A 54350-nucleotide genomic window follows, 5' to 3' on the forward strand; every position below is an offset into this window, starting at 1 on the left:
GATGTAATCCTGCTCGGCACGGTCACCGACGCAATGCTCCGGGCCGAACAGGCCCAGCTCCTGATACGCTTTCCGATAGAGGTCTACGAAGCCATCCAGTACCCCGCCGCTTATCTTCTTCGGGGTGCGGAGTATAAAATAGGCCCGCCTCATCTGGGCGGGCCGGACGGATATGGAATCTGCTCATATTTTCCATCATTTTCACCTCTTTCTTATGGTATAGCTACACAACATAGCACACATCGGCAGTAATAGCTACTGAAACATTTGCTGTCCCTGTGTCTGTTCGGGAAAAGGTGACTCTAAACGCCGCAGCCGACCAAACTCCGTTTCTACCACATGGTCATTTTCCATGCAGTCAGTACCATACTTTTCAAAGTCCATGTAACCTTCCAGTTCGCGGACGGCCTCATCGTCCAGTCCCAGCGTTTCCTGCAAGCGCTGCTGACCATAGCCGTAGGTATCTACGATGCGCTGGTAGTTATCCAGATTCTGCAGGAGCTCTAAAGCTCCACGCAAAGTTTCCGGCTTCTCGGCATCCAACACAGCGGCATAGGTCAGAAGCATCCCGTCCTTCTGCCAGATGCCTTCCAATGCTTCCGCAAAGTCGTTGTAATCCTCTACGGCAGGGCAATCCGTGTCGCAGATCAGTTCTCCAATATAAGGTACCTTGAAGCGAATATCACGGAGCATCGCATCCGCGAAAACATCGATGTCGAGGTAAGCCTTCACGGCGCTGAGGTAATCCTCGTCAGCGGGGAGGACGAGGGTGTAGTCCGGCTTTCCATCGACGCGCAATGTCATGCGGAGCATTTCATCCCGGTTCTCATCTCTCCAAGGTTCTGCCGGTGAAAGGTAGCTGCGGTCGATTGCCATATCCGGCGTCAGCAGACTGCGGGCATTTGGGACAAAAGCGCTGTATCGGGCGTAGTTGTACCCCTGCGGGTCAACGAGGATGCCGTCTGTTCCCTCCGCATCGAGGATGAGCAGGCAGTGCCTGGCAGCATCATCGTGCCGGATGGCATTTTTGTTCTCTGCGATGAAATCATAGTCCGCCAGCAGCGCACGACTGAACTGCTGAAACCGCTGGGCGGGAAGTTCAATGACCTTGTCTACAACACAGGCTTCACCCTCGTACTCAGACTGCTTTCGCCTCAATTCTGCCTGAATGATCATGCCATGTCTCCCATCTCCATGCGGCTGCACTGACCGCCCTCCATGATCTCCGCCAGACTGGTATAGCCCTTGTAGGCAATATAGCCTCTGCCTGTAAACATTCCGTCCTCCTCATTCATGCGCTGCATGGCGTAGCCCTCGTAGTCATAAAACTCATCCAGATTCTCATCGTAGTCGAAGTGACCGGACTGCTGAATCATGTACCTGCCGTATTCCTCCGGTGTATGCGCACCGGGAGCGAAATCAAACAGGTCGAGATTCTCTACGAGGTTTTTGATCTGTTCCGCATTCTGCGGCTTTGCCAGCGTTATCACAGCGCCCAGCTTTTTCATGTCATCCGAGGATAACTCATCCGCTGCCTGTGCCAGTGCATTGAGGTCCGCAAGGTTTTCCTGTTCCATATCCAGCAGCACATCCACTTCATCCGGCAGTTGAGTATCCTCCAAGCGAAGCCGGACATCCGCAGGATCCGCGATGCCCGCACGCTGGAGAGCACGGTCGATCTCCTCCTGCACCATGGGGAGAAACAGCCATGTGATGTGTTCGGTGTCCTCCGGCTCGGCTTTGGAGGTCACCGCAACGGTGATGGCATTCGGTTCATAGTAATAGCAGGGGAAAAACCGTCCATCGTAGACCTGCTCCAGTTTCATGCCGTTGTCGTAAACCACGCCGTAGGGGGTGATCGTGCCACTGCCGCTCTCGATGAGCCGCCGTGCCGTTTCCTCACCGTCCAGAGCATCCAGTTGCTCCGTTTTGGCGCTGCCGCCGTGCAGATTCATGTAGTGATCCCGGCCAACAGCGGAGAGGTCAGAAAAATCTGTGATGACCGTGGCCTGTTGGCAGCAGAAGGTCAGGTTGATTAGATCCTTCAGTTCAAAAAGCTCCAGCTTGTGAGCCATCGCCTGAAACTGAGCGGCTTCGCCGGTATCAAAGCTATCCAGCCGTTTGGCAAGGTAGTTTAGCTCCTCCACATTGACCGTGAGCATCTCCGTGCGCTTGAGCACAGAGTAAAAGCTGTTGATCTCCTGTACCTGGCAGTCGGCTTTGACCGCATCGCCAATCTCCAGAGCCTCCAGCAGTTCCATGCAGTGTGCGTACTGGTCGTGGGGGATGGGGAACGGGATAGTTGCCACGCCATATTCCGGGTGATGCGGATTGCCGAGCACCGCTTGTATCATCATGTTTCATCCACTCCTTTTTCCAAATTCAAAACCACATCTCCGTACTTGGCCATCAGCAGTGCGCCGGTGATCAGGTGGAACGCCTCATCTGTGACCAATTCCGGAGACGCAAGGTCTGCAAGAGTGATATTGCAGCAGCCGACAGCAATGGCCTTCGCCGCCTGGTAAACACTATAGAGCTCCGGCTCAATCCCTCCGAGACAGACGCTTTGGAAGTCAAAGCCGTCGTTCCCGCATTTCCAGACCATCCTGCGCCAAAGGCTCTCATACGCCGTGAGCAGGAAGAGGGCGGCTTTGTTCCGGTCGGACAAGCGCCAGCAGCGTTCTCGCCAGTGTGTCCATCTTCGCCGGTGGGCATCGGACAGGAAAAATTGAGCCTTTTTTTCTCTGAATTGCTGACGCATCCGTTTTCGGAGCTGCGATCCCATAGAGGGTGCGAAGCAGTCCCTCACGAACGAATTCAACTCCAGTACGCCTGCTTCGATCCGTTCCTCCAGGCAGGTGCATTCGCACAGGCGGCACGGATGCTTGCGGACATAGTTCTGGCAGTATTCGCACGCCACATCTTTGGGCGTGTAATGGAATGGGCTGCGGTATATCCCGCCACCTCGGGGCTTTTGACCAGGCTGAGACATCATCAACTGCTCCAGCGCCTGCAGCGGCATGTCTCGCATGAAATAACACGGCATAAACGAACTCCTCTCTGAAACGAATAAAGGGCCGGAATCTTATTGCTAAGACTCCGGCCCTTACCGTTTGATATTACATTGTTTGCTCCTGCGTCGGTTCTGCGTCCTGCTGCTGGATACGCTCCATGATGTCAGGCAGACACTCCTCGATCTGCTTTCGTACCTCCTGAATCGTCTTTTCCTGATCGTATGACAGTTCAAAACCGCCCTGCAGGGTGTCCGTACAGCAGCGATAGATCTCAATAAGCTGCTCCTCCTGGAAGAGCTGCTGCTTGGGGATCAGTCCGGAGCGAACGGCAAAGTCCCGCTTCACCGCGTCATAGTTGCCGGACGAATATAGACCGGTGTAGTAATGACCATGACATACGCCCTTGCGGTCAAAGCTCCAGTCCCAAGTAACGAACTGGGCACCATATTTGCTCTGGATACCGGCCAGCACGATGCCGTTGAAATCTGCCAGCACCTTGTAGCCGTCCTCCAGACCGTCGGCTTTCAAAAAGGGCGCCGTCTCCATCTGCCGCATATACTCCACTGTGGTCCTGACGATCTCATACACCTTGTCCTTGGCATCGATCCGTTCCGGCTCGTCGATATCCTCATTGCGGTAGGTAATGCCGCCGTTCTCGGTCACCTCACACAGCGGTGCGCCGTCAAGCAGGACACGAAGCCCGCCAGTGTGAGTCCTATCCGTGTGAAATCCTTCTCGGGCAAGGACGATTGCTGTCTCTCTGAGGTAACGGTTCTTTTCTTCTGCGCTGATACTCATATAACTCCTCCCGTGTGCAAAAAAATAAGGCCGGAACAATCATGTTCCGACCTACAAATACAGGCACTGCGACCAGCGCCCTTTTTGAAATGAAAAAGGGCGCCGCTCCATTGGTCTGGCAAGACCAACAAAACGACGCCCAAATCTTTGTGATTCTTTTTTAAGAAAAATACCGCTGTCAGCCGGAAAAATCGCCGCTCAAAAAGGGCGCTGGCTGAATGCATCTGCCTGAAAAGAGAAAACGTCCGGTTCGAATCGGGGCAGACGCCCTGAAACGGCGATTTGCATCTATGGTTTGAAAGAAGAAATCCGGGCCTGAAAAAGCCCGGAAACGGTTGATGCGCCTGGCTTTTCGCCAGACGCATCTATACCGTTTAGTAAATATGGAGGTGACACCCGGATTTGAACCGGGGAATGAGGGTTTTGCAGACCCTTGCCTTACCACTTGGCTATGTCACCGAACCATCAGTCCGTTAGTCAGTATACTATACCGACGGGCGTTTGTCAAGCACGAAACTGCATTTCCTGCCCATTTCTTTTGCCGTCCTGCCGCAGAAAAAACGGCGTCCTGCGTTCCGCAGGACGCCGCGCATCGCGCTTACCGCAGCTCCGGCAGCACCGCCAGCAGCACCAGCGGTTCCGCGCCGTCGTTGTCGATGCCGTGGCTGTGCCCCTCCGGACAGTAGTGGGTCATACCGGCCCGCAGCGCCACGTCCTGCCCATCGTCATGGCACACGCCGCTGCCGGACAGCACGTGGATGATCTCACAGTTGCCCTCGTGGGTGTGCAGCCCGATGGACGAGCCCACCGGCAGCGTCAGCGTCAGGATGCGGCCCATGCCGTCCTGCACCGCCGTGCGCACCTGGGCCTCCCCCGCGCCGCCCTTGAAATGGGGCACCACCTGAGCCGCCGACTTGTCAAAATCCAGTATCATAGCGCCCTCCTCAGCCGCGGCTCTGCCGCATTTTCTCATTGATGGCCTTGCCGGTGGGCGTTACCGCCAGACCGCCCAGCGCCGTCTCACGGAACTCCACGGGCATCCTGCGGCCCACCTCGCCCATGGCGTCGATGACCTCGTCCACAGGGATACGGCTGGTGATGCCCGCCATGGCCATGTCCGCCACGCTGACGGCATTGACTGCGCCGATGACGTTCCGCTTCACGCAGGGCACCTCTACCAGACCTGCCACAGGGTCGCAGACCAGCCCCATCAGGTTCTTCAGCGCCATGGCCACAGCGTGGCCGATCTGCTGGCCGGTGCCGCCCCGCAGGGCCACCAGCGCACCGGCCGCCATGGCGGACGCGGTGCCGATCTCCGCCTGACAGCCGCCGGACGCACCGGCGATGCAGGCGCGGCGGGCAATGATCGCCCCGATGCCGCTGGCCACATACAATGCCTCCAGTAGCTGGTGCTGGCTGATCTCCTCGTACTTGCACAGGGGCAGCAGCACTGCCGGCAGCACGCCGCAGGCTCCCGCCGTGGGAGCCGCTACGATGCGGCACATGCAGGCGTTGGACTCCGCCATGGACAGCGCCTCGGCGATGACCTCGCTGACGTAGCCGCCGGACATGGCCTCGCCGCGGAAGCAGTACTGCCGCATCTTCATGCCGTCGCCGCCTACCAGACCGCTGACGCTGCGCCGCCGTCCGGTGTAGTTGTCGGCAGCGTCCGCCATGGCCTGCCACGTCAGCAGCATCTTGGCCATGGACTGGTTCCGCGACACCTGGCGGTCGTCCATGTCGGCCTCCAGCACGATCTCCCAGAAGGGCTTGCCCTCCTGCTCCATATGCTCAAAGATCTCCTTCATCGAATCCAGAGACATCTTCATCCTCCTCCTTGTCGTAGTAGGTTATGGAAAGGATACCCGGCAGCTCCGACAGGAACGCCACCTGGTGGGGCTTGAGGTGCTGGTCCGTCTCGATGACCATCAGCGCGTCGCCGCCCCGTTTGTGGCGGTACAGGCTCATGTTGGCCACGTTGACCCGCAGCTGGCTGAGGATGGAGGTGACGGCGGCCACGGTGCCGCTGGCGTCCTCGTTGCGGATGACCAGCGTGTTGTACATGCCGGTGAAGTTCACGTCGATGCCGTCCAGCTTATTGACCATGATGCGCCCGCCGCCCAGAGACGACGCCTGCATCACCAGATCCTTGCCGTCGGCGGACCAGGCCTCGATGACGGCGGTGTTGGGGTGAGCGTCCCGCAGCTCAATCTCATCAATGGTGTAGGTGAGGCCCGCCTTTTTGGCCTCGTCAAAGGCGAAGGGCAGCCGCTCGTCGTCCGGCTTCATCCCCAGCAGACCGCCCACCAGCGCGCGGTCAGTGCCGTGGCCCGCGCCGGTCTCGGCGAAGGAGCCGTACAGGTGGATGGCGGCCTTTACCGGCGGCGTACCCAGCAGGGCGCGGGCAATGAAGCCGATGCGGGCGGCGCCCGCTGTATGGGAACTGGACGGCCCGATCATCACGGGGCCCAAAATGTCGAAAATATCCAGCATGGGAAAAGCTCCTTTCGTGGGATAAAGTGCTGAGATTTCCCCCTATCATAGCACACATCCCACGGGAAAGCGAGAGGGAAAAACAAATATTTTCTGCATGATACGGCGTGTCCTCCCCGCCGCTCCGGCGGGAGGAGAGAGATCGGCGGCCCCTGCGCACCGGCGCTGGCGGTCCGCAGGGGAGGGGGAAAAGAAACTTCTTCATCATGAACTGCGTTTGCCGCATTTTCCGGCGGAAAACAGCAAAAAACCCGCTTGCCACGTCCGCGCCGCCGTGCTATCATACGGGTGACATAACAGTGGAAAGGAAATGGAAATATATGGAACTCACGCCGCTGAAGCTGCATCCTGCGTACAAGGAGTACCTCTGGGGCGGACACCGCCTGCGGGCGGCCTATCACAAGGAGGACGCGCCGGAGATCACGGCGGAGAGCTGGGAGCTGGCCCAGCGGCCGGAGGGTGTGTCCGTGGTGGAGGGCGGCACGCTGGCGGGCCGGACGCTGGACGATTTGGCGGCTCTGGACCGGGAGGCGTTCTGGGGCAAAAACTGCGCGGATATGCGGGAATTCCCGCTGCTGGCAAAGCTCATCGACGCCCGGAAGGACCTGTCCATCCAGGTCCATCCCTCCGACGAGACGGCCCTGCGGGACCGCGGCGAGGCGGGCAAGGCGGAGATGTGGTACATCGTGGACTGCGACGAGAACGCCGGCATCTACTTTGGCTTTGCCCGCGAGATCACGGCGGAGGAGTTCCGCCGCCGCGCAGAGGACGGCACCATTTGCGAGGTGCTGAACCGTGTGCCGGTGAAGAAGGGCGACGCCTTTTTTATCCTGCCCGGCACCATCCACGCCATCTGCGCCGGTATCCTCGTCGCCGAGATCCAGCAGAACTCCGACACCACCTTTCGTGTCTACGATTACCGGCGCCGCGGCGCCGACGGGCAGCTGCGGCCCCTGCATCTGGACCGCGCCGCGGCGGTGCTGCGCTATACGCCGATGGCGGCGCGGGCCTGCCAGCCGCTGGGCGTCACGGCCCATGCGGGCTGGACGGAGACGGCGCTGTGCGCCTGCGACTACTTCTCCGCGGCGCGGCTGGACGTGGAGACCCGGGCGGCGCTGACCTGCGGCGGCGACTCCTTCCGGCACCTGCTGTGCGTGGAGGGGGAGGGGGCCGTCGTCCACGGCGGCGTCCGGTATCCCCTGCGGCAGGGAGACTCCTACTTCCTGCCCGCCGCGTTGGGAGACTACGCCGTGGAGGGCCAATGCCGCGTGCTGCTGAGCCGGGTGTGACCGCAACAGACGGTTGCTTGTCTGCGGCGGCGATCTGTGCTACATTGATGGTACAGCAAGGAGGATTCTCTATGGATACGAAGGATATGATACGCAGGCTGAGAACGGAAAAGGGTCTGTCACAGGATGAGCTGGCGGAGAAGCTGTTTGTCACCAGACAGGCGGTGTCCCGCTGGGAAAACGGCGAGACCACGCCGAATACGGAGACACTGAAGCAGCTTTCCCGGCTGTTTGATGTCTCCATCAACACGCTGCTGGGCGCGCCGCGGCAGCTGGTCTGCCAGTGCTGCGGGATGCCGCTGGAGGATGCCGCCACCAGCAGGGAGCCGGATGGCGCCTTCAACGAGGAGTACTGCAAATGGTGCTATACCGACGGCACGTTCACGTATACCAGTAAGGAGCAGCTCATCGACTTCTGCGTGGCGCACATGGCCAGCGAGAGCTGGCCGGCGGAGCAGGTCCGCGCCCACATGGAGGCCGTGGTGCCGAACCTGAAGCATTGGAAAAAGTGAAGCGGTGACAGAAAAAGCCCCGGCCGTAATGGCCGGGGCTTTTCAGTCGTCGGGGCTCAGTTCAGGAAGTCCTTCAGCTTCTTGGAGCGGGAGGGGTGGCGCAGCTTCCGCAGGGCCTTGGCCTCGATCTGGCGGATGCGCTCACGGGTGACGTTGAACTCCTTGCCTACCTCCTCCAGCGTGCGGGTGCGGCCATCCTCGATGCCGAAGCGCAGCTTCAGCACCTTCTCCTCACGGGGAGTCAGGGTGCTGAGCACGTCCACCAGCTGCTCCTTCAGCAGAGTGAAGCTGGCGGCCTCACTGGGTTCGCTGGCGCCCTCATCGGGGATGAAGTCGCCCAGATGGGAGTCCTCCTCCTCGCCGATCGGCGTCTCCAGCGACACCGGCTCCTGAGCAATTTTCAAGATCTCGCGGACCTTGTCCACGGGCATGTTCATCTCCTCGCTGATCTCCTCGGGGCTGGGATCGTGGCCCAGCTCCTGCAGCAGCTGGCGGGAGACGCGGATGACCTTGTTGATGGTCTCCACCATATGGACGGGGATGCGGATGGTGCGGGCCTGATCGGCGATGGCGCGGGTGATAGCCTGCCGGATCCACCAGGTGGCGTAGGTGGAGAACTTGTAGCCCTTGGTATAGTCAAACTTTTCCACGGCCTTGATGAGGCCCAGATTGCCCTCCTGGATCAGGTCCAGGAACAGCATGCCGCGGCCCACGTAGCGCTTGGCGATGGAAACCACCAGACGGAGGTTGGCCTCGGCCAGCTGCTGCTTGGCGCGCTCACCGGCCTTCAGCTGCTTTTTCAGGGCTGCCATCTCATCCTCGGGCAGGGTCTCGCCGGACTCCTCCAGCTCCGCCAGACGCTCCTTTGCTTCGCGGCCGGCGCTCATGGCGGTGGCCAGCTCCACCTCCTGATCGGCGGTGAGCAGGGGGACCTTGCCGATCTCCTTCAGGTACATGCGGACGGGATCGTCGATGTTGAAGCTGTCTACCAGCGAGTTGGGGTCGACCAGCTCCTCCTCCTCGATCTCGGCGATCTCCTCCATGGCGGGCTCACCGTCCTCGTCGGGCAGGGCGGCCAGGAAGTCCTCGGTGCCTACCTCGATGCCCAGCGTCTCCAGCGAGTCGTAGATAGAGTCCATCTGGTCACCGTCCAGATCCATCTCGTCCAGTACGTCGGACAGCTCGCCGGCGTCCAGACGGCCCTTCTTCTTGCCCTTGACGAACAGGTCCTTCAGCTTTTCGTTGGCGTTGAGCAGCGCGGCGGCGGGCAGGGCGGCGATGGCCTTTTCGTCCAGCTTGCCCCTGCTGGCCACCGGATGCTTGCCATCGTCTGCCTTCTCGGGATTTTCCGCGGCCTTCTCCGCCTTAACGGCGGGCTTGGCGCTTTTGGCCTTATCGGCGGACTTGTCCTGAGTCAGCAGGGCGTTGGCCATCTCCTCCAGCTCCTTGGCGGTATATTTCTCGTCAGTCATGTTCGCTTTCCTCCGTAACCTTTTTTATCTTTATATGTATCGCGGGCGGCAGCCAGCGCGTCCATAGCGCTGCGGCCGCTGCGTTTGACACCTTCCTCGCGGATGATGCGGATATAGTCCGCCAGCGCCTGAGGCGCGTTGGCCGTGGACTCCGGCTTTTGCAGGAGGGTGGTGAGGTGGCTCATCTCCTCCGGCGTCAGGCTGGCGCTGAGCGCCGCCATGCTGCTGCCGCTGCCGCGGCAGCGCCACAGCTCCCCGTAGATGCGGCCCAGCAGGGGGGAGGAGAATTCATCCTCCCGCAGCGGCGGCTGGTCGGGGAACAGGCTGTCGTCCTGCATCAGCAGGCGGATGACGCCCTCCTCCGCCATGGCGCTGCGCAGGTCGTCGTAGCGGATGGCGCGGTCCGCCGGCTGGAGCGAACGGGTCAGGTTCAGCTCCTGCCGCTCCCGGGCCTTGCGGTCCCGGGCGGCGCGGCGCTTGAAGGCCCGCTGCACCTCCAGCTTCATGGCCTCCGGCGACAGGCCCGCCGTCTGGGCGGCGCGGTTGGTGTACACGTCCCGCTCCACGGCGTTTTCCAGACGGCACAGCTCCTCGGCCATCTCACCGGCGTAGCCGATGCGGCCCTCGTCGGAGGTGAGATCGTAGCGGGCGGCGATCTGGGTCATACGGAACTCCACGCCGTTCTCACTGCCGGACAGCAGGTTCTCGAAGGCGGCGGGGCCGTAGTTTTTGATGAAATCGTCGGCGTCCTGCTTGGTGGGCTGGCCGTCCACCATGCGGTTGGGCAGCTTCAGCACCTTGACGCTGAACTCGGAATTGTTCAGCAGCTCCAGCGCCCGCTGGGTGGCCAGCTGACCGGCGTTGTCGTTGTCGTAGCACAGCACCAGCTCCTTGGTGAAGCGGCTGAGCAGGCGGGTCTGCTCCACGGTGAGGGCCGTGCCCATGGAGGCCACGGCATTGTCGAAGCCAGCCTGATGCAGTGTCACCACGTCCAGATTGCCCTCGCAGAGGATGATGTTGGGCCGCTTGGTTTTTTTTGCCAGATTCAGCCCGTAGAGGATACGCCGTTTACTATATGTAATGGTCTCGGTGGTATTCATGTACTTGGGCTCGGAGTTGTCGATGACGCGGCTGCCGAAGCCCACCACGTCGCCGCGGGTGTCGATGACCGGTAGCATCAGGCGGTTGCGGAACTTGTCGTACAGGCGGCCGTTCCTGCCGTTGACCACCAGACCGGCGGCCAGCAGCTCCTCCTTGGTGTAGCCCCTGCGGGTCATGGCGGTGAGCAGGCCGTCCCACCGGTCGGGGGATGCGCCCATGCCGAAGCGGACGGCGATGCTTTTCCGGATCTGCCGCTTGTCCAGATACGCCTGCACCGCCGCGCCCTCCGGCGAGCACAGCAGGTCGTAGTACCAGCGGGCGGCATCGCGGTTCAGCTCCAGCACACGGCGGCGCAGCCGGTCCGCGCCGTCCTGCGGGCCGTCGTCCTCCGGCACCGGCAGGTTGGCCCTCTTGGCCAGAAACCGCACGGCCTCGGGGAACGTCAGGTTCTCGATCTCCATGATGAAGTTGATGACGCCGCCGCCCTTCTTGCAGCCGAAGCAGTGGTAGATCTGCTTGTCCGGCGACACGGAGAAGGAGGGGGTCTTTTCGTTGTGGAAGGGGCACAGGCCAAACAGGTTGCCGCCCTTGCGCTGCAGGGCGACATAGCCGGACACCACGTCCACGATGTCGCTGCGGGCGATGAGCTCGTCCAGAAAGCGCTGGTCAAACACGAAGCGTACCTCCTCTCCGGCAGAATGCAGGCTTGCACGGGGCCGTGCAACATTTCTCACAGTAGAGTATACCGCAAAAATCGGCGGCTTCCTCTTTTTTTGCGAAAAAATTTGAAAAAACCTGCTGCGGGCGGGACGGATACCTTATATAATATAATGGGGCGCGGGCGGCGCAGGGGGTGCGGTGCGCGTCTGCGGCGGGCAAATTGTTACGAACTGTCCGCGCGTGCGGCGGCGCGGCGCGGAAAAATGCCGCGTTTTGGCAGAAAATACGCGGCACGAGGTGCAATTATCATATTATTTGCGCCGTAACGCGCAGAATGCGCGAAAAAGTGGGCATCGATGGAGGTGCGTTTGCTCCAGAAAAGTTATGGATATTCCGTGAACTGTGGGAAAATCGGTACGTTTCGGAAAATTTAATCCTTTTTTAACATTTATTTATGAGTTTTTTCGCATTTTTCGGGGTCAAGTCCCTTGATTTATTTCGCGGATATGGTATACTGTCACCGTGAAAGGCGAACCGGACCTTCCGGAGCCGGCTCCGTGGTGTAAGCTGACGGAGACGGGGAAGGCGGGGATGGGAAACCGATCAAAAAATTTTTTATGGAGGAAACAAACATGAAGAAGATCATCGCAACTGTTCTTGCTATGGTCATGGCCATGGCTCTGTGCGTTACCGCTTTCGCCGCTGTGAAGTACACTGCTTATGACAAGACCGGCAAGGAAATCGCTAAGGACGTCACCTATGAGACCTGCAAGGCTACCTACGACAAGAAGGCCGGCGATGGCATGGTCGCTCACTATGACGTGACCATGAACGGCGTGACCAGCTACTATGTTGTCGCTGCTGATGCCAAGACCTATGACCTGAAGCTCACCACTTCCGGCAAGGCCCCCCTGTATCTGGTTCAGGTCGACAGCCCCTACTATGTTGCTAAGGCCACTGCTTTCAAGGCTGTTGGCGATGGCTGCGGTCAGCTGGATGTTGACACCGACGAGACCTACTACACCTCCACCAAGGACGATGTTGTGACCTACTATGTGGCTGACAAGAAGGGCGCTGTGAACGTTCTGGTCGACAACAAGCTGGTTGCCGTCACCGTCCTGGGCGACGATCTGGAGCTGGTCGCTCACGAGTGGGAAGCTACCAAGTACGACAAGAATGACAACGCCACCCAGTACACCTGCAAGAACTGCAAGACCGTTGCCACCGTGTATCCTTCCAAGGATGCCGCTACCGCTGATGGCAAGAAGAACGTCGCCGTTCTGGACAACGGTGACATCATCGGCTTCAACTTCACCGCTAAGGGTGCCAACGCTTCCACCACCACCGATGGTAAGGGCTCTCCCAAGACCTTCGACGCCGGTGTCGCTATGTACGCTGGCATGGCTCTGATGAGCGTTGCTGGTTCCGCCGTTGTGATCGGCAAGAAGAAGGAGTTCTAATTAGAACTTAGTTCTGAACCAAAAAAGAAAGACCGCTTCGGCGGTCTTTCTTTTTTGCGTACTGGGGGACGCAGCGCCCTCACGCACCGCCCGCAGCGACCCGCTGATTTATTTTCAAAAGGAATGTTCCGCGCTTCCGAGCGCGGCCCAGCGGGCCGCACCTACACTTGCCGCCGCTGGCGGCAAGTGCGCGATTCGATAATCGCCCAAACGGGAGGGTGACCATTGCTCTCTGCGTGCCATGTCAGCGGCAGCGAGGGTAGGCGCAGAGGCGATTCGCTGCGGAACCCTTTTGCACCGCAACTGCAATCGGACGAAAGGAATTCCAAAAACCATTGGTTTTTGGCGGCGTTTTTGCAGCCTTTTGCCGCCGTGGGCAAAAGGCTGTCGCGCCGGAGCGCGAAATATCCCTTTGGCAAAAGAACAAGAAGCGGGCCGTCGGGGACGCCGGCCCCTACGAGTGCGAGAAGGGGGGGTGCAGCGAAAGAAACGCGCCGGAGCGCGCGGAACATTCCCCAGTGGGGGCAAATACACGGGCGGCGGCAAAAAAATTGTAAGGTCCGGCAAAAAAATATTGATTTTTCCGGTGCTGTCCTGTAAAATATAGACGACAATCCAAGATTGGTAGCTGTAAGGAAGTGCTTCGCGCACGGGCTGCAACTATCACTCGGCAGAAGCTTGAGTGTTTCGGTCTCCTGAAACGGGGGACTGGGGCACTTTTTGTTATTCCGCTGGGGGAAAGCCATCCCGCAGGGGCGGCAGCACCGCCGCAGGGGTGCGGCGCGGGAAGCATGGCTGCACAAAATGGGGAACACAACAGAAGGAACGACTACGAAAGAGGAGGAGCTTGCAGATGAATCTGGTAACAAACGGACGGCTCATTACCCGCGATGCAGACGGGAAGGGCTATTATGAGCACGGTGCGGTGGCCTTTGAGGGCACGAAGATCGTAGAGGTGGGCGAGGAGGCCGCGCTGCGGGCCAAGTACGCTGACGCCCACATCATCGACGCCAAGGGCGGCGTCATCATGCCCGCGTTTATCAACGCCCACACCCACATCTACTCTGCACTGGCCCGGGGCCTGAGCATCGTGGGCAACAACCCCACCAACTTCTACGAGGTGCTGGACGGTACGTGGTGGGCCATCGACCGCCACCTGATGATGGATGGCACCCGCGCCAGCGCCACTGCCCTGTATATGGACAGCATCAAGCAGGGCGTCACCACCGTTTTCGACCACCACGCCAGCTACGGCGAGATCCCCGGCACCCTGTTCACCATCAGCGAGGAGAGCCGCCGTCTGGGTCTGCGCTCCTGTCTGTGCTACGAGGTCAGCGACCGCGACGGCGAGGAGAAGTGCCTTCAGGCCATCAAGGAGAACGCCGACTTCATCACCTACTGCCAGAAGCAGAACGATCCCATGCTGGCGGCCATGTTCGGCGGCCACGCGCTGTTCACCATCAGCGACAAGACCTTTGACCGCATGGTGGAGGCCAACAACGGCCGCACCGGCTACCACATCCACGTGTCCGAGGGCATGAACGACGTGTACGACTCCCTCCAGAACTACGGCCGCCGCCCGGTGCAGCGCCTGCAGGATCACGGCATTCTGGGCGAAAAGACCATTCTGGGCCACTGCATCCATGTGAACACCGCCGAGATGGACATCATCAGGGAGACGGGGACCATGGTGGTGAACAACCCCGAGTCCAACATGGGCAACGCCATCGGCATCTGCCCCGTATTGCAGCTGTACAAGCGGGGCATCCTGCTGGGTATGGGCACCGACGCCTACACCAACGACATGCTGGAGTCCCTGAAGGTGGCTCTGTGCTCCCAGCGGAGCCAGAACTGCCTGCCCAATGTGGGCTGGTGCGAGGTCACGGATATGCTGTTCAAGAACAATGCCAGGATCGGCGCGCGGTACTTCCCCGATGAGCTGGGCGTGCTGAAGGCCGGCGCGGCGGCGGACATCATCGTCATGGACTACAAGCCGTTCACCCCGTTCTCCGACGAGAACATCGACGGCCACATGATCTTCGGCATGACCGGCCGCCAGTGCCAGACCACCATCGCCGCCGGTAAGGTGCTGATGCAGGACCGCGTGCTGGTGGGCATCGACGAGGAGGCGGAGAACGCCCACATCCTGGAGGCCGCCAAGAAGCTGTGGGGCGACCTGAACCACCGTACCTATTGAGACACCAACGATCACCACAAAGGAGGATGACCTATGTCTGAGAAAATGTATCCCATCCCGTTCAAGTCCCTGATGAACTGGGTGGTGGAGGAATACGCCGCGTCCGGCGAGATCTTCGGCGTGCGCAAGGCCTATAAGGCCACGGGCAAGAGCCTGCCCATCTTCGGCGAGCGCATCGAGACCCCCTTCGGACCCGCCGCCGGTCCCAACAGCCAGCTGGCCCAGAACATCATCGCCGCCTATATGGCCGGCGCCCGGTTCTTCGAGGTCAAGACCGTCCAGAAGATGGACGGCGCCGATCTGGCCGCCTGCGTCCCCCGCCCCTGCATCCTCGCCAACGATGAGGGCTATAATCAGGAGTGGTCCACCGAGCTCACCGTGCCGCAGGCCATGGACGAGTACATCAAGGCGTGGTGCGCCCTGAAGGTGCTGAGCCGCGTCTACGGCTTCGGCGATCCCGACGGCTTCGTGTTCAACATGTCCGTGGGCTACGATCTGGAGGGCATCAAGGGCGAGAAGGTCAACACCTACATCGACGGTATGATGGACGCCAACCGGACCGCGATCTTCGGCGAGTGCAAGGCTGTCCTGAAGGAGCTGTTCCCCGCGGAGAGCGCCTATATCGACGGTATCTCCCCCCGCGTCAGCCGCAGCGTCACCGTGTCCACGCTCCACGGCTGTCCCCCCGATGAGATCGAGCGTATCGCCAGCTACCTCATCTCCGAGAAGCACCTGCACACCTTCGTGAAGTGCAACCCCACCATCCTGGGCTACGAGACGGCGCGGCGCACGCTGGACAGCATGGGCTACGACTACATCGTGTTCGACGAGCACCACTTCAACGAGGATCTGCAATGGGCCGACGCAGTGCCCATGTTTGAGCGGCTGCAGGCGCTGGCGGACAGCAAGGGCCTGGAGTTCGGCCTGAAGCTGAGCAACACCTTCCCCGTGGACACCACCCGGGGCGAGCTGCCCAACGACGAGATGTACATGTCCGGCCGCAGCCTGTTCCCGCTGACCATCGAGATGTGCCACCGCATCTCCCGCCAGTTCAAGGGCAAGATGCGGATCTCCTTCGCCGGCGGCGCGGAGTATTTCAACTGCGACAAGCTGTTTGCGGCGGGCATCTGGCCCATCACCGTGGCCACCACCATCCTCAAGCCCGGCGGCTACAACCGGCTGTACCAGATGGTGGAGAAGGTGGAGCCCATGGCGTATAAGCCTTTTGCCGGCACGGATACGCAGGCCATCTGCGACATGAGCAGCGCCAGCCACACCGATGTCCACCACGTCAAGCCCATCAAGCCCCTGCCCAGCCGCAAGAGCGAGAAGCAGGTGCCCTGGATCGACTGCTTCACCGCACCCTGCAAGGGCGGCTGCCCCATCGCGCAGGATATTCCCGAGTATATGGAGCTGTGCAATAAGGGACTGTACGGCCCGGCGCTGAAGCTCATCACTGAGAAGAACCCCCTGCCGTTCATCACCGGCACCATCTGCGCCCATCGCTGCCAGACCAAGTGCAGCCGTAATTTCTATGACGAGTCCGTCCGCATCCGCGACACCAAGCTGCTGGCGGCCCAGAAGGGCTACAACGCTCTGATGGCCTCCATCAAGCGGCCCGCCAAGGTGGAGGGTAAGCGCGTCGCCATCATCGGCGGCGGCCCCACCGGCATCGCTGCCGCCTACTTCTGCGGCAGAGCCGGTATCGAGACGACGATCTTCGAACGGGAGAGCTGTCTGGGCGGCGTGCCCCGCCACGTGATCCCCGCCTTCCGCATTGCCAACGAGGTCATCGAGAAGGATATCGCCCTCATGGAGCAGTACGGCGTGGAGGTGAAGTGCGGCGCGCCCGCCCCCTCCGTGGACGAGCTGAAGAAGATGGGCTACACCCACATCCTGCTGGCTGTGGGTGCGTGGAAGCCCGGCAAGCTGGACATCGCCGGCGATGTGGCCGGCGCCATCCAGTGGATGAAGGGCGTGAAGGCCGGCAACATCGGCGTGGCCGGGAATATCGCCGTCATCGGCGGCGGCAACACCGCCATGGACGCGGCGCGCCTTGCCAAGCGCAGCGGTGCGGAGCACGTGACGCTGGTGTACCGCCGGACCCGCAAGTATATGCCCGCCGACGAGCATGAGCTGGCGCTGGCGCTGGCCGACGGCGTGACGTTCGCCGAGCTGGCCGCTCCCGTCAGGCAGGCCGACGGCGTGCTGACCTGCGAGAAGATGGTGCTGGGCGAGGCCGATGCCTCCGGCCGCCGCAGCCCTGTGGGCAGCGGTGAGTTCTTCCACATCCCCTGCGATCTGGTGATCTCCGCCGTGGGCGAGCAGGTGGACGACGCGCTGATGGCCGCCAACGGCATCGAGCTGGACAAGAAGGGCCGTCCCGCCTTCCGGACCAACGTGGAGGGCGTGTACGCCGCCGGTGACGCCAAGCGCGGCCCCGCCACCGTGGTGGAGGGTATCGCTGACGCCGCCGCCTTTGCCGAGGCGGTCATCGGCGAGGCCCATACCTACGACATTCCGGAGCAGGCCTACGTCACCAAGGCGGATGCCGAGGCCAAGAAGGGCATTCTGGCCATGAGCGGCTGCGTCTGCTGCGAGGGCGAGCGCTGCCTGCAGTGCGCCACCGTGTGCGAGAACTGCGTGGATTCCTGCCCCAACCGCGCCAATGTGGCGATCCGCATGGCCGACGGCAGCCACCAGATCGTCCACGTGGACAAGATGTGCAACGAGTGCGGCAACTGCACCCAGTTCTGCCCCTACGCCTCCGAGCCGTGCCACGACAAGTTCACCCTGTTCCAGACCGCAGAGGACATGGTGGATTCCCACAACGCCGGTGTGCTGTTCCTGGGCGGCGGCAAGGTGCGCGTCCGTACCTTCGGCGAGCCCAGAGACTACGATCTCGACGGGAAGAACGACCTGCCCGCCGATCTGGAGAAGCTCATCGTCACCATCCGCGACAAATACGGCTATCTCTACAACTGAGCCGAAACGCCATAAAAAGAGACACCCGAGAGGGTGTCTCTTTTTTTGCGGTATCGTCACGCCAGCAGGGTGCGGTCGTTGTCGTATTCGCGGCCGCTGACCTTGCGGAACATGTCCATCAGATCGGCCACGGTGAGCCTGGACTTCTCCTCGCCGGAGATGTCCAGCACGATGCGGCCGTTGTGGAGCATCAGCAGGCGGTTGCCGTAGCGGATGGCATCCCGCATGTTGTGGGTGATCATCAGGGTGGTCAGGTGGTTCTCCTGCACCAGCCGGTCGGTGAGCTCCATGACGCGGGCGGCGGTCTGGGGATCCAGAGCGGCGGTGTGCTCGTCCAACAGCAGCAGCTTGGGCTGCTGGAGGGTAGCCATCAGCAGCGTCAGAGCCTGCCGCTGACCGCCGGAGAGGGTGCCCACCTTGGTGGTGAGGCGGTCCTCCAGACCCAGCCCCAGCTCCTTCAGACGGCGGCGGTAATCCTCCCGCTCGCTGCGGCGGATACCCAGACGCAGGGTGTGGCGCTTGCCGCGGCGCACCGCCAGCGCCAGATTCTCCTCGATCTCCATACCGGCGGAGGTGCCCATCATGGGGTCCTGATATACGCGGCCCAGATAGCGGGCGCGCTTATACTCCGGCATGCCGGAGACGTTGACGCCGTCCAGCTCAATGCTGCCCTCATCTGGCTGCCATGTGCCGCAGATGGCATTCTGCATGGTGCTCTTACCGGCGCCGTTGCCGCCGATGACGGTGACGAAATCGCCGTCCTGCAGGGTCAGGTCCATGTGATCCAGCGCCACACGCTCATCCACGGTGCCGCTGTTGAAGGTCTTGGTGATGTTACACATTCTCAGCATGACGGGAGCCTCCTTTTTTGATACGGGAATTGGTACGGATCTGATCGCGGACATGGGGCACACCCAGGAATACCGCCACCACGACGGCGGAGAACATTTTCAGAAGGTCGGTGTCGAAACCGGCGAAGATGATGACCTGATAGACGATGTAGTAGATGACAGCGCCCAGCACCACGCCGCCCAGCTGGGCGGCCATGTGGCCGCCATGGCGGCCCAGTACGGCCTGCCCGATGACCACGGCGGCCAGACCGATGACTACGGCGCCGCGTCCCATGTTCACATCGGTGTAGCCCTGATACTGACACAGCAGGCCGCCGGACATAGCCACCACGGCGTTGGACAGCGCCAGACCGATGACCTTCATCAAGCCGGTGTTCACGCCCTGGGCCCGGCTCATCACGGGGTTGCAGCCGGTGGCGCGGAGGGCACAGCCCAGCTCGGTGCTGAAGAACAGGACCAGCAGGGTCACCAGCACCGCCGCCCAGCCCAGCAGCACCGGCAGCGCGGCGGGGATGTTCATCTGGGTCAGCAGTACGTCGATGCTGCGGGCTGGCAGGGCCTGGTTCGCCTTGCCCAGGATCTTCAGGTTCACGGACCAGAGCACCATCTGGGTCAGGATGCCCGCCAGAATGGGCGGGATACCCAGCAGCACGTGGAGCAGGCCCGTCACCGTGCCGGCCAGCAGGCCGGCCAGCACGGCGCACAGCATGGCGATCCATGGGCTGTGGCCCGCGAGCAGCAGCATGGTACACACCGCCGCGCCGGTGCAGAGGGAGCCGTCCACGGTCAGGTCGGCAATATCCAGAACTTTATAGGTAATGTAAACGCCGATGGCCATCACGCCCCAGATCAGGCCCTGGGCCAGCGCGCCGGGGATCGCATTCAATAGCTGTGTCATGTGGGAACACCAGACCTTCCTGTTTTTGGTTTATTCCATGGCGGTGTAGCCGTCGGGAACGGTGATGTTCAGGGCTTCGCACATGGTGGGGTTGTACATCTTGGCGGCGGGGGCGTAGGCGATGGCCATCTGGGAGATGTCAGCCTCGCCGGTAAGGATCTGGGCGGCCATCTCACCGGTCTTGTAGCCCAGATCGTAGTAGCTGATGGAGAGGGTGGCCACGCCGCAGCCGGCGCAGATGCCCTGTTCACCGGCCACCACCGGCGTACCGGCATTGAGGACGATGTTGCCGATGGTCTCGGTGCAGGAGGCGGCAGTGTTGTCGGTGGGGATGTAGATGACATCGCTGTCGGCAGCGGCCTTGGTGGTGACGGCGGCCACATCGTTGGAGTCAGCGAAGGAGTAGCGCACGCAGGTAATGCCCTTACCGGTGAGGTATTCCTCCACCACCTGGACCTGATACTCGGAGTTGGGCTCGGCGGAGCAGTACAGCAGGCCCACAGTCTTGGCCTCGGGGAACAGCTCCAGGATCATGTCCGCCTGCTCGGTGAGGGGCGCCAGATCGGAGGTGCCGGAGACGTTGCCGCCCACGGTGCCGTTGAAGTCCTTGAGGCCCAGCGCCACACCGTACTCGGTGACGGCCGTGCCCAGGATGGGGATCTCGGTGGTGGCGTTATACGCGGCCTGCAGGGACGGGGTGGCGTTGGCCATGATCAGATCGACCTTCTGGGAGACGAAGGTGTTGACGATGGTGGTGCAGACATTCTGGTCATTGGCGGCGTTCTGGACGGAGATGTCCACGTTGTCCGCGCCCAGCTTCTCCTGCACGGCGTCGATGAAGCCCTGGGTGGCGGCGTCCAGCGCATCGTGGGTCACCAGCTGGCACACGCCGATGGTGTACTTTCTGGCGGCGTCGTCACCGGCAGAGGCGTCGGTATCGGAGCTGCCGTTGTCGGCGGCGGGCTTGCTGCCGCAGGCGGCCATGCTCAGACACATGGCGGCGGCGAGGAGGGCGGTCAGCAGCCGCCGGGTGGCATTTCGTTTCATCTTGGGTTCCTCCTGATCGTGATTTTGTGAAATTGGGATGCAAAAAAGCCGCCCCGTGGACTTGTGGTCCATAGGGCGGCTTTCATGTCGTTCCGTCTCCGGTGGAGAGCGGCCTTCCTGATCAGCAGCGTTTCTGGGCATCACAAATCGCTTTTACTTCATCCGTAAAGGTAAAGTAAAAGTAAAAGCTATATGCGTATGCCTGATACTGCTTCAACATGTCCGGCGTTCTCCTTTCCCGAAGTTTTCTGTAACTTACCACACGCGGTACGGCGGCGTCAATTGTCATTTTTGCCAAAAAAGTCCATTGAATCCATCGGTAAAATGACGCTTTTTCGCTTTGTGGTGCTAAAGTTTCCGGTAAACCTACCTGTTTTCGGTATTTTTTGCCCGCCTTTTTTGTCGGGGATAACCTACAAGGCGTATTGGCGGTCAGCCCGCCATGATCTCGAATTTCAGCACGCCCTCGGCGGAGGAAGCCCGGGCCATCAGCTCCTCCAGCCCCTCGACCATGTCGCTGGTCTCGGCGGAAATGGTGACGCCGGCGCAGCCGTTGGTGGGGATGGTCTGGTTGATGGTGAGAATATTCGCGCCGGAATTGGCAAAAATAGACAGGTAATTGGACAGCACGCCCGGAATATCCTTGAGCAGTGCGTAAAACGTGATGATATGGCCCGCCCGCATGTTCTGAAACGGCTGCACCGCATCCTTATACTTATAGAAGGCGCTGCGGCTGATGCCCACGAGACGTGCGGCCTCGCCCACGGTGTCGGCCTCGCCCACCTGCAGCATACGCTTGGCCTCCGCCACTTTGATAAAGACCTCCGGCAGCGCCTCCGCAGAGACGAGATAGTACTTTTTTTTCTCCATGTTCCCTCCAATGTGTCCGCGTAATGCGCACATTTGTCTAATATGAGTTATGTTATCACGGTAAAGCGAAAAAGACAAGAAAAATTTTGTAAAAATTCTGTGAAAGGGAGGTACGGCGATGGAGCAAAGGCGGGAACAGGTACTGGGCCTGCTCTGGTGGGCGGCTATGGCGGGAGTGAGCTGGCTGGTATTGCGCTACGCGCTGGTATGGCTGCTGCCGTTTCTGCTGGCACTGGGCGCTGCGGCGCTGCTGGAGCCGCTGATCGTCCGTGCCCAGCGCCGCCTGCACCTGCGGCGGAGCTTTACGGCGGCGGTGCTGACGCTGGTGCTGGTGGGCGGTGTACTGGCGGTGCTGATCGCGCTGGCGGTGCAGTTGGTGGAGCAGGCGGTGGCGCTGGTGTCGTCACTGCCGGAGCTGCTGGCCGCCCTGCCGGAGACCATGGCGTCGCTGGAGCGGCGGCTGGAGGGCTTCTGCGCCGCCTGTCCCGATGGGGTGCGCCAGACGGCGGAGCACATGCTGGACAGCCTGCCCCGGCGGGCGGCGGAGCTGGCGGGGCAGGTGTCCTCCGCCGTTTTACAGGGTGCGGGCCGCGCCATGGCGGCATTGCCGCGGGTACTGCTGGCCTGCGGCACCACGGTGCTGGCGGTGTTTTTTACCCTCAGCGCCTATCCGGCGGTGAGGGGCTTTTTCCGGCGGCAGCTGGGATCGCGGCTGGAGCGGGCCAGGGGAGTGAAGTCCAGCGTGTTCGCCACACTGGGAAAGTGGCTGAAGGCGGAGTGCATCCTGCTGGCGGTGACGTTTTGCCAGCTGCTGGCGGGACTGCTGCTGATGCGGCAGGAGTACGCGCTGCTGCTGGCGGCGCTGATCGCCCTGATCGACGCGCTGCCGGTGTTCGGGACGGGGACGGTGCTGGTGCCCTGGGCGGCAGTGGAATGCCTGCTGGGCGCCGTGCCCCGGGGCATCGCGCTGCTGGCGCTGTTCGCGGTGATCTCCGTGGTGCGCAGCGTGCTGGAGCCCAAGCTGATGGCGGCCCAGGCGGGACTGCCGCCGCTGGCATCGCTGTGCGCCATGTACGTGGGCTTCTGCGCCATGGGCGTGGCGGGGATGGTGCTGGCCCCCATGGCGCTGATGCTGGTGAAGCAGCTGCGGGACGGCGGCTATATCCGGCTGTGGAGGTAGTTGCCACCAAAAAAAGATAGTGGTATAATACCATCAGTTAACAAGGGCAAACACGCCTGTCAGCGCGGCTTTTCGGCGCTTTTTGCCCTTTTCACCTTGGCGGGCACATGCCCGCCTGCGTCTCAAAAACCAAAAATCACTCGAAAATCCATCACCGACAGGTGCGAAGCAGTTTTGCCCGTCAAAACCGTGTTTGCCCTTGTTAACTGATGGTATCCCCAAAAGACTACAAAAGAAACAGGAGGGCCCTGAGATGAGAATTTTGTTCAAGAACGGCACCGTGGTGTCCGGCAAGGGCACGCGGCGGGCGGACGTGCTGGTGGACGGCGAGAAGATACAGCGGGTGACCCGTGACATCCATGTGGACGATGCGCAGGTGGTGGACGCCGCAGGCATGCTGCTGCTGCCCGGATTCATCGACGCCCATACCCACTTCGATCTGGACGTGTGCAATACCACCACGGCGGACGATTTCGCCTCCGGCTCCAGGGCAGCGCTGCGGGGCGGCACCACCACGGTGGTGGACTTCGCCTGCCCCAACAAGGGCGAGACGCTCCACGACGGCCTGCGGCTGTGGCATGAGAAGGCGGACGGCAAGTGCGCCTGCGACTACGGCTTCCACATGACCATCGACGACTGGAACGACACCATCGAAAGCGAGATCGACGACATGTACGCCGAGGGCATCTCCTCCTTCAAGATGTATATGACGTATCCCGCCATGATGATCGGCGACAAGCTGATGTATAAGGCGCTGAAGAAGCTGAAGGAGAAGGGCGGCATCTGCGGCGTACACTGCGAGAACGCAGGCGTCATCGACGCCCTCATCGAGGAGAAGAAGGCTGCCGGCGAGCAGGGCAGCGTGGGCTGCCATCCCCGCACCCGTCCCGATTTTCTGGAGGCGGAGGCCGTGGGACGCCTGCTGCACATCGCCGAGGCCGTGGATATTCCGGTGGTGATCGTACATACCACCAGCGCCGCGTCCCTGCGGGAGATCGAGGCGGCGCGCCGCCGCGGCCAGAAGGTGTACGTGGAGACCTGCCCCCAGTACCTCATTCTGGATGACAGCGTCTACGACAACGAGGACTGGTTACAGGCTGCCAAATATGTCTGCGCGCCGCCCATCCGCAAGGCGGCGGACCGGAAGACCCTGTGGCAGGCTATCCGCCGCGGCGAGGTGCAGACGGTGTCCACCGACCACTGCAGCTTCACCACAGCCCAGAAGCTGGCGGGAAAGGACGACTTCACCGCCATCCCCGGCGGTCTGCCCGGGGTAGAGACCCGGGGCGAGCTGATCTACACCTTCGGCGTCACCACGCGGAAGATCAGTCTGGCCGCCATGTGCCGCGTGCTGGCGGAGAACCCCGCCCGCCTGTACGGCATGTTCCCCCGCAAGGGCATCATCGCCGAGGGCGCAGACGCGGACATCGTGGTGTACGATCCCCAGGCCGACCACGTCATCCGCGCCGAGGATATGGTGGGCGCGGCGGACTACAATCCCTACGAGGGCGTGGTGACCCGCGGCTCCATCAGACAGGTGTGGCTGCGGGGCAAGCTGGCCGTCAACGAGGGCCGTGTGCTGGCGGGGCCGGACGGCAAGTATATCCGCCGCGGCAAGTGCAGCCTGTAAGAGGGGGCGGACCATGCTGGACAAGACCCTTGGCTATGTGCTGTGCTGCCAGTCGCCGGCGCTGTTTCTGGCGGCACTGGTGCTGATCATCCACTATTTCGCGGCGCGCCGGAAGCACCGGTTCAAGGCGGTGCTGAAGCTGCTGCTGGGCATCGTGTGCGCTGTGGGCGGCGTGGTGCTGTATTATCTGGGTATGTACCACGAGTACTTTACCATCCGCGATTTCTACCAGATCCGCCTGTCGGGCTGGATCGGCTTCGGTATCGTGGCGCTTCTGACGCTGGCGTCGCTGGTGCGGGCGTTCTTCGCCGCCGCCGATGCCCGCCGGGAGGAAAAGGCCGCCATCCGCGCGGAGAACCAGCGTCTGGCGGCGGAGGCTGCCGCTGCGGAAGCAGCCGCCCGTGACGCGGCGCGTCAGCAGGACGCGGCTCCTGTTTCAGAGCCGCCTGCACCCGTGCCCGACGCAGCGGCTCCCGCGCCGCAGGAGCCCATGCCGGAGCCGGCAGAGCCAACCGCCGCGGCGGAGACAACGGACGTGTCCCAGGTATAACACATGTAAAAAGAGCGCTGTTCCCGCGGGAACAGCGCTCTTTTTACATGTGTACTCAATGCTCGCCGCAGCCGAAGGTGGGCTTGGGCGAGGGGTGGGACTGCTTGCCGGTGATCTGACTGGGGACGATCTTCACGACCCGCGTGGCGGCAAAGCACCGTTCCATGTAGGCGGCAAGGCCGCCCATACCCTTAGGATCCAGCGATTCTACCAGCAGGAGCAGGGCCTTGGTGCGCTCGCCGTCGTCGGTGACCACCTGCGCCTGCCCCCGCACCACGGCGGAGTCGTAGGCTGTATCAAATTTGTTGGGGACGATGGACATGCGGGACACGGCGGTGAGGCAGACCTGGGGGTTCGTTTTCAGGACCTCCCACTTCTCACCCGCACCGGCGCAGTGGAAATACAGGACCCTGTATGTCTCGTCGGCCACATGGTTGATAGGCACGCAGTAGGGCGCGCCGTCCGCACCGGTCATGGCCAGCGTGGCGTAGGGCGCTTTTTTCAGTACCTCCCAGGCAAAGGCTTCGTCACGTTCGAGATCTTTCAGACGCATGGCAATACCTCCTTATTTCAGATGCAGAATATGCTTGTAGTAGGGCCACAGGCCGATCTTTTCCGGCCACAGCGGCGCCAGCTGGCACAGGTCTGTGCCGGGGAAGTTGTTGCCCTCAATGATGGCGGGGCCGTCCGGCGTCACCGCCATATCCCAGCCCACGTGGCCCACCTGGGGGAACACCTGAGCGGCCTCCTTGGCCATGGCGATGGCCTCCGGCACCATGGGCAGCTGGTAGCCCACCAGCGGGATACCGGTGTCGGGATGGGTGTCGTAGACGTGGAAATAGTCGTCGGTGGCGGGGGTGCTGATGCGCCCCGTGTCCACATCCACGCGGGCGAGGATGCCGCCCTGACCGGAGTTGTCGCAGACGCTGCCGCCGGTGCCCATCTTCACGATGATGTAGGCGATGGTGACGTTCCCGTTCACATTGTCGGTGACGATGCGCATGGTGTTGACGCTGTTGGGGTGGAGGCGGGCCATGTCGGGGTGCTGGATGAGCTGGTGCTCCAGCACCACCAGCTTGTGCTCGCGGATATAGGCCAGCATGGCGTCGGGGGACGCAAAATCCGCCACCCGCAGGCGCTCCACACCGCGGCCGCAGTCGCCGTGGTTGATCTTGGCGAAGATGTACTCTTGCCCCGCCGCGAACTCTGCCATCTGCCGGGGCGTGGCGGTCTCGCCGTTCAGCGTCTCGCGGCGCAGGAAGCGGCGGAACGTCTCGTTGAACCTCAGCTTGTCGTCGAAATCGTCGTGAAAGGCGGGATCGTTCATCAGGTCGGAGATCTTCCGGTTGCGCACGCGGGTGAGATAGGTGTCCCGCTGTTTGCCGGTGAGGTCGTAGAACCCGTACATGGCGTAGTCATAGTACCCCGCACCGTAGCGGGCGGCGCACCAGAGAATGTCGAAGAACGTGCGGACCTTGCTCTGTCCGCACTTGTCCTTGACGACGCCCAGGATGTAGTTCATTTTCTTCCACCGCACGCCGGTGAGGACGCGGGCGATGTACTTGATGTTGGGCATGGAAAACGCTCCTTTCCAATGGTCAGCGGCGGCTGAGGCGGCGCAGCGGCGCGGTGATGAGGCTGCGCTCGTACCGGTTCAGGCCGAACAGCCACATGCACACGGCGTAGACCGCCACGAAGATGAGCCCCGGCGGGATCAGCTGCCAATAGGTGGTGGGATGGACCTTCACGGCCAGCAGTACCGCCGTCACGGCGGGCAGCAGCATGGCCGGTATCAGATGGAAGATGTGCCGCCAGAAGGCGGGAATGTTCAGCCCGATGCGGCGGTAGTAGTACCAGTTCATCAGAATGACGTTGCCCGCCAGCGTGGCAATGGCGGTGCCGATGGCGGCGCCCAGCCCCTGCCATTTCATACACAGGGGGACGGAGATGGCGGCGTTGCCCAGCGCCACCCCCAGATATACCAGCGAGCGGAACCTGTGCATGTTCTTGGCCCGCTGGATCTCGATGCCCACAGTCTGCACGTTGGTCCACAGGCAGGAGAAGAACAGCAGCAGCGTGGTCCAGTAGTCGATGGCGAACTTTTCATCGCCGCCCCACAGCACCACAAAGGACTGCCCGATGGCCACGAAGCCCAGCAGGATGCCGCCCAGCAGGATGAACTGCAGCCGCCCTACGCGGGTGAACAGGGCATCCAGTGTCCGCATGGGCTGCCCCTCCGCCACCAGCCGGTGGACACGGGGCGTCATGACGTTGGAGATGGCGTTGCCGAAGGCCAGGTAGAATGTATTGAGCTGCGCGGCGATGGTGTAGACGGTGACGGCGGTGGTGCCGTGTATCCACGTCAGCAGCAGCCGGTCGATGGACCAGTTGAAATTGTCCACCACGATGCCCAGAAAGACGTACAGCGTGAAGCCGAACATCTCCCGCAGCAGGCCGAAGTCGTACCGCCGGAAGGAAAACGGCATTTTGAGCCGCGTCAGGCAGTAGCCGATGTTCAGGATGCCGCTGAGCACGGTGAAGATGAGGGATACCACCGTCAGCGCCACGGAGCGGTAGCCGATGATGAGCAGGGGGATCATGATGAGGGGGTTCAGCACCTGCTTGCCCATGGCCACGATCTTCTGGAACAGATAGTGCTCGTTGATGGTGACGTGGGACTCGAACACGCTGATGGGGAACGTCAGCGCGGCGTTCACCGTCATGATGCGCAGCAGCTTCTCCGCCAGCGCGATCTCCTCCGCCGTCAGCTTCTTGCCGAAGATGACATCGCAGTAGGAAAGCCCGAAGCCGATGGCCAGCACCGCCGCGCCCAGCACCAGATAGGTGGTGAGGAACATGCCGTTCAGCTTGGCGCAGCCCTTTTTGTCGCCGGCGGCGCGGAAGCGGGAATAGTAACGGACATAGGCGCTGCCCAGTCCGAAGCTCAGCAGATTCAGATAGGAGATGATGGGCAGGACGGCCTGATAGACGCCGAACTCACTGTCCCCCAGCCGGTCCAGCATGATGGGGGTATACACCAGCGAGATGATGGTGCTCAGCGCCATCGACACATAGGACAGCGCGGCGCCTGCCCGTATCTGGTTCACCTTCAAGGCACCGCCTCCTTTCGCGGAATGACACTTCATTATAGCCCATCCCGCCGGCGGTGTAAAGCGGGAACCGGAAAAAGATGGTTCCCATACGGGAGATTTTCTGGTATAATTGTGACAAAAAAGGACGGGAGGGGCAGACATGGCCAACAAAAAGCTGAAGCTGCTGTATCTGGCGCAGTACCTATGGGAGCAGACCGATGAGCAGCATCCCGGGACCATGCAGGAGATCATCGCCTATCTGGCATCCTGCGGCATCAGCGCCGAGCGCAAGAGCCTGTACGACGATCTGGAACTGCTGCGGCTGTACGGTATGGACGTGCAGTCCGTCAAGGGCCGCAGCTTCGGGTATTTCCTGGGTGAGCGGGATTTCCAGCTGCCGGAGCTGAAGCTGCTCATCGACGTGGTGCAGGCGTCGCCGTTCCTGACCCGGGGCAAGAGTCTGGAGCTCATCGGCAAGCTGGAAAAGCTCACCAGCCGCCCCAACGCCCGCCAGCTGCGGCGGCAGGTGTACGTCATGGACCGCGTCCGCACCCATAATGAAAAGCTGTACTACGCCGTGGACGGCCTGAATACCGCCATCAACGACGGGAAAAAGGTGACGTTCCGCTATTTCGACTGGACGGCGGCGGGCGGCAAGGCCTATCGCCGCGGCGGCGCGCTGTACGAGGCGGACCCCGTGGCCCTGTGCGTGGACCGCCACTACTATCTGGTGGCCTATGACCCCGCCATCTGCGACTACCGCCACTATCGGGTAGACCGGATGGAGAACCTGACGGTGACGGATACGCCCCGGGACCCCCTGCCGGAGGGCTTCGATCTGGGCCGCTACGTTCGCCGCATTTTCGACATGTACAATGGCCGCACCGAGACGGTACACCTCCGCTTCGACGGCGGGCTCATCAATGTGGTGATGGACCGGTTCGGCGCCGATGCCCACCTGCGGCCCGACGGACAGAGCGGCGTGGCCGTCACGGCGGAGGTGGAGGTAGGACCCACGTTTTTTGGCTGGCTGTTCCAGCTGGGGACCCAGGCGGAGATCACGGGGCCGGACACGGTGCGGCAGGAGTTTCGGAACTACTGCGCTGCCGTGCTGGCCCGCTACCAATAAAAAAGTCCCGCATCGCAAGATGCGGGACTTCCTGTATTTTTACACGGTGGCGTCCAGCGGGATGCGCTGGCGGCCCACCTGCACCCAGTGGACGCGGACGGCGCCGGAGTCCTGCTCCGTGGCGCAGAAGCCCACGCCGTCCATAGCGCCCTCTACGGGGACGCCGCCGCTGAACAGGGCGGCGAACCGGCGGATGTAACCCAGCAGGTCGCGGATAACGTTGACGGGGAGATCCGGCTCCAGATAATCGAAAAACTTGTGCATGGCGTGTACCTCCTGCGATCGGAATATATCGTTTCCTTGTTCCAGTGTGGCCATCATACAGGAGGAAGTGTCCCGAAAAACGGACAGTGGCGCGGCGGGGTTGTGCTTTTCGCCGCGTCGTGATACAATACTCCCAATAGAAACAGATCGGGAGGCGTATCGCCGTGACAGAGACTGTGAATAAGCCCCAGCTGGCGGCGCGGGATCGCTGCACAGGGTGCGGCGCGTGCAGCAACGGATGTCCCAAGGGGGCCATCCGCATGGTGCCGGACAGGGAGGGGTTCCTGTACCCCCAGGTGGAGGACGGCTGCGTGCTGTGCGGCCACTGCACCCACATCTGCCCTGTGCTGAAGCAGCGGGAGCCCCGCACGGAACCGGCGGTGTTCGCCGTGTGGAACCGCGATGCCGCGGCGCGGCAGGCGTCCACCGCCGGCGGCGTGTTCTCCGCTCTGGCGGAGTACGTGCTGGAGGGCGGCGGCGTGGTGTTCGGCGCGGCGCTGGACGACCGGCTCCGTGTGGCCCACACGGCGGTGAAAAACGCCCACGAGCTGCCTCGCCTGCGGGGCGCCAAGCCGGTGCAGAGCGACATCGGCGAGACGTACCAGCAGGTGCGGCTCTATCTGGATCAGGGCCGCCAGGTGCTGTTTTCCGGCACACCATGTCAGGTGGACGGCCTGTACCGCTATCTGGGGGAGCATCCGGAGCGTCTTGTGACCTGCGATGTGGCGTGCAGCGGCGTGTGCAGCCCCGGGGTGTGGGCCAGACTGGTGAGCTCCATGGCCTACGTCAAGCAGCACCGCCCCGTGGCGGTGGAGTTCTGCGGCAAGCTCAGCGGCGATCAGGAGCGGCGCTTCCGCGTCCTGTTCGAGGGCGGCGGTCGCTACGATGCACCGGCTCCCAAGTCGGAGCTGGGCCGCGGCCTGACCCGCGGCCTGTTACTGCGGCCTGCCTGCTACCACTGTCCCTACGCCGGTACGGATCGCACCGGCGACCTGACGCTGGCCAATTTCGCCGGCGGCGACCTGCCGGTGGAGGAGAAGCGGAAGGGTGTGTCCCTGCTGCTGATCAACACCGCCAAGGGCGCCCAGATATTCGATGTCCTGCCCCTGCACCGGCAGGCGCGGACGCTGGAGGAGGCGGCGGCCTGCGACGCGGCCCTGCGCCAGCCGCCCACGCTGACGGAGGAACGGAGCAAGTTCTTTGACGCGCTGGAGCAGCTGCCCTTCCAGCAGGTGCGCACCCGTTATCTCTCGGCGGTGCAGCATCGGGAGAGCGTGGGACAGCGTCTGCGGGAGCTGCTGCACCGCGGCGGCAAGGAGAAGAAGTCATGAAAACACTGATGCACACCTGCTGCGCCCCCTGCTCCGTATCCTGCATCCGGCAGCTGCGGTCGGAGGGCATCGAGCCGGTGTCCTACTGGTTCAACCCCAACATCCACCCCTATCAGGAGTACAAGGCCCGCCGCGACACGCTGATGGCCTACGCTCCCGCCATCGGCATGGAGCTCATCGTGCAGGAGAATTACGGCCTGCGGGAGTTCTGCCGCCTGATGGCGGAGGATCTGGATCACCGCTGCGGCAAGTGCTACCGCCTGCGGCTGGAGCAGACGGCGCGGTACGCCGCGGATCACGGGTTCGAGAGCTTCACCAGCACCCTGTTCGTCAGCCCCTATCAGGACCACGAGCTGCTGCGGCAGACGGCGGAGCAGCTGGCGGCGGAGTACGGCGTGGCCTTCCTCTATCGGGATTTCCGGCCGGGCTTTCGGGAGGGCCAGCGGCAGGCCCGTGAGCTGGGCTTTTACATGCAGAAATACTGCGGCTGCGTGTTCAGCGAGGAGGAGCGTTACGCCAAGGCCATCGCCCGGGACATGCAGGAGCCGGAGAAGCATCTGTGAGCATAGCGGACGCGGGAGGTCTGTCCCGCGTCCGTTTTTTTCATCCCAATACGGAAGAAATGTCGAAAATGCGGTGTACTTTTCCGCCCGCGCATGGTACACTTTCAGTATAGATTCCTATGGAGGGAGATTCCGTAAAACAGGCGAACGAGCAAAGGAGGAGACACATGAAACGTGTGACAAAGAGCGTGACCGCGCTGCTGCTGGCGCTGGTCCTGTCGCTGACGCTGCTGCCGGCCCAGGCGCTGGCGGCGGACACCGCGCCGGCGCAGACTACCTATATCGGGTCGTATGTCAACCCCGCCTATGCCGGCAAGATCGGCATTCCGCGGCGGCAGAGCACCCTGTCCGTCCAGACGGCGCAGATCACCCAGCCGAAGAAAGCAGGCACCGTCTACACCAGCGAAGCGGCGGCAGCCGCCGATCTGCGCAAGCAGATGGTGTCCCGCAGCGAGGAGCTGGTGGTCACTCTGCGCAGCGCCAGCGATGATGTGGAAACGATTGCCTTAAACCTGTGGAACCTTGCCCTGGACCACGTGGAGGGCAGCGGTACCACCGGCGACTATCTGCGCTGGCAGCATACGGGCATGTCCGGCAGCGTCGAAGGCGAGTCCCTCGATTCGGGCTATCGGTATACCTTCACGTATGTCCCTGACACGAGGTACTTCGACACCATCTGGTTCACCACCAACGCGCAGGAGAAGGCGCTGACCAATTACATCCAGAACACCATCCTGCCCCAGCTGTCCCTGGGCGGCAAGACCACCTACCAGAAGGTGCAGGCCATCTACAACTGGATCACCGCCAACGTCAAATACGATTACAGCCACATGAACGACCCCACCTACTGGCCGCAATACACCGCCTACGCCGCGGCCGTCCAGAAGAAGGCTGTGTGCCAGGGCTATGCCAACCTGTTCTACCGTCTGGCCAATGACGCGGGCATCGACTGCCGTATCATCACCGGCAAGGCCTACAACGGCACCCAGACGGAGGATCACGCCTGGAACATCGTCCGCATGGAGGACGAAAAGTACTACTGTCTGGACGCCACCTGGGACGCGGGCCTCAAGCCCGAGAACTATGAGTACTTCCTGAAGGGTCTCACCAGCTTCAGCAGGGACCACCAGGCGGAGACGGACAAGCTGAACACCCCCTACTGGACCCAGTACGAATCCAGGACCTCCGCCGCGGATTACAAGGCGAGCAGCACCCAACTGCCCGCCCCCGCCGTCACCGGCGGCAAGGACAGTCAGGGCCGTCCCACCCTGAAATGGAACGCCGTGTCCGGCGCGGCCAAGTACGAGGTGTACCGCGCCCGCAGCAAGGACGGCACCTACACCAAATACAGCACTACCACCGGCACCAGCTACACCAACACCGGCTACATTGAAAACGGCAATACCTACTACTACAAGGTGCGCGCCCTGGATGCCAACGGCACGGCGGGCGCGTGGAGCAGCATCGTGTCCGTGACCTACAAGCAGACCCTGCCCGCCCCCGCCGTCACCGGCGGCAACGATGCGCAGGGCCGTCCTACGCTGACATGGAAGGTCGTTACCGGCGCAGCCAAGTACGAGGTGTACCGCGCCCGCAGCAAGGATGGTGATTACATCAAGTATTCTACCGTCACCGGCACCAGCTACACCAACACCAGCTACATCGAAAGCGGCAGCACCTACTACTACAAGGTCCGCGCTTTGGATGCCAACGGCACGGCGGGCGCGTGGAGCAGCGTGGTCAGCGTGACCTATAAGCAGACTCTGTCCGCCCCCACCGTCACCGGCGGCAACGACGCGCAGGGCCGTCCCACGCTGACATGGAAGGTCGTCACCGGCGCGGCCAAGTACGAGGTGTACCGCGCCCGCAGCAAGGACGGCGACTACATCAAGTATTCCACCGTCACCGGCACGTCCTATACCAACACATCTTACATCGAGGACGGCAACACTTACTATTACAAGGTGCGCGCCCTGGGCTCCGACGGCACAGCGGGCGCGTGGAGCAGCATCGTGTCCGTGACCTACCGCGCCGCCTCGACAGGCACACTGTCCGCTCCCTCCGTCACCGGCGGCAAGGACAGTCAGGGCCGTCCTACCCTGAAATGGAACGCCGTCTCCGGCGCGGCCAAGTACGAGGTGTACCGTGCCCGCAGCAAGGACGGCGACTACATCAAGTATTCCACCGTCACCGGCACGTCCTACACCAATACCAGCTACATCGAGGACGGCAACACCTATTACTACAAGGTTCGCGCTCTGAAATCCGATGGCACGGCAGGCGCGTGGAGCAGCATCGTGTCCGTGACCTATAAGCAGACTCTGTCCGCCCCCACTGTCACCGGCGGCAACGATGCGCAGGGCCGTCCTACCCTGACATGGAAGGCCGTCACCGGCGCGGCCAAGTACGAGGTGTACCGCGCCCGCAGCAAGGACGGCACCTATAGCAAATACAGCACTACCACCGGCACCGCCTATACCAACAGCTCCTACCTCACCAGCGGCGCCACGTACTACTACAAGGTCCGCGCGCTGGACGCCAATGGTAACGCCGGCCCGTACAGCGCGGTGGTATCCGTTACCTGCCGCCTGAAGCTGACAGCCCCCACCGTCACCGGCAGTACCGACAGTCAGGGCCGTCCGACCCTGAAATGGAACGCCGTCACCGGCGCAGCTAAGTACGAGGTGTACCGCGCCCGCAGCAAGGACGGCGACTACATCAAGTATTCTACCGTCACCGGCACCAGCTACACCAACACCAGTTACATCGAAAACGGCAATACCTACTACTACAAGGTCCGTGCCCTGGGCTCTGACGGCACGGCAGGCCCGGACAGCACCCCCGTCTCCGTGACCTACAAGGCTCCCTTCGGCGCGCCGCTGGTCACCGGCAGCAAGGACAGTCAGGGCCGCCCCGCCCTGAAGTGGGACAAGGTTACGGACGCCGCCAAATATGAGGTGTACCGCGCCCGCAGCAAGGACGGCACATACAGCCTGATGTCCACCCAGTCCGCCACCGGCTATACCAATACCTCCTACCTCGCCAACGGCACCACCTATTACTACAAGGTCCGCGCCCTGAAGGCGAACGGCACCGCCTCGGCATACAGCTCCGTGGTGACCATCACCTACGGCACCGTGCCCACCCCCGCTGCCCCTGCGATGCGCTCGGCCAAGGCTGACTCCGCCGGCATCACCGTGAGTTGGGACACGGCGGCCAACGCCGTGACCTACAACGTCTACCGCACGGCGGACGCCGGCAGCAGCTGGACGCAGGTGGCCTCCTCCGTCAAGGGCACCAGCTACAAGGACACCACGGTGCAGAAGGGCGTGAAATACGGCTATAAGGTGCGTGGCGTGGCCGCCGACGGCAAGACGCTGGGGCCCATGTCCTCCACCGGCGTCACCGCCAAGGTGACGGCGGCCTCCACCACGCCGGACTACGTGAAGCTGACCAGCGCCAGGCGCGTTACCGGCGGCATCCAGCTGACGTGGGAGAGCACGGCCGACGCCAAGACCTACAACGTCTACCGCAAGGTGGACGGCGCGTCCGGCTGGACGCTGCTGGCGTCCTCCGTCAGCGGCACCACCTATAAGGACACCAGCGGCAAGTCCGGCACCACCTACGCCTATACCGTCCGCGGCGTGGCCGCCGACGGCAAGACCCTCAGCCGTACCTACAACACCGACGGTCTCCGCGCCACTATGCCCTGATACCGCATCCCCACAAAAAGGTCCCCTGCACGAAAGTGCAGGGGACCTTTTTTGCCCGCATTGCCGTCAAAAGGGGATAGAGGCGGCGGGCACACCGGCCTGCTCCGCGAACAGCCGTCCCGTGGGCGGCAGGATGCTGAACAGGAGATACGCCACCGCCAGCAGGATCACCGCGCCGTACCACGGCAGGGCGTCGCCGCCCAGCCGTCCCAGCGCCAGCGCGTGGACGCCCAGCGCCATGGCCGCCGCCAGCAGCGCCGCCGCGGCAGGAGCCGCCCCTGCGGCGGCAAGGGCCAGCCCCAGCCCCGCACCCAGCAGGATGGCGGCGCACAGCCCCGCGCCGCCGCTGCCCTCCAGCCGCCGCAGCACCGCCGCCGCAGGCAGCATGGCCCAGAACACCAGCTTCCCCGTCTCCCAGGGACTGGCGTTGGCGGGGCCCAGCGCCTCCGTCAGCGGGTTGGGGAACCGCAGGCGCAGGCAATACAGCAGCACCCCGCACACGGCGGCGGTGCCCAAAGCCAGAAGATGGCGCACACCGCGCATCCGCCTCACCTCCTATGACGTAAGACTATGCGCCGCAGCGGCGGAATATTTCCCCTGCGCATTGACAGAGAACGGCGAAAAAGATATACTGAACAAAGACTATCTCTTAGACAAGGAGAACGTTATGGCGAAGAAAACAGGTCGTAAAGACCAGATATCTGCGGCCTCACTGCATCAGGAGCTGCGGCGTCCGTGGCTGGTGCCGGTGCTGGCTGTTTTTTACTTTCTCATCACCTGTCTGATGAAGCACGGGGCCAACAAGGGCATCACCCTGCTGCTGCTGGCTGCGGCGGTGGTGTGCGTCGTGGTGAAAACGGCGCAGCTGGGCCGCCGCATGAGCTGGCCCGCGCTGCTGTTGGGACTCTATATCTGCATGGACGGCATCTCCACGCTGTACGCCCCCTCCGGGAAGTTCGCCCTGTACGAATTTCTGAAGGTGGCGGGGGCGGCGTGTCTGGCTCTGCTGCTGACGGCGCTGGAGCCGGAGCGGCCGGGCCGCACGGGGCGCTGCGCCGCCACGGTGCTGGAAACGGCGGGAGCGCTGGTGTCCCTGGTCAGCATCGACACCGTGTCCACCCAGCTTCTCTACAAGCTGATGGTGTCCTTTACCGCCCAGTTCGGCGCGTCCATGCAGCTGAACACCCTGCTGCAGGAGCAGCGTCTCAAGACCATTTTTGAAAACCCCAACGTGTTCGCCGGCGCCGCCGGCGCGGCCATCCTGCTGTCGCTGGGCCTGGCCGACGGTGCGGAGGACCGGAAGGAGCGCTGCCTGCACCTTTCCTGCCTGCTGCTGAACAGCACGGCGTTCCTGCTGGCGGTGAGCCGCGGCGCCATGGCGGCCATCGCGGCGGCGTTCCTGCTGTACCTGCTGATGGAGCGGGGCCAGCGCCGCGCCGTGTCCTTCATCCTGATGGTGGAGACGCTGGTGCTGGCGGCTGCGGCCTCGCTGGCCGTGCTGCCTGCCTACGCTGCGGCGGGGGAGAAGGTACAGATCCTGCCCCTGCTGGCCGTTGTGGCCGCAGCGGCGGCCCTGTGCGCACTGGACATCTTCGCGGGCCGTCCGCTGGCCCAGCGCATGGCCCGGCGGATGAAGACCGTGAACATCGTGCTGCTGGCGGCGCTGGCTCTGGTGGCCGCCGCCGTGGTACTGGCGGTGAACTGGACCGGCCCCATCGACATGGCCGCCGGCGACAGCATCACCCGCGGCGCGTACCTGAGCGAGGGCGCCTACACCCTGCACGTGGAGGCCGACGGCCCCGTGAACGTACAGGTCCAGACCCAAACCTGGGAGGACGCCGTCATGAACCGCAAGCAGACGGCCTATTCCGGCGCGGCGGACGGCGCGTCCTTCAACGCACCGGCGGATAACCGCTCCGTCACCTTCATCGTCACTGCCGACGCCTCGGTGCATATCGATGCCATCCGCTACGACGGCGCGGCGTCCGGCCAGCTGAGGCTGAACTACACGCTGCTGCCGGAGGCCATCGCGGGCCGTATCCAGACCCTGCGTTCCGAGGGCAACGTGGTGCAGCGCACCGTGTATATCCAGGATGCCATGAAGCTGTTCTCCCGCAGCCCCGTTGTGGGGCTGGGCATGGGCGCCTTTGAAAACGGCATCTACAACGTCCAGAGCTATCACTACGAGACCAAGTACGTCCACAACCACTATGTCCAGAGCATGGTGGACACCGGCATCATTGGCCTGCTCCTGTGGGTGGGCACGCTGGCGGCCAGCGCCATCGCCGTTTTCCGCCTGTGGCGGAAGGAGCGGGAGCAGCAGGCTTACGCCATGTCCGCCGCGCTGGGCGCCCTGCTGCTGTTCCTGATGATCCACGCCGCCGTGGAGGTGATCTTCTCCAGCGGCTACTTCCTGCCCTTCGGCTATGGCGCGCTGGCCGTTGTCAACCTGTGCTGCGGCGATCTGCTGCCCCTGACCTTCGCTAAGGAGAGCGCCCGCCGCTGGATGGCGCGGGTGGAGGGCCTGGGCCTGGCCGTGTTCGCGGTGCTGCTGTGCATGAACCTCTGGGCCGCCAGCCTCGTCCAGCAGGGCAGCTACGATGCGGCCCAGGAGGCCGCGGATCTGGACCCCTACGAGTGGGCGGATCACAAGCTGTCCTACGTATACAGCGCCTCGGCGGAGAGCGATCTGCCTGCCGGTATGCAGGAGACGCTGGAGCGCTATATGGCGGATCTGGAGAAGCTGAACTCCAACTCCGTGCCCAAGTATCTGGCGGAGGCGGATTTCCGTCTGGGCCGCACGGAGCAGGGCTTCGCCATGCTGGACAAATACGTGGACTACACTCCCTCCGACCCTGACACCTGGGACGCCAGCTTCCGGCTGGTGATGCAGTATAACGACAACAGCGCCGCCTTCCTGGCGGGCGCATCCCAGCTGCGGGACAAGCTGACGGAGTGGAACGCCCAGAACCTGGGCGCCATCACCCTGAAGGACGACGTGGCGGCCTACCTCAGCGAGATGCTTGGCTGAGCCGCCCCGCTCCGGTGAAAGGAGGACGCCTATGCCGTCCGTGCTGTACACAGCCTCCACATTTTCCCATATTCTCAACTTCCACCTGCCCTACCTGCGCCGCTTCCGCGAGCTGGGCTGGCAGGTGGAGGTGGCCTGCGGCGGCCCCGTCCGCGACATCCCCTTTGCCGACGGGGCGGTGTCGCTGCCGCTGGAGAAGAAGATGTCCTCACCCGCCAATTTTCAGGCGGCGTCCCAGCTGCGGGCCATGGTGATCCGGCAGCAGTACGACCTCATCATCACCCATACGTCACTGGCGGCGTTCTTCACCCGCTGGGCCCTTCGGGGCCTGAAGCACCGCCCGAAGCTCATCAACGTGGTCCACGGCTACCTCTTCGATGACGAGACCTCGGGGCTGAAGCGGGGCCTCCTGACCAGGGCGGAGACCATGACCGCGCCCCAGACGGACCTGCTCCTGACCATGAACGCCTGGGATACCCGCTGGGCCATGGCCCACCGTGCCGCGCCCCGTGTGGAGGAGATCCCCGGCATGGGTGTAGACCTCACCCGCTTCCGCACCGCGCCGGACGCACGGCGCACCATGCGGGACAGGCTGGGCCTGTCGGAGGGCGATGTGGCCCTGCTGTACGCGGCGGAATTCTCCGGCCGCAAGAGCCAGCACACCCTGCTGGAGGCCCTGCCCGGCCTGCCGGAAAACGTGAAGCTCCTGCTGCCCGGCAGCGGCGCCCTGCTGGATGACTGCCGCGCTCAGGCGGCTTCGCTGGGCGTCGCGGACCGCACGGTATTTCCCGGGCAAGTCCACGACATGCCCCGGTGGCTGGCGGCGGCGGATATCGCCATATCCTCCAGCCGGTCGGAGGGACTGCCCTTCAACATCATGGAGGCCATGGCCTGCGGCCTGCCCGCGGTGGCCAGCGCCGTCAAGGGCCACACCGACCTGATCGGGCCGGAAAACGGCCTGCTGTACCCCTACGGCGCCGCCAAAGCCTTTGCCGCCGCCGTGGAGCGTCTGGTGTCCGACGCCACCCTGCGGGCGGAGCTGGGACAGGCCGGACGGGAGAAGATGCAGCGCTACGCGCTGGACGCGGTGCTGCCGCAGGTGATGGACCGCTATCTGTCTGTCATGGAGGGAAAAACGCGATGATGCGGGAAAATCAACGTCTGCTCAACCAGCTGCACGTTTTTACCGATGGACTGGCCGTATTTCTGGCCATGCTGGTGTCCTATTGGCTGCGCTTCAGCCTGTTCCGCGGCGTGAAGGGCATGCCTCTGAACTACTATATCTGGCTGGGCGTGGTGGCCGCGGCCCTGACGCTGGCGGTGTTCGCCGTGGCAGGGCTGTACGAGTCGTTTCGTACCGTGCGCTTCCACATGGAGGCCAGCCGCGTAGCGGCGCTGGAGCTGCTGGTGTCGCTGATCGTCATGGCTGCCATCTACGTGCTGCGCCTCGGCGAGACCTCCCGTTGGACGGTGGTGTTCTTCTACGCCGTCAGTACCCTGCTGCTCACCGGCAAACGCGCCGCCATGCGCCTGCTGCTGCGGCGCTGCCGCGCCATGGGCTACAACCAGAAGCGGGTGCTGCTGGTGGGTCACGGCGAGGGCGCGGAGGCGTACCTGACCCGCGTCGCCATGGATAAGAACCTGGGCTTTCGGGTCATCGGCTACGTGGCCGAGCGCGGCTGCTGGGATGCCCTGCCCTATTGCGGCAGCTACGAGGAGCTGGACGCCATCTTCGCCAGCGAGAAGCCGGACGAGGTGGTGGTGGCCCTGCCCACCGAGGAAGGCCGCTGGATGGGCCGCATCATCAACGCCTGCGAAAAGGACGGTACCAAGCTGTCCGTGGTGCCGTCCTACGTGCGCTACATGCCCGCAAACCCCCAGTTCGACAGCGTCAACGGCCTGCCGCTCATCAACCTGCGCCGTATTCCGCTGGACAATCTGGGCAACGCCTTCCTCAAGCGGGCGGCGGATATCATCTGCTCTCTGGTACTCATCATTCTGACCTCGCCGCTGATGCTGATCGCCGCCATCGGCGTGAAGCTGTCCTCCCCCGGCCCCATCATTTTCAGGCAGGAGCGTGTGGGCAAGGACAAAAAGAACTTTTACATGTATAAATTCCGCTCCATGCGGGTGAACAGCAGCGAAAACACCGGCTGGAGCAAAAACGTGGACGACCGCAAGACCTGGTTCGGCTCCCTGATCCGCAAGTGCTCTGTGGATGAGCTGCCCCAGTTCTTCAACGTCCTCAAGGGCGACATGAGCCTCATCGGCCCCCGGCCGGAGCTGCCCTTCTTCGTGGAGCAGTTCAAGGAGGAGATCCCCCGCTATATGGTAAAGCACCAGGTGCGGCCCGGCATCACCGGCTGGGCGCAGGTCAACGGCCTGCGGGGCGACACATCCATCAAAAAGCGCATCGAGTACGACCTGTACTATATCGAAAACTGGACGCCGGCCTTTGACCTGCGCATCCTCATCATGACGGCCTTCTGCATGTTCAACAAGGAGAAGGTCAACAAACGCGGCAAATAAAAAAGAGAGGGCGCAGGCCACATCTTCATAAGTACAAATTGTGGCACAAGGGCGGCTGATGCGAAATGCCCCGTCGCAGGGATTTCCTGCGGCGGGGCATTTTTGACATCTTTAGGCAAAGAAATAAAACCACAGCTCTAACAAGGGAACGAAAAAATCTTTAACACGAGTAAAACCTCCTATTGCAATATGCTGGTAAAAGCTTGCTGGCCGTTTTACTAGAGCAATAGGAGGTTTAATGCGTTTTAAGAAAGATGAATACAAAAATTCCGCAAAGTAAACTAACTTTGCGGAACTCGCAGCTCATAAACGTTGCATGAGCGCACTACCCATCAGTTGTGTTGGTATAAACGTTTCTTGTACAGGTAAAAAGCAGATGTTTTGTACGGCCTGTGACTTATGGGCTAATGATGGGTGATGGTACAGATTCAAAGTCGTCTTAATATCTGAGTGTCCGAGCATTTCGCTCACACTTTTCACATCTATTCCCCGTTCAACACAGCGAGTTGCATAGGTGTGGCGCAGAATGTGAAAATTTCGATAGTGAACTCCGCATTCCTTCAAAAACAGCTTGTACTGGTATTGACAGGTACGAGGGGCCATAGGTGCGTCCGTGCCTGTCATTAAAAAACTATCTATTGAATTAGAAAGACGCACTTGTTTCAGCAACGCTAACATATCTGCAGGAATGGGTATCCGTCGTAGGGATGATAAACTTTTAGGGGGCTGGATCACCAGTTTGCCTACTCCATCTACGGTCAATCTCTGTACTGTGCGCTGGACAGAAATTACTCCCGACGAAAAGTCAATGTCAGACCACCGTAGTGCACACAACTCTCCTAAACGCAAACCACTGTTCAATGTCAGCAAAATAGCTATTCCTAGAATACTCGGTACATCGAGTACTCTATTGGCAATGGAGTTTATCTCTGCATCTGAAAAGATTTCCGGCATATTTTGCCGATACTTCGGGAGTTTTGCGCCATGTGCAGGACTGCTGCAATTGAATGTAGTCTCTGCATACTTTAAAACGCCCTTCAATAATGTGCCTATATCTTTCAACGTCTTCTGTGACAGCTCGCTATCTATCTGTTTTTGCTGCAAAAAAGATGTGAATGCTTTTGTTGATAACTGATCTACACATACACGGCCCAACGATGGGAGAATATGCTTTCGCAGCATCTGCTCATAGCGCAGGTAAGATGAGAGCTTTATAGTGTTTTCCTTTTCGGCCAAGAAGCCTGTTACGGCCTCTTGGATAGTGACCACACCTCTTTGCTGAATGGCATTCTTCTCAGTTTTAGGATAACCCCTGTAGCGTGAATCATTGCTCCTAATAATTATCTGTTCTGAGTTTTTGGCCTTAGATGCCTTGCGGATGTAGATGCCTCTTTGCGACCACTGCCGTGTTCCTGCATTACAATACTCTCTTTTGCAATGCTGCATAGTCATCCTCCTTTGCCTATCAATCTCAAATTTGTCTACAATATTCGAATGTTGGAGAACTTCCATTAATCAATCGATTATTGCACTTTCCTGTTGACTTCTGCCAATAAGTGTAGTACATTTATATCACAAGATGCTCCGCAAAGTTAGTTTACTTTGCGGAAGTGCGGCAGGAAGGCCATTACATTTCTGTATTATGCCTTAATATACCCTGCTGATACACATAAAAACTTCATAGGCCCTGGGATGTCTTACAGCGGTTATCCGAACTGCGTTCTGTGCGCGGTCAGGTAATTGCATAAAAGGAACGGGAATAATAATCCCACGCGAACGGCACCGTGGGCGCAAGAATGCACCAAAACAGCAGTAGCTGTTGGACGAAAGTCCGCCATTGAGGGATGCCCCTTGAGAAGGTAGGTAGCAAACGAGGAGCAGCAGCTCCGTGGCGCGAGGCGGGAGACTTGTATGATTAGGGCCATTAGCGGTGGGCGGATTCTCCACGCGTTGTGACAGGAGTGCTTGTTGTGACAGCTATCATAGCTTGTTTACGCACTTCTATTTTGGGTGCTTGCCGCTTCTTTCAGTTTAGCTGAAGGAGGCGGCATTTGTCATCATTGAGGGGGAAAATATGTCAAACAGAGATCCACGCCAACGATTTGACTATCAAAATTGGTTAAATAGTCAGGTCGCCGAACGAGCTAAAGCCTCGCTGACAGCGCGGGATGCAGCGTTCGCCGAGAACAATGCCGGGGTGACTCGTGCGGCCCTAACGCAGTATCTAAATGTATGTGCCGCTGCGCTGGGGCATAGTCCCAGCCCCACAGAGATCGACGGTGGTGCGTTTATCGAGCAGCGATTCGGCAGCTGGGATAATGCCATGACAGCCGCAGGATTGCCCCGGCCAAAAACCACACCTAAACTTAACAACACACTGCGTTACCGCATGGAAAAAGAAAAGCTGCTGCCGCTGTTTCTGGCGGAGCGTAAGGAGAAGAAGCGGCAGAAGCAGATCGAGAAGAACCTGCGGCAGGGCCAGCTGGCCCACGAAAAGGCCGTGAAGCGCCGCGCAGAGCGGGAGGCAGCCGAGGCCGAGAAAACCGCCGCCGAAAAAGACACCAACCCTTGTCAAGCCGAGACAGTCTGAACGGAGACTGTCAGCTTTCCATAAGGGCGGGAGGGGTTCGCCGACCCCTCCTGCCGTCCTCAAACTGTTACCCGGTAAGCACGTCATGATGGCACATGACGAGTTTATAAAATTTTTAAGGAGGAAAATGACATGAAGAAGAGAGTACTGTCTCTGCTGATGGCAGTCATGATGCTCGTAGCCCTTGTGGTTCCGGCATCTGCCACAACAGACACAAGCGGCACTGTGACGGTGTACGTCACCACGGGTATGTTTACCACAGGCGGTATAAATGAATACCCGGCTTATAAGGGCGGCACGATCTATTCAAACCCCAACTTTAGCATCATGGGATATGAACTTAACATCAATACTATCGCGACGGATTATGTCAGTTCTACGCAGCTGATTTACGAGGCTCCCGAATCTGCAACTACCCTGAAGACTCCGAACATTTTGGATGCCATCCTTGCGGCGTTCTTTGATGCGAACGTGGATATATTCTCCGACGTAGTCGCCGGGTGGGATGCAAATCCTGTTAGCGGACCTGCTGGTGGCTATATCAATGGCGTTAATCCCAACTACGCCGTATATGACAATCCCGATACCGAAACTATTAACGGCGTTGTCTACGACAAGTATAGCGGCCAAGGTTGGAATATTGCCTACGGCATGGACCTGAATAATATCAGCGCGGCTGAGGTGTATGGTACAAATGTCGAACTGGTAAATGGTATGGTCATTATTTTCGACTTTAGCCCCTATACCATTTATGAGGTTCACACCGACAACTAAATAATCACAGCGGATAAGGAGATGGGGCGGGAAATCCGCCCCATCTCTTTATCAACGCAGAAGGGTATGTGTAATATGTCTACGAAAAAGAATTTTTTGGCAAGGGTACAGGCGTTGCTTTTAGCTGCCGTGTTGACACTCAGCTTGCTGCCGGTAAGTGCTTTTGCCGCAGAAAATGATCTGCCGCAGGAGGTAGCGCCTTCAGTGGGGCAAAATGCCGAGGTCGAGTACATCGGCGAAAAATTGAACGTTTCCACAAGCGGTGAAGACTCCGTAGAAACAGGCGCGACAGACCCTCTTGCTTCTTCGGCCTACTCAAAGCAAGAAGACGCCGCGCCTACTACGGAAACATTAGCTCTGATGGAGGCGCAAAGCATTGAGGAGACACCTCCGTCCCCTCTCGAATTTTCTTTTTATGATGTCAGCACGACCAAGACGACCTCGCTAGAGTTGCGCCAAGCAGAGGACGGAACCTATACGCTCTATATTCCCGTGAGTGGTGTCGTAGATCGGAATCACTGCATAAAAATAATCGCGCCTGAGAGCTACACGGAAATTTTTTCGTTAAAATACGACAGTTATGTGCCGGGTGCGTATGAAATAGCCCCTTCTCCATGGGAAGCAAAATCTGAGGAAGGAATACTTACCGCCGAAGCCTATTCGGTTGGGAGTGCGCCTTCTTTGGGAAATACGGAATTGATGTTTTCACGGAGTATGCAGCTGTATGTTGATGGGGCGACTTACGATATATCTGTGCAGCCGTATTGTGATCTTGAAACAACAGGGCTTGTAGAAAGCAAGCCCCTCCCCACATATCGTTTGGACGGCACACGTCCTTACAAAGAAATAGAACTGTTCAAGTATTATGCTACTGCTGTAACAGGCAAAGAAATAACTGTTACGCCAAATGTAAACAGCAATGTCAGTGCTCTCCTTGATCCTAAAGGTCATAATGGATGTGCGTCGGTGGATGGCGTCAAAACTAAAGCATACACCATCACCGAAAAGACCACCGTGACTATCGTGACGCGTGGTTCCGAAGAATGGGGCGTGGAGGGACGCACCTATACACTTCTGCTCGACCCGATTGAGAAAGATTATTTTCCGGAATTAACCTATAACGGCAAGACTCTAGCGAAAACAAACACCATGGTATCAACGAACATTGGTGCGAAGTATTCAATAACGGTAACGGCTTCTGCGCCGGACGCAGACCTTCAATGGAGGACTCTTAGCGGGAAAATCGTCAGCACAACCAATACGGTTGAAATAGACACATCAAATCCTGCAACTGGAATGCAAAACAAGCACATATTTGAGGCATCCGTTGTGGTGGATGGCTTAAAATATACCAGTACGGCGAGCTTTCTTGTCACGGTAAGGGGAAATAGTCTAAAGGATCCTGTTATCACGAGTCAGCCTGTCTCAGCGACATACGAAACGGGCAACAAGGCTTCTCCTTTGTGTGTCGTGGCGGAAGGATCTGCAGGCGGCAAACTTTCATATACATGGTACAAAAACACTAAATGCAGCACCGACGGGGCGGAGTCTGTCGAAAACAAAAGCAAAAACAAAAACGAATACATTCCCGACACAGGAGCGGGCGGCATATATTACTATTACTGCGTCGTGCAGGATACATATGGTACGGGCAAAAACAAAATCACCAGCAAGAAAGTGACCTCAGATATTGTACGGGTCGAAGTAACTGGCGGAATGCCGGAAGGCGTTACAGGAAGCGGAACCGAAAAAGATCCTTATATTCTTTCAACGGGCGCACAGTTGGCAGCGCTGCAAAACCTTGTAGCCAACGGGGATGGCAAGCCCTTCCGAAATACCTACTTCAAATTTGCAAATGATATTGAACTTCCGCAGGATTGGGAGCCGCTGGGCAGCCTGAAGGAAGGCGCTGCCCTTCCCGATCGGGGCGTCAATATCAATGCTTTCAGCGGGATCATAGACGGCGACGGGCATAAGATCATCATCCCAAAGGGCGGACTGCCTTTGATTGGATATGCACGGGATGCGGTCGTAAAAAACCTTAATATCTATGGTGAAGAAATCAATGGTTACGGCCTCTTAAACAGCTATGTGGTTGATTATGGGGACAACGGCGACTATAATGTTGGCGATGTTCCTGAAACCATTCGGATCGAGAATTGCCGCTTGCTAAAAGGCTCTTCCACCCTGAAGTCGGGCTTTATCGGGGGTTATGCGTCAGGCAAGAACTATGTGTATATCATTGATTGTACCATAGAGGAAGGTGTCACGATAGGATACACCGGGGCCGAAAGTGGTATTGGTTCATTTGGCGGTGAGTTCAATGGTATGCTCATAAACTGTACCAGTTCTGCCACGGTAAAGGGCAAGAACCGAGTTGGCGGCCTAGTCGGAAATAAAGGCCAGTCTATGGGCCTATTCCAAATTCAAAACTGCTCTTTTACCGGCGCTGTCATCGCTACTGGCAATTATGTCGGCGGCATTTTGGGTTCGGGATATAATGCCTGGTCTGCACCGAACTCGCCTTTGGCAACAGTCCGCAATTGCTTTGTCAGCGGCAGCATTACAGGCGCCGATAAAATCGGCGGTATCACCGGCGGTGAACCCGGTGTCGTACAAGCGTGGGGCAATGGTGCTGGTGATGTAGTCGATAATGTATTCTACGGTACGATCACAGCCACTGGCGAGGGGAAATTTGTTGGCGGCATCATTGGCTATATGCAGTCGCTGAATAAGTATAATTGGGTCAGCGACAACTATTATTGCGAAGATAGCGGTGCGGCTAAGGGTATTGGCGAGATCGCTATCGTTGATACCAGTGCCGAACACGAAACAGACAGCAACACCCGCTATGTGAATACCGCAATTGAAGTCCCTGATATTTTCGGTTTTGATCAAAGGGGTGGTTATAATCGTACTGATGACCCTGTAGGTAAAGACGCAGATAAACTGGTAAAGCGTGTCACGAAGGAAGACCTGACAAATGAAACCGTTGTTGCACTGCTCAACAGTTCTAAAACCAGCTTCCGCAACTGGATTCAAGGTGCGACCGGGCCGATTCTCCGCCAAGAGGCCGTTGCCTACGAGCTTGTTGTCGGAGGCGAAATCAAAAACCAGCACTATGTCGGTGATGCCCTGAATCTGTCCGGCCTTACGCTGACGGCCAAGTGGTCTGACGGTACGACTACCAATGTGCCGCCGAATGATCCCAACCTCAAGATCACCGGCTACGACAGCAGCAAGCACGGTCAGCAGACGGTGACGCTCCAGTACGGCGCGGCTAAGGTAGAGATCGTCGTCACCGTGCTGTATAAAGAGCCGGAGGACATTACCGTGACCATCACCCTGCTGGGCGACAAGGCCCACGGCGACAACGGCCAGGTACACGGACTGTCCAAGGGCGGCCTGACCGCGTGGGTCAGCGGCCACAAGGTGGAAGTGACCACCAACATGACTGTGTGGGACGCACTGCAGCAGCTGCCCGGCGTAACATGGGATAACCCCACCGGCAACTACATCAAGAGCGTGACCTACGGCGGTGTGACCATTGGCGAGTTCACCAACGGCAAGAACTCCGGCTGGATGTATACGCTGAACGGCAAGTACCCCATGCTGGGCGTCAGTGAGCAGTATCTGAAGAAGGGCGACGTCATCGTGTTCCACTACACGGATGACTACACGCTGGAGGCGGCGGACATGGGCCCCGCGCCGGAGGAGAAAAAGACCGCTGATGAGGTCATCGCCCTTATCAACGCCATCGGCGTGGTGGATCTGACCAAGGGCGATGTCATCGCCAAGGCACGCGCCGCGTATGACGCGCTTTCCGCGGCGGACAAGAAGCTGGTGACCAACTATCAGACGCTCCTGGACGCTGAGGCGGCCTACGCCAAGCTGGTGGCCGAGCTGGGCAAGAAGGCGGACAGCATCTACAAGACCACCGGCGACTATCTGGCAAAGCTGGGCACACCCGGCGTGGGCAGCATCGGCGGCGAGTGGATGGCGCTGGGGTTGGCCCGCAGTGGTCGCACTGTCCCAAAGGGCTACTATGACGCTGTGGTCAAGTATGTCAAGGACAACATCGACAGCAACGGACGGCTGGACAAGAACAAGGCCACCGAAAACGCCCGCATTATCCTGGCGCTGACGGCCATCGGCAAGGATGTGACGAATGTGGACGGCCATGACCTGCTGGCCGGGCTGAATGAGATGTCCTACCTCTCCAAGCAGGGCATCAACGGTGCGATATTCACGCTGATCGCGCTGGACAGCCACAACTACACGCCTGCCGGCGATGTGACCCGCGACAAGCTGGTACAGGCTATTTTGGACGCGCAGATCAGCAGTGACGGCGGCTGGAGCCTGGACGGCAAGAACGCCGATGTGGACATGACCGCCATGGCTATCCAGGCGCTGGCAGCCTACTACAAAAGCAACAGCAGCGCGAAGAAGGCTGTGGACAAGGGACTGAGCTGGCTCAGCTCCGTGCAGCAGAATGACGGCGGATTCACCAGCTGGGGCGCAGCCAACAGCGAATCCTGCGCGCAGGTCATCGTTGCGCTGACTGCACTGGGCATTGACCCGACCAAGGACAGTCGGTTCATCAAGAATGGTGTCAGCGTGCTGGACGCGCTGTGCAGCTTCGCGGTGAATGGCGGAGGATTCAAGCACCTCGCCACCGAGACAAGTGCCAACGGCATGGCGACGGAGCAGGGGTTTTATGCACTGGTGGCATATTACCGGCTACTGAACGGCCAGACCAGCCTGTATGACATGACGGATGTGAAACTGGAGGGCGTCAAGGCCGAAGAGCCGGTCGATGATACCGACAAGTCGGATGATACTGCCGACACGGAGGTCGAAGATACTTCAAGTGGCGGACAGGTGGTGCTGTGGGTAGTCATCGGCGTGGTGGCTGTCGGTGGTATTGCCGCACTGGCGGTGACCAGCAAAAAACGGCATGGCAGAGATGCGGAGTAATACTTGAATACACCAACGCAGGGGCGCGGAAGCGTCCCTGCGTAAGGTGCTTTTGTGAGGGTTTCAACATGAAAAAGAAGTCGTTTTGTTTGTTGCTCTTAACGGCAGTGCTGCTATTTTGTGCTGCCTGTGGCCAGACGCAGACAGAACAGCCGGAGGATACCGGCGACAAGGATCAGTACATGACTGAGCCTGTCCCGGATGGCAAGCCCGATCCGGTAGAGCCGCAGGATACGACGGTGGATACCACTACGACCCACACCTGTACTTTCTCCATCTCTTGCGAGACCATTCTGGATAATATGGACAAATGTGTGGAGAACAAGAAGTTTCTCGTACCGGCGGACGGCGTTATCTTTCCTGCCACGGAGGTAGAGTTCAGCGAGGGCGAGAGCGTATTCGATGTTCTCCAGCGGGTATGTCGGGACAACGCCATCCACATGGAATCCAACTGGACTCCGGTATATAACAGCGCCTATGTAGAGGGGATCAATAACCTCTATGAGTTCGACGTGGGCAGTTTGTCCGGCTGGATGTACAACGTCAACGGCTGGTATCCCAACTACGGTTGCTCCCGCTACCAGGTGAAGGACGGCGACGTCGTGGAGTGGCGCTATACCTGCGATCTTGGCTATGATCTCGGCAGCGGTATGGGTGGATAATGGAGGCGCCATGATATAGAGAACGCTGGTATAGGAAGCGGGATTTCCAGAACGCATTGGCCTCTGGAGATATTCGAGAGACCATCTAACCGTGCGGGCAGACAACACAAAATAATGTACAAAAAGCCAGGGATGGCCCTTTGTGACCATCTCTGGCTTTCACATTCCCATTGACGTGTTTGTGGTTGTGTGGTAGTTGTGTTTGCTACCAAAACCGAAGGGAGAACACGACTATGAAAAAGTTGATACTGCTGACCATCTGTACCATCTTGCTGCTTACAGGCTGCGGGCAGGCTGCTGCGCCGGAAGTGGGCACCGTTCTTGCGATAGTGCAGGAGGAGACTACCCCCACAACTGACACACAAGATGTGCCGACGGGAATAGCGGAAGTAGCTGTCGAACCAACCATATCAGAAATCCCCGCGCAGTCGCAACACGCGCCCGTTGTTGCGCCGCTGGAGGAACCCGCGGTCACTGTGCCAGCCGAGCCGCCAACGGCAGACGCACCCGCACAGACACCCGAACCTGCACCCAATACAGGCTTAGACACCGTGCCGGCGCAGACGGCAGAGGAAGTGCCCTCTGTGCCTCCCGCCACCGGTGGCATCTACTCCGTTGAGGAGGCTGTGCGTGTGGGCAACGAGTACGCCAAGGCACAGTACGGCGTGACCATCGACACCAGTATGACCACCGCTGACTCCAGCTACTATCCCGGCACAGCGGACAGTGTAGCGCGGCTGACCGAACACGGCGGACAGGCCGCATTGAATGCCGCCGTCTGCGGCAATGTGGATGCCACCTTTGCATGTCTCGCGGCATTGGACAACGCGGATGTGGTCAGCGCATACGCACGGTTCAACTGCACCGTTCGCTATAACGCGGCAGGAGATGAGTACATCGTAGTGGTGCTGTACGGCTGATATACACGGAGCAGCTTCTGCGTCGGTGTAAGCAAAAAATAGGGAGCCGGTCGTTCGACTGGCTCCCTATCATATTCATACCTCATTCAGTTTTACTCTCAGCGTATCGACGATCTCGTTTCTTTCCTCGTCTGTGCGCGCGGAACGGTATCGCTCCACCGCCGCGTCGCGGAGCTGCTCCGACTGCCGTGACCATACTTCAAAATCCGCTTTGCTCATTGTCCCCTTACGGACACGGGCAAAGTATTTTTTATAGGCGCGGATCTGTATCTGCCATAGCGGATCGTTCTTGGACTTCTCCTTAAAACTTGTCATAGCCCCCACGTCCCGGCAGGTCTTACCTCCCAGCTGCTCAGACGGCCTGTCGCAGTAGGTATAGCTCATTCCCGGCTTTTGTAAGAACCACCGTCCGCAGTGGGCGCATCGCTTTGGCACGAAGCCCCGCTGCAAACCTTTCATAAACTCCACATACACGAAATCCAGCAGCCCGTCAAAGTACATTCGCTCCACGATCTCCGGCTCGGTACAGTACATCCCCTTGAGCATGTACTGCGTCTTTACCTGCGGCGCATCTACCTCTCTGTCCGCGCCGAGGCTGACGCCGCTGATAAACGGCTCCAAGTGCGCCTGCAAAATGTGTTCCGCCAAGGGCAGCTTCCGCTGCCCTTTCTTCTTTTCGAAAACGGCCTTGCTGAAAAGCTCATCCAAGAACCACGCGTAGCGTTCCTGTACGAAGCGGATGGCCTTGACCTGCTCCTGCATGAAGGGGATCAGCTTGCTCCTGCGCTGCAGTACAAATTCCTCAATCTCTTCTCTTATTTCGCCGGTGAATAGTTCCTCCACCGAGACCATCTCTATATCCTGTGCCAGATACAAGTAGCTGCGGTACAGCGGCAGCCGCCCAAACCATTTCAGAGCATTGAAAAACGTTCCCAATACCGCCTCGGTATGGCTCTGGGAGATCACGCTCTCCAGCTCATCCAATGCTTCCTGAAACGGCGTGACATCCATGTTGAGGATCTCCGTCAGCACAAATCCGTATGGCAGCGGGTACACCTTCTCCTCCACCCAGTATCCCGCCGCACCAAACTCGACGCGTGTGTTGGTGTACATCCTGTCCATATCGAACATATCTTTTCCCAATATTCCCACGGCGCGTCCCTCCTGCGATTGATAATCTATTTCGAATAATAGTGTATCTGCTAATATCGTAAATTATCTATTGCTAAATGTCAAGGGAAATGGTACCATCGCAGCACTCGAATATTCACAGACGATATAGATTAGCAAAGGAGGACTGCTATGACATCAAGAAAAACTCTTTCTACCATCGACGCGGACACGCTGCTGTCCACTACATTGCCGCCCACACGGTTCATCATAGACCGGCTGCTGCCGCAGGGGTTACACATCCTTGCCGGAGCACCGAAGGTGGGCAAATCGTGGCTGGCGCTGTGGCTGTGTCTGCAAGTGGCGCAGGGAACAAGCGTGTGGGACTTCCCGACCCATAGAGGCACTGTGCTCTACCTCTGCCTGGAGGACAGCCTTACCCGTATCCAAAGCCGCCTGTTTCAGATTACCGACGACGCGCCGGAGGCACTGCACTTCGCCACCCTCGCCGCAAGCATCGGCGAGGGGCTGGAGGAGCAGCTCACCAACTTTCTTACACAGCACCCCGACACCTCGCTGGTGGTCATCGACACATTACAGCGCATCCGCACCGGCAGCGACAGCGGCAATCCCTACGCCAACGACTACCGTGACATCTCTGTACTGAAAGCGTTGGCGGACAAGCACCACATCGCTATCCTGCTCATTCACCATCTCCGTAAGATGAACGATGATGACCCCATGAACATGATCTCCGGCACGACGGGCATCAGCGGAGCGACAGACAGCAACTTCGTGCTGAAGGAACGTAGGCGCGGCAGCGGTGAAGCGACCCTGTACTGCACCGGACGGGACATAGAATACCGCGAGCTGCCGTTGGTATTCGATAAGAGCGGCTACACATGGCGGCTGACAGAGCCGGTGGAGGGGGAACGCACTTCCATCGACCCGGAGGCAATTTCCCTCTCTGCCTTTCTGCGGGGGCTGGGCAGCTTCGAGGGAACGGCTACGGAGTTGAGTGCGCTGCTGGAAGCAAAGACAGGGGAGAGGCTAACGCCCAGTGTGCTGTCCAAGCGGCTGGTGAAGTACGCGGAGGTACTGGAGCAGAACGGTATCCGCGTGGTCAGCGAACGCACACGGACAACGCGGATGCTGAGTATCCTTTGCCTTCCGTGTGACGGGAGTGACGGCAGTGACGGGAAAAACTGATATGGTACCTGTGTTGAATTTGCCGTCACACCTGTCACAGCCGTCACAGAGCGAAAATGTACCGATTTTTGGCAGCGGTACACGATGCTATTTTGCTCCGGAAAATCACGATTTTGGAGCAAACCCAGGGAAGGAAAAGGAAAGTTCACAGCCACACCGCGCCTCGCGCCGGTTGCCCGCGGTGTTGCCGCCTGTGGGCCGATGTGTGGCCTCGCAGGGCGGAGGTGGGGTACGGATACCACCCGGCCCATTTGGGCGCGTGTTGGGGAGCTTTTCGGTGCGCCGAAAGCGAAGCAGGAGAAAGGGGCGGCGTCGTGGACGCCCCCACCCCGGTCACTTCTGCCCGCAGTGCGGGCGGTTGCGCCGTTCCACCAGCGGCGTCGTAGAAGGGAATTTTCGGCGGGCGGTGGGGTCGAGAACAGAAATGATCCCGCAGTTACGGGAAAAGCTGCGGGGTCGCGGCAAAAATTCAAGGAGGAAAGCCGAGATGACAAATAACAAGGAAAAGTACGCTTTTTGGCTTATGCCGGAAGCGAAGAAAATGATAGAAATAAACGCGCCGCTGGCTAACTGCGGCAGCCAAAGTGAGTTCGTGGAAAAGGCGGTTCGGTTCTATGACGGCTACCTGAAGGTGCAGAACGCCGGTGCGTTCCTGCCTCACGCAGTGGCTGACGTGCTGGAAGGTTCGCTGGGCGTGTTTGAAAACCGCATGGCCAAGCTGCTGTTCAACCTGGCCGTGGAGCACAGCATTACCAACCACCTGCTGGCAGCAGACGTGGACATGACACGCGAGGAGTACAACAAGCTGCGCGGCGGCAGCGTCCGCGAGGTCACCAGCACACGCGGCACGATCTCGCTGAAGGATGTGATTCAGGAGGACTATTATGACTGAATACGAAGAATACAAGCAGACCGGTATGCTGGGCAGCTACCAGCCGGAACGTACTCTGCTGCGTGAGACAGACGATGGTGTGCAGCCTGTATTCCGTGATACAACTTATCACTATGACGAGGATGCTGTCATCGTGGAGCGTGACATGATGGTGGGCAAGCACTGCTTCCATGTCACCTCTATCTTCCCCGGCCAGCCAACAACTACCGCCACGAAGAAGTTGCTGGTCTGCATCGACTCAAGTATAGAGAAGGAAAAACGGTAATTCTTTCAGTAGACTTTGGACGAGCCTTGCGGTATGGTGTGTGTACCGCATCGGCTTGCCCTTGAGAAAGGAGGAAACATGGCAAGTCAAATCACAGCCAACATCATCAAGAACGGAGAGCCGGTGGACATCCTGTATGGTCGCTTGAGCCAGGAGGACGACCACGCTGGTGACAGCAACAGCATCGTCAATCAGCGCAGTTATCTGGAGAAGTACGCCGCCGACAATGGATTTCAGAACCCCGTGTTCATGGCGGATGACGGCTACAGCGGCACCAACTTCGACCGTCCCG

47 protein-coding genes and 1 tRNA gene are annotated in these 54350 nt (G+C 60.2%); 25 read left to right on the forward strand and 23 right to left on the reverse strand.

All coding sequences use genetic code 11. The features are described from left to right. On the forward strand, positions 1-252 hold a 252-nt coding region (locus tag ACZM22_RS07805), incomplete at its 5' end, for a hypothetical protein (RefSeq protein WP_489543667.1). A gap of 3 nt (positions 253-255) precedes the next feature. On the opposite strand, the gene ACZM22_RS07810 is transcribed toward ACZM22_RS07805, so the two are convergent. From ACZM22_RS07810 to sdaAB, 8 genes are all read right to left on the reverse strand, one after another. After that, positions 256-1176, reverse strand: coding sequence for a DUF6329 domain-containing protein (locus ACZM22_RS07810; protein ID WP_489543668.1), 921 nt, complete (start codon positions 1174-1176; stop codon positions 256-258). Further along, a complete protein-coding gene (locus tag ACZM22_RS07815; protein WP_489543669.1) occupies positions 1173-2357 on the reverse strand; it encodes an antirestriction protein ArdA in 1185 nt (394 codons plus the stop codon). The genes ACZM22_RS07810 and ACZM22_RS07815 overlap by 4 nt, the downstream gene beginning before the upstream one ends. Continuing rightward, entirely contained in the window at positions 2354-3046 is a 693-nt protein-coding gene (locus ACZM22_RS07820) for a hypothetical protein (protein WP_489543670.1), read from the reverse strand. The genes ACZM22_RS07815 and ACZM22_RS07820 overlap by 4 nt, the downstream gene beginning before the upstream one ends. A 73-nt stretch (positions 3047-3119) precedes the next feature. Then, positions 3120-3812, reverse strand: coding sequence for a hypothetical protein (locus ACZM22_RS07825; protein ID WP_489543671.1), 693 nt, complete (start codon positions 3810-3812; stop codon positions 3120-3122). Positions 3813-4196: 384 nt separating this feature from the next. Further along, positions 4197-4271, reverse strand: a tRNA-Cys gene (locus ACZM22_RS07830). Between the two features lie 139 nt (positions 4272-4410). Beyond that, a complete protein-coding gene (locus ACZM22_RS07835; RefSeq protein WP_484424502.1) occupies positions 4411-4746 on the reverse strand; it encodes a cupin domain-containing protein in 336 nt (111 codons plus the stop codon). 10 nt (positions 4747-4756) lie between these two features. Continuing rightward, the gene (gene sdaAA / locus ACZM22_RS07840; RefSeq protein ID WP_484424501.1) at positions 4757-5635 is read right to left on the reverse strand and encodes an L-serine ammonia-lyase, iron-sulfur-dependent, subunit alpha; all 879 of its coding nucleotides are present in this window, start codon (positions 5633-5635) and stop codon (positions 4757-4759) included. Further along, a complete protein-coding gene (gene sdaAB / locus ACZM22_RS07845) occupies positions 5604-6305 on the reverse strand; it encodes an L-serine ammonia-lyase, iron-sulfur-dependent subunit beta (protein ID WP_484424500.1) in 702 nt (233 codons plus the stop codon). The genes sdaAA and sdaAB overlap by 32 nt, the downstream gene beginning before the upstream one ends. Before the next feature lie 320 nt (positions 6306-6625). On the opposite strand from sdaAB, the gene ACZM22_RS07850 reads away from it, so the two are divergent. Next, positions 6626-7594 (forward strand): type I phosphomannose isomerase catalytic subunit, encoded by a 969-nt coding sequence (locus tag ACZM22_RS07850; protein ID WP_489543672.1) that lies wholly within the window; start codon positions 6626-6628, stop codon positions 7592-7594. Positions 7595-7665: 71 nt separating this feature from the next. Next, positions 7666-8106 carry a zinc ribbon domain-containing protein gene (locus ACZM22_RS07855; protein ID WP_489543673.1) on the forward strand — a complete coding sequence of 147 codons (441 nt, stop codon included), beginning with the start codon at positions 7666-7668 and terminating at the stop codon, positions 8104-8106. A gap of 56 nt (positions 8107-8162) precedes the next feature. Here the strand turns inward: ACZM22_RS07855 and rpoD are convergent, their stop codons facing one another. Together rpoD and dnaG are read right to left on the reverse strand one after the other, a co-directional pair. Next, the gene (rpoD, locus tag ACZM22_RS07860) at positions 8163-9578 is read right to left on the reverse strand and encodes an RNA polymerase sigma factor RpoD (protein ID WP_484437358.1); all 1416 of its coding nucleotides are present in this window, start codon (positions 9576-9578) and stop codon (positions 8163-8165) included. Further along, complete coding sequence (gene dnaG / locus ACZM22_RS07865; RefSeq protein WP_489543674.1) at positions 9575-11353, reverse strand: DNA primase; 1779 nt, start codon at positions 11351-11353, stop codon at positions 9575-9577. The genes rpoD and dnaG overlap by 4 nt, the downstream gene beginning before the upstream one ends. Before the next feature lie 618 nt (positions 11354-11971). On the opposite strand from dnaG, the gene ACZM22_RS07870 reads away from it, so the two are divergent. The 3 genes from ACZM22_RS07870 to ygfK all read left to right on the forward strand — a co-directional run bounded on the left by ACZM22_RS07870 (position 11972) and on the right by ygfK (position 17981). Beyond that, the gene (locus ACZM22_RS07870) at positions 11972-12799 is read left to right on the forward strand and encodes a hypothetical protein (RefSeq protein WP_483268028.1); all 828 of its coding nucleotides are present in this window, start codon (positions 11972-11974) and stop codon (positions 12797-12799) included. Positions 12800-13652: 853 nt separating this feature from the next. After that, the gene (ssnA, locus tag ACZM22_RS07875; RefSeq protein ID WP_489543675.1) at positions 13653-14996 is read left to right on the forward strand and encodes a putative aminohydrolase SsnA; all 1344 of its coding nucleotides are present in this window, start codon (positions 13653-13655) and stop codon (positions 14994-14996) included. 33 nt (positions 14997-15029) lie between these two features. Beyond that, positions 15030-17981 (forward strand): putative selenate reductase subunit YgfK, encoded by a 2952-nt coding sequence (gene ygfK, locus ACZM22_RS07880; protein WP_489543676.1) that lies wholly within the window; start codon positions 15030-15032, stop codon positions 17979-17981. Positions 17982-18037: 56 nt separating this feature from the next. Here ygfK and ACZM22_RS07885 read toward each other — a convergent pair whose 3' ends face one another. The 4 genes from ACZM22_RS07885 to ACZM22_RS07900 all read right to left on the reverse strand — a co-directional run bounded on the left by ACZM22_RS07885 (position 18038) and on the right by ACZM22_RS07900 (position 21647). Beyond that, positions 18038-18832, reverse strand: a complete 795-nt coding sequence (locus tag ACZM22_RS07885) for an ABC transporter ATP-binding protein (protein WP_484424493.1) — start codon at positions 18830-18832, stop codon at positions 18038-18040. Beyond that, a complete protein-coding gene (locus ACZM22_RS07890; RefSeq protein ID WP_484424492.1) occupies positions 18816-19730 on the reverse strand; it encodes an ABC transporter permease in 915 nt (304 codons plus the stop codon). Before ACZM22_RS07890 ends, ACZM22_RS07885 begins: the two co-directional genes overlap by 17 nt. A gap of 30 nt (positions 19731-19760) precedes the next feature. Continuing rightward, entirely contained in the window at positions 19761-20777 is a 1017-nt protein-coding gene (locus ACZM22_RS07895) for an ABC transporter substrate-binding protein (RefSeq protein ID WP_483268023.1), read from the reverse strand. Positions 20778-21209: 432 nt separating this feature from the next. Further along, positions 21210-21647, reverse strand: a complete 438-nt coding sequence (locus ACZM22_RS07900; protein ID WP_483268022.1) for an ACT domain-containing protein — start codon at positions 21645-21647, stop codon at positions 21210-21212. Positions 21648-21765: 118 nt separating this feature from the next. Here ACZM22_RS07900 and ytvI point away from each other — a divergent pair, with 118 nt between their 5' ends. The 3 genes from ytvI to ACZM22_RS07915 all read left to right on the forward strand — a co-directional run bounded on the left by ytvI (position 21766) and on the right by ACZM22_RS07915 (position 25007). Further along, complete coding sequence (ytvI, locus tag ACZM22_RS07905; RefSeq protein WP_483268021.1) at positions 21766-22827, forward strand: sporulation integral membrane protein YtvI; 1062 nt, start codon at positions 21766-21768, stop codon at positions 22825-22827. A 253-nt stretch (positions 22828-23080) separates the two neighbouring features. Beyond that, positions 23081-24457 carry a dihydropyrimidinase gene (hydA, locus tag ACZM22_RS07910; RefSeq protein WP_489543677.1) on the forward strand — a complete coding sequence of 459 codons (1377 nt, stop codon included), beginning with the start codon at positions 23081-23083 and terminating at the stop codon, positions 24455-24457. A gap of 13 nt (positions 24458-24470) precedes the next feature. Next, positions 24471-25007, forward strand: a complete 537-nt coding sequence (locus tag ACZM22_RS07915) for a DUF308 domain-containing protein (protein ID WP_489543678.1) — start codon at positions 24471-24473, stop codon at positions 25005-25007. Between the two features lie 55 nt (positions 25008-25062). On the opposite strand, the gene ACZM22_RS07920 is transcribed toward ACZM22_RS07915, so the two are convergent. Genes ACZM22_RS07920 through ACZM22_RS07930 form a run of 3 tightly spaced genes read right to left on the reverse strand, consistent with a single transcriptional unit; the run spans position 25063 to position 28114 of the window. Then, positions 25063-25560: a pyridoxamine 5'-phosphate oxidase family protein gene (locus tag ACZM22_RS07920; protein ID WP_489543679.1), complete on the reverse strand. Its 498-nt coding sequence runs from the start codon at positions 25558-25560 to the stop codon at positions 25063-25065. Between the two features lie 12 nt (positions 25561-25572). Beyond that, positions 25573-26583 carry a sugar-transfer associated ATP-grasp domain-containing protein gene (locus ACZM22_RS07925; RefSeq protein ID WP_489543680.1) on the reverse strand — a complete coding sequence of 337 codons (1011 nt, stop codon included), beginning with the start codon at positions 26581-26583 and terminating at the stop codon, positions 25573-25575. A gap of 22 nt (positions 26584-26605) precedes the next feature. Beyond that, positions 26606-28114 (reverse strand): oligosaccharide flippase family protein, encoded by a 1509-nt coding sequence (locus tag ACZM22_RS07930; RefSeq protein WP_489543694.1) that lies wholly within the window; start codon positions 28112-28114, stop codon positions 26606-26608. Between the two features lie 145 nt (positions 28115-28259). On the opposite strand from ACZM22_RS07930, the gene ACZM22_RS07935 reads away from it, so the two are divergent. Further along, positions 28260-29228, forward strand: coding sequence for a helix-turn-helix transcriptional regulator (locus ACZM22_RS07935; protein ID WP_489543681.1), 969 nt, complete (start codon positions 28260-28262; stop codon positions 29226-29228). A gap of 39 nt (positions 29229-29267) precedes the next feature. Here ACZM22_RS07935 and ACZM22_RS07940 read toward each other — a convergent pair whose 3' ends face one another. After that, complete coding sequence (locus tag ACZM22_RS07940; protein ID WP_484424486.1) at positions 29268-29492, reverse strand: hypothetical protein; 225 nt, start codon at positions 29490-29492, stop codon at positions 29268-29270. Positions 29493-29656: 164 nt separating this feature from the next. Here ACZM22_RS07940 and ACZM22_RS07945 point away from each other — a divergent pair, with 164 nt between their 5' ends. From ACZM22_RS07945 to ACZM22_RS07955, 3 genes are all read left to right on the forward strand, one after another. Next, on the forward strand, positions 29657-30823 hold the full coding sequence (locus ACZM22_RS07945) for a Coenzyme F420 hydrogenase/dehydrogenase, beta subunit C-terminal domain (protein WP_489543682.1): 1167 nt from the start codon (positions 29657-29659) through the stop codon (positions 30821-30823). Beyond that, entirely contained in the window at positions 30820-31386 is a 567-nt protein-coding gene (locus ACZM22_RS07950) for an epoxyqueuosine reductase QueH (RefSeq protein WP_489543683.1), read from the forward strand. The genes ACZM22_RS07945 and ACZM22_RS07950 overlap by 4 nt, the downstream gene beginning before the upstream one ends. A gap of 167 nt (positions 31387-31553) precedes the next feature. Further along, on the forward strand, positions 31554-35099 hold the full coding sequence (locus tag ACZM22_RS07955) for a transglutaminase domain-containing protein (protein WP_489543684.1): 3546 nt from the start codon (positions 31554-31556) through the stop codon (positions 35097-35099). Between the two features lie 66 nt (positions 35100-35165). Here the strand turns inward: ACZM22_RS07955 and ACZM22_RS07960 are convergent, their stop codons facing one another. Continuing rightward, positions 35166-35642 (reverse strand): hypothetical protein, encoded by a 477-nt coding sequence (locus ACZM22_RS07960; RefSeq protein WP_484424225.1) that lies wholly within the window; start codon positions 35640-35642, stop codon positions 35166-35168. Between the two features lie 124 nt (positions 35643-35766). On the opposite strand from ACZM22_RS07960, the gene ACZM22_RS07965 reads away from it, so the two are divergent. Genes ACZM22_RS07965 through ACZM22_RS07975 form a run of 3 tightly spaced genes read left to right on the forward strand, consistent with a single transcriptional unit; the run spans position 35767 to position 40659 of the window. Then, the gene (locus tag ACZM22_RS07965; RefSeq protein ID WP_489543685.1) at positions 35767-38130 is read left to right on the forward strand and encodes an O-antigen ligase family protein; all 2364 of its coding nucleotides are present in this window, start codon (positions 35767-35769) and stop codon (positions 38128-38130) included. 31 nt (positions 38131-38161) lie between these two features. After that, positions 38162-39274, forward strand: a complete 1113-nt coding sequence (locus ACZM22_RS07970) for a glycosyltransferase (protein WP_489543686.1) — start codon at positions 38162-38164, stop codon at positions 39272-39274. Beyond that, entirely contained in the window at positions 39274-40659 is a 1386-nt protein-coding gene (locus tag ACZM22_RS07975; protein ID WP_484424222.1) for an undecaprenyl-phosphate glucose phosphotransferase, read from the forward strand. Before ACZM22_RS07970 ends, ACZM22_RS07975 begins: the two co-directional genes overlap by 1 nt. Before the next feature lie 303 nt (positions 40660-40962). On the opposite strand, the gene ACZM22_RS07980 is transcribed toward ACZM22_RS07975, so the two are convergent. Continuing rightward, a complete protein-coding gene (locus tag ACZM22_RS07980) occupies positions 40963-42105 on the reverse strand; it encodes a tyrosine-type recombinase/integrase (protein WP_022136260.1) in 1143 nt (380 codons plus the stop codon). 628 nt (positions 42106-42733) lie between these two features. Here ACZM22_RS07980 and ACZM22_RS07985 point away from each other — a divergent pair. Both ACZM22_RS07985 and ACZM22_RS07990 read left to right on the forward strand, forming a co-directional pair. Continuing rightward, positions 42734-43249, forward strand: coding sequence for a homing endonuclease associated repeat-containing protein (locus tag ACZM22_RS07985; RefSeq protein ID WP_489543687.1), 516 nt, complete (start codon positions 42734-42736; stop codon positions 43247-43249). A 132-nt stretch (positions 43250-43381) separates the two neighbouring features. Next, positions 43382-44023, forward strand: a complete 642-nt coding sequence (locus ACZM22_RS07990) for a hypothetical protein (protein ID WP_489543688.1) — start codon at positions 43382-43384, stop codon at positions 44021-44023. A 1767-nt stretch (positions 44024-45790) separates the two neighbouring features. On the opposite strand, the gene ACZM22_RS07995 is transcribed toward ACZM22_RS07990, so the two are convergent. Both ACZM22_RS07995 and ACZM22_RS08000 read right to left on the reverse strand, forming a co-directional pair. Further along, entirely contained in the window at positions 45791-45997 is a 207-nt protein-coding gene (locus ACZM22_RS07995) for a hypothetical protein (protein WP_489543696.1), read from the reverse strand. A 441-nt stretch (positions 45998-46438) separates the two neighbouring features. Then, positions 46439-47143: a hypothetical protein gene (locus ACZM22_RS08000; RefSeq protein ID WP_489543697.1), complete on the reverse strand. Its 705-nt coding sequence runs from the start codon at positions 47141-47143 to the stop codon at positions 46439-46441. A 36-nt stretch (positions 47144-47179) separates the two neighbouring features. Between ACZM22_RS08000 and ACZM22_RS08005 the strand changes: the two genes are divergently transcribed. The 3 genes from ACZM22_RS08005 (at position 47180) to ACZM22_RS08015 (ending at position 50582) form a co-directional block, all read left to right on the forward strand. Further along, positions 47180-49000: a DUF4430 domain-containing protein gene (locus ACZM22_RS08005; RefSeq protein ID WP_489543695.1), complete on the forward strand. Its 1821-nt coding sequence runs from the start codon at positions 47180-47182 to the stop codon at positions 48998-49000. Between the two features lie 182 nt (positions 49001-49182). Beyond that, positions 49183-49662: a DUF4430 domain-containing protein gene (locus ACZM22_RS08010; protein ID WP_489543689.1), complete on the forward strand. Its 480-nt coding sequence runs from the start codon at positions 49183-49185 to the stop codon at positions 49660-49662. A 584-nt stretch (positions 49663-50246) separates the two neighbouring features. Beyond that, a complete protein-coding gene (locus ACZM22_RS08015) occupies positions 50247-50582 on the forward strand; it encodes a hypothetical protein (RefSeq protein WP_489543690.1) in 336 nt (111 codons plus the stop codon). A 75-nt stretch (positions 50583-50657) separates the two neighbouring features. Here the strand turns inward: ACZM22_RS08015 and ACZM22_RS08020 are convergent, their stop codons facing one another. Continuing rightward, the gene (locus ACZM22_RS08020; protein WP_331904511.1) at positions 50658-51734 is read right to left on the reverse strand and encodes a DUF6076 domain-containing protein; all 1077 of its coding nucleotides are present in this window, start codon (positions 51732-51734) and stop codon (positions 50658-50660) included. 150 nt (positions 51735-51884) lie between these two features. Here ACZM22_RS08020 and ACZM22_RS08025 point away from each other — a divergent pair, with 150 nt between their 5' ends. From ACZM22_RS08025 to ACZM22_RS08040, 4 genes are all read left to right on the forward strand, one after another. Continuing rightward, on the forward strand, positions 51885-52901 hold the full coding sequence (locus ACZM22_RS08025) for an AAA family ATPase (RefSeq protein ID WP_489543691.1): 1017 nt from the start codon (positions 51885-51887) through the stop codon (positions 52899-52901). 541 nt (positions 52902-53442) lie between these two features. Then, positions 53443-53793: a hypothetical protein gene (locus ACZM22_RS08030; protein WP_489543692.1), complete on the forward strand. Its 351-nt coding sequence runs from the start codon at positions 53443-53445 to the stop codon at positions 53791-53793. Then, a complete protein-coding gene (locus ACZM22_RS08035; protein WP_331904583.1) occupies positions 53786-54058 on the forward strand; it encodes a hypothetical protein in 273 nt (90 codons plus the stop codon). Before ACZM22_RS08030 ends, ACZM22_RS08035 begins: the two co-directional genes overlap by 8 nt. Before the next feature lie 78 nt (positions 54059-54136). Continuing rightward, a partial coding sequence (locus ACZM22_RS08040; RefSeq protein WP_489543693.1) for a recombinase family protein occupies positions 54137-54350 on the forward strand: 214 nt, incomplete at its 3' end.

Source organism: Vescimonas sp. (genome assembly GCF_057856985.1).

Coding starts and splice junctions, on each gene's coding strand:
- ACZM22_RS07810 (WP_489543668.1), bottom strand. CDS start 1,176: ATGATCATTCAGGCAGAATTGAGGCGAAAGCAGTCTGAGTACGAGGGT.
- ACZM22_RS07815 (WP_489543669.1), bottom strand. CDS start 2,357: ATGATGATACAAGCGGTGCTCGGCAATCCGCATCACCCGGAATATGGC.
- ACZM22_RS07820 (WP_489543670.1), bottom strand. CDS start 3,046: ATGCCGTGTTATTTCATGCGAGACATGCCGCTGCAGGCGCTGGAGCAG.
- ACZM22_RS07825 (WP_489543671.1), bottom strand. CDS start 3,812: ATGAGTATCAGCGCAGAAGAAAAGAACCGTTACCTCAGAGAGACAGCA.
- ACZM22_RS07835 (WP_484424502.1), bottom strand. CDS start 4,746: ATGATACTGGATTTTGACAAGTCGGCGGCTCAGGTGGTGCCCCATTTC.
- sdaAA (WP_484424501.1), bottom strand. CDS start 5,635: ATGTCTCTGGATTCGATGAAGGAGATCTTTGAGCATATGGAGCAGGAG.
- sdaAB (WP_484424500.1), bottom strand. CDS start 6,305: ATGCTGGATATTTTCGACATTTTGGGCCCCGTGATGATCGGGCCGTCC.
- ACZM22_RS07850 (WP_489543672.1), top strand. CDS start 6,626: ATGGAACTCACGCCGCTGAAGCTGCATCCTGCGTACAAGGAGTACCTC.
- ACZM22_RS07855 (WP_489543673.1), top strand. CDS start 7,666: ATGGATACGAAGGATATGATACGCAGGCTGAGAACGGAAAAGGGTCTG.
- rpoD (WP_484437358.1), bottom strand. CDS start 9,578: ATGACTGACGAGAAATATACCGCCAAGGAGCTGGAGGAGATGGCCAAC.
- ACZM22_RS07870 (WP_483268028.1), top strand. CDS start 11,972: ATGAAGAAGATCATCGCAACTGTTCTTGCTATGGTCATGGCCATGGCT.
- ssnA (WP_489543675.1), top strand. CDS start 13,653: ATGAATCTGGTAACAAACGGACGGCTCATTACCCGCGATGCAGACGGG.
- ygfK (WP_489543676.1), top strand. CDS start 15,030: ATGTCTGAGAAAATGTATCCCATCCCGTTCAAGTCCCTGATGAACTGG.
- ACZM22_RS07885 (WP_484424493.1), bottom strand. CDS start 18,832: ATGCTGAGAATGTGTAACATCACCAAGACCTTCAACAGCGGCACCGTG.
- ACZM22_RS07890 (WP_484424492.1), bottom strand. CDS start 19,730: ATGACACAGCTATTGAATGCGATCCCCGGCGCGCTGGCCCAGGGCCTG.
- ACZM22_RS07895 (WP_483268023.1), bottom strand. CDS start 20,777: ATGAAACGAAATGCCACCCGGCGGCTGCTGACCGCCCTCCTCGCCGCC.
- ACZM22_RS07900 (WP_483268022.1), bottom strand. CDS start 21,647: ATGGAGAAAAAAAAGTACTATCTCGTCTCTGCGGAGGCGCTGCCGGAG.
- ytvI (WP_483268021.1), top strand. CDS start 21,766: ATGGAGCAAAGGCGGGAACAGGTACTGGGCCTGCTCTGGTGGGCGGCT.
- hydA (WP_489543677.1), top strand. CDS start 23,081: ATGAGAATTTTGTTCAAGAACGGCACCGTGGTGTCCGGCAAGGGCACG.
- ACZM22_RS07915 (WP_489543678.1), top strand. CDS start 24,471: ATGCTGGACAAGACCCTTGGCTATGTGCTGTGCTGCCAGTCGCCGGCG.
- ACZM22_RS07920 (WP_489543679.1), bottom strand. CDS start 25,560: ATGCGTCTGAAAGATCTCGAACGTGACGAAGCCTTTGCCTGGGAGGTA.
- ACZM22_RS07925 (WP_489543680.1), bottom strand. CDS start 26,583: ATGCCCAACATCAAGTACATCGCCCGCGTCCTCACCGGCGTGCGGTGG.
- ACZM22_RS07935 (WP_489543681.1), top strand. CDS start 28,260: ATGGCCAACAAAAAGCTGAAGCTGCTGTATCTGGCGCAGTACCTATGG.
- ACZM22_RS07940 (WP_484424486.1), bottom strand. CDS start 29,492: ATGCACAAGTTTTTCGATTATCTGGAGCCGGATCTCCCCGTCAACGTT.
- ACZM22_RS07950 (WP_489543683.1), top strand. CDS start 30,820: ATGAAAACACTGATGCACACCTGCTGCGCCCCCTGCTCCGTATCCTGC.
- ACZM22_RS07955 (WP_489543684.1), top strand. CDS start 31,554: ATGAAACGTGTGACAAAGAGCGTGACCGCGCTGCTGCTGGCGCTGGTC.
- ACZM22_RS07960 (WP_484424225.1), bottom strand. CDS start 35,642: ATGCGCGGTGTGCGCCATCTTCTGGCTTTGGGCACCGCCGCCGTGTGC.
- ACZM22_RS07965 (WP_489543685.1), top strand. CDS start 35,767: ATGGCGAAGAAAACAGGTCGTAAAGACCAGATATCTGCGGCCTCACTG.
- ACZM22_RS07970 (WP_489543686.1), top strand. CDS start 38,162: ATGCCGTCCGTGCTGTACACAGCCTCCACATTTTCCCATATTCTCAAC.
- ACZM22_RS07975 (WP_484424222.1), top strand. CDS start 39,274: ATGCGGGAAAATCAACGTCTGCTCAACCAGCTGCACGTTTTTACCGAT.
- ACZM22_RS07980 (WP_022136260.1), bottom strand. CDS start 42,105: ATGCAGCATTGCAAAAGAGAGTATTGTAATGCAGGAACACGGCAGTGG.
- ACZM22_RS07985 (WP_489543687.1), top strand. CDS start 42,734: ATGTCAAACAGAGATCCACGCCAACGATTTGACTATCAAAATTGGTTA.
- ACZM22_RS07990 (WP_489543688.1), top strand. CDS start 43,382: ATGAAGAAGAGAGTACTGTCTCTGCTGATGGCAGTCATGATGCTCGTA.
- ACZM22_RS07995 (WP_489543696.1), bottom strand. CDS start 45,997: ATGCCCGTCGCCGTCTATGATCCCGCTGAAAGCATTGATATTGACGCC.
- ACZM22_RS08010 (WP_489543689.1), top strand. CDS start 49,183: ATGACTGAGCCTGTCCCGGATGGCAAGCCCGATCCGGTAGAGCCGCAG.
- ACZM22_RS08025 (WP_489543691.1), top strand. CDS start 51,885: ATGACATCAAGAAAAACTCTTTCTACCATCGACGCGGACACGCTGCTG.
- ACZM22_RS08030 (WP_489543692.1), top strand. CDS start 53,443: ATGATAGAAATAAACGCGCCGCTGGCTAACTGCGGCAGCCAAAGTGAG.
- ACZM22_RS08035 (WP_331904583.1), top strand. CDS start 53,786: ATGACTGAATACGAAGAATACAAGCAGACCGGTATGCTGGGCAGCTAC.